Consider the following 57,671-nt stretch of genomic DNA (forward strand, 5'->3'; position numbering starts at 1 on the left):
CGCGTGCCGGACGCCCTGCGCGGCGGCGCGGGCGAGGTAGGCGTCGGCCAGTTCGGCGAAGTCCTCCTCGGTGCGCAGGACCGCCATGAGCGCGTAGTAGAGGTCGAGGAAGCTCTGCAGGTCGTCGAAGGAGTAGGCGGTGCGCAGCTCTTCGGTGTCCGCGTAGGGGAGGTCCACGCCGTTGCGCGCCGCGAGCGCGAAGGCCAGCTCGGGTTCGAGGGTCCCCTCGATGTGGAGGTGGAGCTCTGCTTTGGGGAGGTGCACGGTGATCTCGTTACTGGTGGCGGGTGGGTACGGGAACCCTGATCAGGTCCTGGGCGATGGTCAGTCCGCCTTCGAATCCGGCCGCCCTGGCCTGTTGTTCGAAGACGTCGGGGTCGCTGTAGCGCTGCGAGAAGTGGGTGAGCACGAGGTGCCGTACGCCCGACTCCTTCGCGACGCGCGCCGCCTGCCCCGCGGTGAGGTGCCCGTGGTCGGCGGCGAGCCGGCCGTCCTCGTCGAGGAAGGTCGACTCGATGACCAGCATGTCGCATTCCTCCGCCAGCGCGAACGCGCCGTCGCAGAGCCGCGTGTCCATGACGAAGGCGAAGCGCTGTCCGCGCCGCTCCTCCGAGACGTCCTCCAGCCGGATCCCGCGCAGGACTCCGTCCCGCTGGATGCGTCCCACGTCCGGTCCCGCGATGCCGTGCTCGGCCAGCTTCCCGGGGAGCATGCGCCGCCGGTCGGGTTCGGTGAGGCGGTAACCGAAGGACTCCACCGGGTGCGAGAGCCGGCGGCTGTCGAGGGTGTACGCCGCCGTGGTGGCGAGGACTCCGTCGGCGGCCACGGGGACCTCCGCCAGTTCGACGGACTCGCGGTAGGCGGTCGAATACCGCAGCCGGTCGAAGAAGTGCTGCCCGCTCGCCGGGAAGTGGGCGGTGACGGGGTGCGGGACCTGGTCGAGGTTGATGCGCTGGATCACACCGGCGAGGCCCAGCGCGTGGTCGCCGTGGAAGTGGGTGACGCAGATCCGGTCGATGTCGTGCGCGGCCACGCCCGCCCGCAGCATCTGGCGCTGCGTCCCCTCGCCCGGGTCGAAGAGGATGCCCTCACCGTCCCACCGCAGCAGATAGCCGTTGTGGTTGCGGTGGCGGGTGGGGACCTGGCTGGCGGTGCCGAGGACCACGAGTTCTCTTACGGACACGGTCGCTTCCGGGGTCGTTCGTCGGATCGGGTCGGATCGGGCGCCGGTGCGTCCACCCCGCGGGGCGCGCGGGCGCGGGCGGCGTCAGCCGGGGTCCGGGGACCCGCCGGCGGCGCCGAGATGCGGGAGCGCCCGCCCCGGCACGGTCCGTAGGGGACGGCTCTCAGCCGGGGGGCCACTGCATCCCGCGTCCGCCCAGGACGTGGGCGTGCGCGTGGAAGACGGTCTGCCCGGCGCCGGCACCGGTGTTGAGGACGATGCGGTAGCCGGGTCCGGTGAGCTTCTCGTCCGCCGCGACCAGACCGGCCTCACGCAGCACGTCCGCGGCGATCTGCGGTTCGGCGGCCGCGAGCGTGGCGGCGTCCGGGTAGTGCGCCCGGGGAATGACCAGGACGTGCGTGGGCGCCTGAGGGTTTATGTCACGGAAGGCGATGGTCGTGGCGCTCTCGCGCACGATGGTGGCCGGGATGTCCCCTGTCACGATCTTGCAGAACAGGCAGTCGGTCTGCGGCTCTCCCGCCATGGCCCGGTCCCCTCGGTCGTTCGGTCCTCTTGATCAGTACACCGGCATGCTATCCGCCCCCGGCGGAGCGGCGGGGGCGGCTCCGGCGGGACGAGCGGAGCGTCAGCCCCAGCGACCGGTGCGCCCCATCAGCAGGGCGGCGGCGGCGGTACCGGCCGTCGAGGTGCGCAGCACGCTGGGCCCGAGGCGGTAGGCCGGCGCACCCGCCTCGGCGAACGCCGCCAGCTCCTGGGGGGACACGCCACCCTCCGGCCCGACGACCAGCACGATGCCGCCCTCGCCGGGGAGCGCGGCGGTCGCGAGCGGTTCGCTGCCGGTGTCCCGGTCCTCGTGCAGAACCCCCGCGAAGCCGGCTCCGGAGAGGAGCGCGGCGACCTGCCTGGTCGTCATGAGGTCGGTCACCTCCGGAAAGCGCACCCGGCGTGACTGCTTGCCGGCCTCGCGTGCGGTGGCACGCCACTTCGTCAGGGACTTGAGGCCCCGGTCGCCCTTCCACTGGGTGATGCAGCGGGCGGCCTGCCAGGGCACGATCACGTCGACACCGGTCTCGGTCATCGTCTCCACCGCGAGCTCCCCGCGGTCGCCCTTGGGAAGCGCTTGGACGACGGTGATGCGGGGCGTGGGCTCCGGCTCCTCGTGGACGCGGGCGAGGCCGGAGACCACGAGCCGGTCCTTGCCCTCGGCGGCGCGTACGACGCCCTCGGCCCAGCGGCCGCGGCCGTCGGTGAGGACGACGTCCTCCCCGGGGTTGAGCCGCTTCACGGAGACGGCGTGCCGCCCCTCGGGGCCGTCCAGGACGAACTCCGGCCCACTGGGGAGGTGTTCGACGACGAAGACCGGTGCCGTCACGGGGCACTCCTCACGTTCACTGCCGCACGCGCGGCTTCCATTTCTGCGGCGAGCAGCCCGACGAGCTCTCCCGCGGGCATCTCGCGGGCCATCCGGTGCCCCTGCCCCGCCCACAGGGCCATGCCCTGAGCGTCGCCCGTCCTGGCGGCCGCCTTGCGCAAGGGGCTGGTCACCTGGTGGACCTGCGGGTAGGCGGCGGGGGCGTAGCGCCCGTGCTCCCGCACGAAGCGGTTGACCAGCCCGCGCGCCGGACGTCCGGAGAACGCCCGGGTCAGGGCCGTGGTCACGAACAGCGGGTCGGTCAGGGCCTGTTTGTGCAGCGGGTGCGCGCCCGACTCCGGACAGGGCAGGAAGGCGGTGCCGAGCTGTGCCGCGTCCGCGCCCGCCGCGAGGACCGCCGTGATCTGGGAGCCGCGCATCAGTCCGCCGGTCGCGACGAGGGGCAGCGCCACGGACTCGCGGACCTGGGCGATCAGGGAGAGCAGGCCGGTGCCGCCGAGTCCGCCCTGCGGATCGTCGTGGTGCGTGGACTGGTGACCGCCCGCCTCGACGCCCTGGACGCAGAGGGCGCCGGCCCCCGCCCACCCGGCGTTGCGCGCCTCCTGGGCCGAGGTGACGGTGACGACGGTGAGCGTGCCGACGGCGGCGAAGGCTTCGAGGACCTCGCGCGCCGGGCAGCCGAAGGTGAAGGAGACGACGGGCACCGGATCCTCCAGGAGGATCGCCACCTTGGCCTCGTAACCGTCGTCGCCGCAGGCGTCCGGGTCGCCGAGCGAGGTCTCGTACCAGGCGGCCTCGCCCGCGAGCTGGTGGCGGTAGACCTCCACGGCGCTCGGGTCGGCGACCGCGGGCTGCGGCATGAAGAGATTCACGCCGAAGGGCCGGACGCTCGCCCTGCGCATCTCCCGGATCTCCTCGTACATCCCGTCCGCGGTCTTGTAGCCGGCGGCGAGGAAACCGAGCCCCCCGGCCTCCGCCACGGCGGCCACCAGTCCGGGGCGTGACGCGCCGCCCGCCATGGGGGCCTGCACGATCGGGTACCGGCAGAGATCGGTCAGGGCCAAGGACATGACCGCATCGTGCCACGTCCGGAGAACCGCGCCGAATCAGCCGTTCTGCGGTGCGCGCGGGCTGACGTGGAAACACCGCACCGCCCGCCGGTGAGGAACCGGCGGGCGGTGCGGTGAAAGGGGTCAGCGGCCGTTGAAGGCGTCCTTCAGACGGGAGAAGAGCCCCTGCTGTCCTGGCTGGAACTGGCCGGTGGGCCGCTCCTCGCCACGCAGCTTGGCCAGCTCCCGCAGGAGGCGCTCCTGCTCGGGGTCCATCTTCGTCGGGGTCATGACCTCGACGTGGACGATGAGGTCACCGCGGCCGTTGCCGCGCAGGTGCGTGATGCCGCGCCCGTGCAGCGGGACCGACTGGCCGGACTGGGTGCCCGGCCTGATGTCGATCTCCTCCAGGCCGTCCAGCGTCTCCAGCGGCACCTGCGTGCCGAGCGCCGCCGCGGTCATCGGGATGGTGACCGTGCAGTGCAGGTCGTCCCCGCGCCGCTGGAACACCGGGTGCGCCAGCTCGTGGATCTCGACGTACAGGTCGCCGGCCGGGCCGCCGCCGGGGCCGACCTCTCCCTCGCCCGCGAGCTGGATCCGGGTGCCGTTGTCGACACCGGCCGGGATCTTCACCGTGAGCGTGCGGCGGGAGCGGATACGGCCGTCCCCCGCGCACTCGGGGCACGGGGTCGGCACGACCGTGCCGAAGCCCTGGCACTGCGGGCAGGGGCGCGAGGTCATGACCTGGCCGAGGAAGGACCTGGTGACCTGGGAGACCTCACCGCGGCCGCGGCACATGTCACAGGTCTGCGCGGAGGTGCCGGGGGCGGCTCCTTCGCCACTGCACGTCGTACAGACGACCGCGGTGTCGACCTGGAGGTCCTTGGTCGTGCCGAAGGCCGCCTCGGAGAGGTCGATCTCCAGCCGGATCATCGCGTCCTGGCCGCGGCGGGTGCGCGAACGGGGTCCGCGCTGCGACGCCGTGCCGAAGAACGCGTCCATGATGTCGCTGAAGTTGCCGAAGCCCCCGGCGCCGAAGCCTCCCGCGCCGCCACCGCCGCCCGAGGAGGACAGCGGATCGCCGCCGAGGTCGTAGACCTGCTTCTTCTGCGGGTCCGACAGCACCTCGTAAGCGGCGTTGATCTCCTTGAACCGCTCCTGGGTCTTCGGATCCGGGTTGACATCCGGGTGCAGCTCGCGGGCGAGCCGACGGAATGCCTTCTTGATCTCGTCCTGAGATGCGTCGCGGCGCACGCCGAGTACGGCGTAGTAGTCCGTGGCCACTTACGACTCCGCCAGGATCTGTCCGACGTAACGTGCCACTGCGCGTACCGCTCCCATCGTTCCGGGGTAGTCCATGCGGGTCGGTCCGACCACGCCGAGTTTGGCGACTGCCTCGTCGCCCGAACCGTAGCCGACCGCGACGACGGACGTGGCGTTGAGGCCCTCGTGGGCGTTCTCGTGCCCGATCCGTACGGTCATGCCCGAATCCGTCGCCTCACCGAGCAGCTTCAGCAGGACGACCTGCTCCTCCAATGCCTCCAGCACCGGCCGGATCATCACAGGGAAGTCGTGTCCGAAGCGGGTGAGGTTGGAGGTGCCGCCGATGATCAGCCGCTCCTCCGTCTCTTCGACCAGAGTCTCGAGGAGGACGGAGAGCACCGTGGACACGGTTCCCCGGTCCTCGTTCTCGAACGACTCCGGCAGGTCCTGCACCAGCTGCGGGACGTCCGCGAACCGCCGTCCCACGACCCGGCTGTTGAGCCGGGCCCGCAGATCGGCCAGCGACGTGTCACCGAACGGGGCAGGACAGTCGATCATACGCTGTTCGACCCGGCCCGTGTCCGTGATCAGCACGAGCATCAGCCGGGCGGGGGCCAGGGACAGCAGTTCCACGTGCCGGACCGTCGAACGCGTCAGTGAGGGGTACTGCACGACGGCGACCTGTCGGGTCAGCTGCGCGAGCAGCCGCACCGTGCGGCCCACGACGTCGTCGAGGTCGACCGCTCCGTCGAGGAAGTTCTGGATGGCCCTGCGCTCCGGCGACGACAGGGGCTTGACGCCCGCGAGCCGGTCGACGAAGAGGCGGTAGCCCTTGTCCGTAGGAATACGCCCGGCACTGGTGTGCGGCTGGGCGATGAAGCCCTCGTCCTCCAGCACCGCCATGTCGTTACGGACGGTGGCCGGGGAGACCCCGAGGCTGTGCCGCTCCGTGAGCGCCTTGGAACCGACCGGCTCCTCGGTGCCGACATAGTCCTGGACGATGGCGCGCAGCACTTCGAGTCTGCGTTCACTGAGCACCGCGCACACCTCCAGCTGTTGTTCTCCGGTGTCTGCCTGGCACTCTGTGCGTTCGAGTGCCAGCAATCCCCCGGTCAGTGTACGGGGGTGGGGTGGGCCCGGGGCAAGGCCGACCGGCCGGTCCGTCGCGGGACCGCGCAGGTCGATGCCGATAGCGTCGCCGTATGGACGCCTCTTGGGAAGAGTTCGGCTGGGAGCGGTTGGGCAACGGTATCGGGCGGCGGCGCCTCCCCGTCTGGGACGCGACCGTCGCCCTGGTGGCGGGGGCGGACTCCGTGCTGCTCCTCGACACCGGTGCGACGCTCCGCGAGGGGGCGCAGGTGCGGGCGCAGGCACAGGCCCTGCTGGGCCGGAGGGTGACGCATATCGCACTGAGCCATCCCCACTTCGACCATGTCCTCGGGACCGCCGCCTTCGCCGGTGCGGAGGTCTACGGCGCCGTCGGCACGGCGGAGCTGCTGGGGCGGGGCGCCGACGGGCTGCGCGCGGACGCGGTGCGGCACGGGATGAGCGAGCGGGACGCGACGGCGGCCGCGGACGCCCTGGTGGCTCCGCGGCACCAGGTCAGCGGTGAGTGGACGCTGGACCTCGGCGGCGGCCTCCAGGTGCTGCTGGCCAACGTGGGGCCCGGCCACACCGGGCACGATCTCGCGGTGCTGGTGCCGGGCTCGCCGGTCGTGGTGCTCTGCGGGGATCTGGTCGAGGAGTCCGGCGAACCCCAGGCGGGCCCGGATGCGGTGCCCTCGCACTGGCCGGCGGCGCTGGACCGGCTGCTGGAGCTGGGCGGCGAGGACGCGCTGTACGTTCCGGGACACGGGGCGGTGGTGGACGCGGCGTTCGTACGGGCACAGCGCGACCGGCTGGCCGCCCGGTTCGGCGTGTCGTGAAAGCGGCCCCGCTTATCGTCGTGCCATGCGCAGCTACCAGCCGGACCTGACCCCGCCGTGGAAGAGGTCCTCCCCCGCTCCCGAGGTCCCCGCCGAGCCCGATCTGGTCGTCGAGGAGGCCGTGACCGGTTTCTGCGGGGCGGTGATCCGGTGCGAGAAGACGGCCGAGGGGCCGACGGTCACGCTGGAGGACCGATTCGGCAAGCACCGGGTGTTCCCGATGGTGCAGCGCGGCTTCCTGCTGGAGGGCCGGGTGGTCACCCTCGTACGCCCCTCGGCGGGCGGTCCGGCGCGCCCCTCGCGCACGGCGTCGGGCTCGGTGGCGGTGCCCGGCGCGCGGGCGCGGGTGGCGCGGGCGGGGCGCATCTACGTGGAGGGGCGCCACGACGCGGAGCTCGTCGAGCGGGTCTGGGGGGACGACCTGCGCATCGAGGGCGTGGTGGTGGAGTACCTGGAGGGCATCGACGACCTGCCAGCGATCGTGCGGGAGTTCGCGCCCGGGCCCGACGCGAGGCTGGGTGTGCTGGTCGACCATCTCGTGCCGGGCTCCAAGGAGTCCCGGATCGCCGCGCAGGTCACGGACGCGAACGTGCTCGTGGTGGGACACCCGTACATCGACGTCTGGGAGGCCGTGAAGCCGTCGTCCGTGGGCATCCCCGGCTGGCCGGTGGTCCCTCGCGGCCAGGACTGGAAGACGGGGGTGTGCCGGGCACTGGGCTGGCCCGCGAACACGGGCGCGGCCTGGCAGCACATCCTGTCCCGGGTCGCCTCCTACAAGGACCTCGAACCGCAGCTGCTGGGCCGGGTCGAGGAACTGATCGACTTCGTCACGCTGCCCGGCTGAGAGGGCCGGCGCCCTTCGGGGCCCGGCCGCGCGTTCCGGTCCGGCCCCGCTCTCAGTCCACCAGGTCCCGCACCACGGCGTCGGCCAGGAGCCGGCCCCGCAGCGTCAGGACCGCGCGCCCCTCGGCGTACGGTCCCGGCTCCAGCAGCCCGTCCGCGACCGCGCGGCCGGCCGCCGCCAGACCGGCGGGGGCGAGCAGCGACAGCGGGCAGCCCTCGACGAGCCGCAGCTCCAGCAGGATGCGTTCGACCCGCCGGTCCTCGTCGCCCAGGACCTCACGGCCCGCACCGGGCGAACGGCCCTCGGCGATGGCCTGGGCGTACGCCCCGGGGTGCTTGACGTTCCACCAGCGCACCCCGCCGACGTGGCTGTGCGCCCCGGGCCCGGCGCCCCACCAGTCGGCGCCGCGCCAGTACAGCTCGTTGTGCAGGCAGCGGCCCTCCGGCGTCCGGGCCCAGTTCGACACCTCGTACCAGGAGAAGCCCGCCGCCGCCATCGCCTCGTCCGCGATCAGGTAGCGGTCGGCGTGGACGTCGTCGTCCGTCATCGGGACCTCGCCCCGGCGGATGCGGCGCGCCAGCTGGGTGCCCTCCTCCACGATCAGCGCGTACGCCGAGACGTGGTCGGGCCCGGCACCGATCGCCGCGTCGAGGGAGGCCCTCCAGTCGTCGTCGGACTCGCCGGGGGTGCCGTAGATCAGGTCGAGGTTGACGTGCTCGAAGCCCGCTTCCCGGGCCTCGGCGACACAGGCCTCGGGCCTGCCGGGCGTGTGCGTGCGGTCGAGGATCTTCAGGACGTGCTGCCGTGCGCTCTGCATGCCGAAGGACACACGGTTGAAGCCGCCCTCGCGCAGGGCCGCCAGATAGGCCGGGTCCACGGACTCCGGGTTGGCCTCCGTGGTGATCTCGGCGTCCTCGGCCAGCCCGAACTCCTCGCGGATCGCCGCGAGCATCCTGACGAGGTCAGCGGCGGGCAGCAGCGTCGGGGTGCCGCCGCCCACGAAGACCGTGCGGACGGGGCGGGGGTCGTCGCCGAGCACCTTGCGCGCCTGGCGGACCTCCTCGACGAGGTGGGCCGCGTAGTTGTCGCGGGAGGCGAGGGCGCCGCCGGAGCCCCGCAGTTCGGTCGCGGTGTAGGTGTTGAAGTCGCAGTAGCCGCAGCGGGTGGCGCAGTAGGGCACGTGCAGGTAGAAGCCGAGCGGCCGGTCGGCTGCGCCTTCCAGGGCGTGGCGGGGCAGCGCCCCGTCGTCGGGCACGGGCTCACCATCGGGCAGTACGGAAGGCATACCGTCCATTGTCACTCGCCGCCGGAGCTTCCCGGCACGCCTGGCTGTGGGCCCGGTCTCAGTCCACCTGGATCACCATCAGGGCGAGGTCGTCGTCCGGCGGGCGCTCGGCGAAGGTGTGCACGGCCCGCTTGATCCGGTCGGCTATCCCGGCGGCGGAGAGCCCCGCGCAGTCCGCCAGCACCCGTGCGAGCCCGTCGCCGTCGTCGAACATCAGCCGCCCGGAACGCCTCTCCGTGACCCCGTCCGTGACGCAGAGCAGGCTGTCGCCCGGCGCGAGGTCGAAGGTCTGGCTGCCGTACGCCACGTCCTCGACGACCCCGAGCAGCACCTGCGGCTCGGCCGCGGGGCGTACGGATCCGTCGGGGCGCAGCAGCAGCGGGAGCGGGTGACCGGCGCTGGCCACGGTGCAGCGCACGCCGCCGTCCGGGAGCGGCACCAGGTCGCCGTAGAGCAGGGACAGGAAACGGGACTGGGTGCCGTCCTGGATCTGCTGGCCGCCCGCCGCCGCGACCATGAGGGCCGCGGCCTCGGCCGCCTCCATGGCGTCGTCGAGGAGGAGCCGGTTGAGCCGGTCGAGGACCTCGCCGACGCTGAAGTCCTCGCGGGACAGCAGGCGGAGCCAGGGGCGGGCGAGACCGGTGACGACGGCGGCTTCGGGACCGCTGCCCTGGACGTCACCGAGGACGAAGCACCAGCGGCCGCCGGGGCAGGGGAAGAGGTCGTAGAAGTCCCCGCCGACGACGCCGTCGTCACCCGGTTCGTAGACCAGGGCACTGGTGACGCCCGGTATCTCGGCGACCTTGCTGGGCAGCAGACCGCGCTGGAGGATGCGGCTGATGGTGGCCTGGCGGGTGTAGGCGCGGGCCGCGCCCACGGCGAGGCCGACACGGCGCACGAAGTCCGCGAGGAGCGCGACGACCTCGTCGGGGATGTGGTCCACGCCCTCGCGTCCCACGAGGACCGCGCCGAGCGTCCGCCCGCCGGAGATGATGCGGTGCGCCAGGGCCGCTCCGGTGACGCTCTCACGCTCCGCCCCGGCGCCGCCGGGCCAGGGCATGGGCACGGGGCCGGTGCCGACGCTGCCGGGCAGCCGGAGCGGTTCCTTCTCCAGCGCGGGGCGCAGCAGCGCCGTGCGGGCCTCGTCGCTGTGCCAGACCCCGGCGAGCCGGGGCACGGCCCCCGGGCCGCCGCTCTCGCTCTCCAGCCATATGGCGCACCAGTCCGCGAGCCGGGGCACCAGGAGCGGGCCCGCCGTCGCGGCCACCAGGTTCTCGTCGAGCTGGCCCGCGAGCATGCCGGACGCCTCGGCGAGGAAGGCGGGCCCTCCGCGCCCCGCCCAGCCGGCGTCGTCGCGCTCCGGCCTGCCGCCCGTGGGAGCGGCGGCCGGACGCGGCCCCGGCCGGGAGGCGGCCTCTCCGGCGGGCGGGGCGTCGGGCAGTCCGAACCGGTCGTCGCCGGGGAGGCGGGCCCAGACGGTCTTGAGACCGGTGCGGTAGGTGATGCCCCAGGACTCGGCGAGGGTCGCGACCAGTTGCAGCCCCCGGCCGTACTCGGCCGGATCGGGCCGCTCGGCGCGGCCGTCGCGCACCGAACGTGCCGGGTGGTGGTCGGTGATCTCCAGCACGAGTGCGAGCGGCTCGGGTCCGGTGGAGTCCTCCAGCCGGATGAGCAGTTCGACCGTCGTGCCGGCGTGCACGACGGCGTTGGTGACCAGTTCGCTGGCCACGGTCAGCGCGTCGTCGGTGAGCCGCTCGCCGAACTCGCCGGCGCTCGGCAGACCGAGCCCGTTCCAGTCGGCGAGCGCGGCGCGGACGAACCTGCGCGCCGCGGACGAGGCCTGCGGGATACCCGGCAGGCTCGTGCGCGCGACCGGACGCGGGTCGTCGCCCTGACCGGCGACGACGGTTGCGGGACGGTGCACGATGTCCCGCTGCAAGGGAATGGACCCCACGGTGCGGCTCCTGACAGTCTCGCGAACGCCGTGACGTTCTACGACAGAGTGACAGACCGACCGTGCCCATAAGCACCGAGTGACGGAAGTCGTCGGGGTCGGGCGGGAACGCGGCAGGGGCCGGTGGGCGCCTCCGCGTCCACCGGCCCCTGCGGGTTCACCCGACCCGGCTCACTTCTCCCGTGAGCCCGCGTACATGTCGTCGATGAGGTCCTGGTACTCGCGCTCGACGACCGGGCGCTTCAGCTTGAGACTGGGGGTGAGCTCGCCGTGCTCGATGTCGAGATCGCGCGGCAGCAGCCGGAACTGCTTGATGGTCTGCCAGCGCTGCAGCCCCTCGTTGAGGCGCGTCACATAGCCCTGGACGAGTGCCACGGCCTGCGGCGACGCGACCACGTCGGCGTACGGCTTGCCGCCCAGGCCGTTCTCCTCGGCCCAGCCGAGGATGGTCGGCTCGTCGAGGGCGATGAGGGCGGTGCAGAAGTTACGGTCGGCGCCGTGCACCAGGATGTTGGACACGAACGGGCACACGGCCTTGAACTGTCCCTCGACCTCCGCGGGGGCGATGTACTTGCCGCCGGAGGTCTTGATCAGGTCCTTCTTGCGGTCGGTGATCCGCAGGTAGCCGTCCTGGGACAGCTCGCCGATGTCGCCGGTGTGGAACCAGCCGTCGGACTCCAGCACCTCGGCGGTCTTCTCGGGCAGCCGGTGGTAGCCCTCCATCAGGCCGGGGCCGCGCAGCAGGATCTCGCCGTCGTCCGCGATGCGGACCTCGGTGCCGGGGAGCGGCTTGCCGACGGTCCCGGTGCGGTAGGCCTCGCCGGGGTTGACGAAGGAGGCCGCGCTGGACTCGGTGAGGCCGTAGCCCTCCAGGATGTGGATCCCGGCGCCGGAGAAGAAGAGACCGATGTCGGGGGCGAGAGCGGCCGAGCCCGAGACGCAGGCCCGGAGCCGGCCGCCGAAGGCCTCGCGGAGCTTCGCGAAGACGAGAGTGTCCGCCACCTTGTGCTTGGCTCCGAGGGCGAAGGGCACGGAGGCCCTGCCGGTGCGGCGGAAGTTGTCCTGCGACACCGTCGCGTACTCGCGGGCGACGCCCGCCGCCCACTGGAAGATCTTGTACTTGGCGCCGCCGCCGGCGCGCGCCTTGGCCGCGACCCCGTTGTAGACCTTCTCGAAGATGCGCGGCACGGCCGCCATGTAGGTCGGCCGGACGACCGGCAGGTTCTCGATGATCTTGTCGACGCGGCCGTCGACCGCCGTGACGTGGCCGACCTCGATCTGGCCGGAGGTCAGCACCTTGCCGAAGACGTGCGCGAGCGGCAGCCAGAGGTACTGGACGTCGTCCGCGGTGATCAGGCCGGTGGCCACGGTCGCCTTCGCCATGTACGACCAGTTGTCGTGCGGCAGCCGCACGCCCTTGGGACGACCGGTGGTGCCCGAGGTGTAGATGAGGGTGGCCAGCTGATCGGGGGTGATGGCGGCGACCCGGTCGGTGATCGCGTCCGGGTTCTTCACCAGGTACTCCGCGCCCCTGGCCTCGAGCTCGGCCAGGGTGAGGACCCATCCCTCCGGGTCACCGTCGACGGGCTCGACGCCCGCCGGGTCGATGACCACGACATGGGCGAGAGCGGGCAGCCCGGCCCTGCTCTCTCTTGCCTTCGCGAGCTGGGTGGCGTCCTCCGCGATCAGGACGCGGCTGTCGGAGTCGGCCAGGATGAAGGCGGACTCCTCGGCGTTCGTGGACGGGTAGATCGTCGTCGTGGCCGCCCCCGCGCACATCACGCCGAGGTCCGCGAGGATCCACTCGACGCGGGTGGAGGACGCCAGCGCGACCCGCTCCTCGGGCAGGACACCGAGCCCGATCAGCCCCGCCGCGATGGCGTGGACACGCTCGGCGGCCTGCGCCCAGGTCAGCGACTTCCAGTCGTCCGGGCCCTCGCCCGAGGCGGCGGGCACCGGGTAGCGGTACGCCTCCCCCTGCGGGGTGGCCGCCACGCGGTCGATGAAGAGGGACGCCACGGAGGGCGGCCGGCTGTCGATCAGGGTCTGTGTGTCGCTCACGACGTCCTCCGGGCCTGCGGCATTGCTACGACCGGTCTCTTGGGTTTGCTTGCTCGTGTTCCTGCTTCTCGTTCCCGCTCGGCCTGCTTGTTTAACTGGCGAGTAACTAACGGGTGGTGATCAGAGTAGAGCGCGCGGGACCGCGGCGTAAGGGGCAACAGGCCGCCGCTTGATAACGAACCCGGCCCCTGTGCCGCGGACATCCGCGGCACAGGGGCCAGTTGGGCTACTTCCGGGTACTTCCAGGTCGTCACGCTCCCGGTGAGCACCGGGGCGCGCTCCCCGTCACCCCGGGGCAGGGAGTGACTGACGTTACTTCTCGGCCGTGCTTCCCGGCCGTGCTTCGCGGCCTTGCTTCCCGGCCTCGCGCTACTTCTTCGCCTTGCCCTCGCCCGCCGACTCGTCGGTCGACAGCACGGAGATGAACGCGTCCTGCGGCACCTCCACGTTGCCGACCATCTTCATCCGCTTCTTGCCTTCCTTCTGCTTCTCCAGCAGCTTCCGCTTACGGGAGATGTCGCCGCCGTAGCACTTGGCGAGGACGTCCTTGCGGATCGCCCGGACGGTCTCACGGGCGATGACCCGGGAGCCGATGGCCGCCTGGATCGGCACCTCGAAGTTCTGCCGGGGGATGAGCTTCTGCAGCTTGGCCACCAGGCGGACACCGTAGGCGTACGCCTTGTCCTTGTGCGTGACCGCGGAGAACGCGTCGACCTTGTCGCCGTGCAGCAGGATGTCCACCTTGACCAGCTGCGCGGACTGCTCGCCGGTGGGCTCGTAGTCCAGCGAGGCGTAACCGCGGGTCTTGGACTTCAGCTGGTCGAAGAAGTCGAAGACGATCTCGGCGAGCGGCAGGGTGTAGCGGATCTCGACCCGGTCCTCCGAGAGGTAGTCCATGCCGAGCAGGGTGCCGCGCCGGTTCTGGCAGAGCTCCATGATCGCGCCGATGAACTCGCTGGGCGCGAGGACCGTGGCCCTCACGACCGGCTCGTGCACCTTGTCGATCTTGCCCTCGGGGAACTCGCTCGGGTTGGTGACGACGTGCTCCGAGCCGTCCTCCATCTCCACGCGGTAGACCACGTTGGGGGCGGTGGCGATGAGCTCCAGGCCGAACTCGCGCTCCAGGCGCTCACGGACCACGTCGAGGTGGAGCAGGCCGAGGAACCCCACGCGGAAGCCGAAGCCGAGAGCGGCCGAGGTCTCCGGCTCGTACACCAGGGCGGCGTCGTTGAGCTGGAGCTTGTCCAGGGCCTCACGCAGGTCCGGGTAGTCCGAGCCGTCCAGCGGGTACAGACCGGAGAACACCATCGGCTTGGGGTCCTTGTAGCCGCCCAGCGCCTCGGTCGCCCCCTTGTTCAGAGAGGTGATGGTGTCGCCGACCTTGGACTGCCGGACGTCCTTCACACCGGTGATGATGTAGCCGACCTCACCGACGCCGAGGCCGTCGGACGGAGTCATCTCCGGGGAGGAGACACCGATCTCCAGCAGCTCGTGGGTGGCGCCGGTGGACATCATCTTGATGCGCTCACGCTTGTTGAGCTGGCCGTCGACGACCCTCACGTAGGTGACGACTCCGCGGTAGGGGTCGTAGACCGAGTCGAAGATCATCGCCCGGGCCGCCTCGTCCGCCAGGCCGACGGGGGCGGGGACGTCCCTGACCACGCGGTCGAGCAGGGCGTCCACTCCGACACCGGTCTTCGCCGAGACCTTGAGCACGTCCTCGGGCTGGCAGCCGATGAGGTTGGCCAGCTCCTCGGAGAACTTCTCCGGCTGGGCGGCCGGCAGGTCGATCTTGTTGAGCACCGGGACGATCGTGAGGTCGTTCTCCATCGCCAGGTAGAGGTTGGCGAGCGTCTGCGCCTCGATGCCCTGGGCGGCGTCGACCAGCAGGACCGTGCCCTCGCAGGCTGCCAGCGAGCGGGAGACCTCGTACGTGAAGTCGACGTGGCCGGGGGTGTCGATCATGTTGAGGACGTGAGTCGGGCCCTTGCCCTCGCCCTCGGTGGGCGCCCACGGCAGTCGGACCGCCTGGGACTTGATGGTGATGCCGCGCTCGCGCTCGATGTCCATCCGGTCGAGGTACTGAGCGCGCATCTGCCGCTGATCGACCACTCCGGTCAGCTGGAGCATCCGGTCGGCAAGCGTCGACTTGCCGTGGTCGATGTGCGCGATGATGCAGAAGTTGCGGATCAGCGCCGGGTCGGTACGGCTCGGCTCGGGCACGTTGGTAGGAGTCGCGGGCACGCAGGGTCCTGATTCTTGAGACGCCGAACGCCGTGTCTCGGGTCGTTGTCGGGTCGGGCGGATCGATACGTAGCCTCCATCGTCCCACGCCTGCGGGACCGGGACCGGTTTGGGCCGGTCCGAGGGTGACTGCTACCGTGGGCAGCTGTGCCTCGTGGCCCTCAGAAGCGGCGTGGCGCACATAGAAGATCCAACGAACCTGAAAAGGCTCTTTCGTGGCGAACATCAAGTCCCAGATCAAGCGGAACAAGACGAACGAGAAGGCGCGCCTGCGCAACAAGGCCGTCAAGTCCTCGCTCAAGACCTCGATCCGCAAGGCCCGTGAGGCTGCCGCTGCCGGTGACGTCGAGAAGGCCACTGTGGCCGTCCGTGACGCGTCGCGCCAGCTCGACAAGGCTGTCTCGAAGGGCGTCATCCACAAGAACGCCGCCGCCAACAAGAAGTCGGCGCTGGCTCACAAGGTTGCCGCCCTCCAGGGCTGAGCTCTGATGTGATCGCCGGAACGGACTCGGCGGGCCCTCTCTCCCGCCCCTGACCGGCACCCCGCGCCGCACACCGAACCTGCGTTCGCCACGCGGGTGCGGCGCACCTTGCTCTGCACGAAGGCCCCGGCCGAAGTCCTCCCCAGGACGACGGCCGGGGCCTTCGTGCGTGGGGGTTCATGCGTGGGCCTTCGTGCGTGGGCCTTCATGTGTGGGGCTTCATGCGTGGGGCTGGGTGCTGGGCATGGCTGGGCGCGCGCCGGGGTGCGGGCACTGGGGCGCGGGTACGTGGTGCGCTGGTTACGTGCTGCCGGCGGGGGGCCGGGGGCTCAGCGGCCCCCGGAGCGTGCCGCGCGGGCGATGGCGACCACGGCCTTCTCCAAGGCGTACTCGGGGTCGTCGCCGCCGCCCTTGACGCCCGCGTCGGCCGCCGCGACCGCGATCAGTGCGGCGGCGACACCGTCCGGGGTCCATCCGCGCATCTGCTGGCGTACCCGGTCGATCTTCCACGGCGGCATTCCGAGCTCGCGGGCGAGATCCGCGGGCCGCCCGCCGCGGGCGGAGGAGAGCTTGCCGATCGCCCGGACGCCCTGGGCGAGGGCGCTCGTGATGAGGACGGGGGCGACACCGGTCGACAACGACCAGCGCAGTGCCTCCAGAGCCTCCGCGGCGCGGCCCTCGACCGCCCGGTCGGCGACGGTGAAGGAGGATGCCTCGGCCCGGCCGGTGTAGTAGCGGCCGACGACGGCCTCGTCGATGGTCCCCTCGACGTCCGCGACGAGCTGCGAGGCGGCGCTCGCGAGCTCCCGCAGGTCACTGCCGATGGAATCCACCAGCGCCTGGCACGCCTCGGGGGTCGCGGAGCGCCCGAGCGCACGGAACTCCGACCGGACGAAGGACAGCCGCTCGGCCGGCTTGGTGGTCCTGGGGCACGCCACTTCGCGTGCCCCGGCCTTCCGCGCCGCGTCCAGCAGCCCCTTGCCCTTGGCGCCGCCCGCGTGCAGGAGCACAAGGGTGATCTCCTCGGCAGGGGCTCCCATGTACGCCTTGACGTCCTTGACGGTGTCGGCGGAGAGGTCCTGGGAGTCGCGCACGATCACGACCTTGCGCTCGGCGAAGAGCGAAGGACTGGTCAGCTCGGCGAGAGTGCCGGGCTGCAGCTGGTCCGAAGTGAGATCGCGGACGTCCGTGTCGGCGTCGGAGGCGCGTGCAGCCGCCACCACGTGCTGCACGGCGCGGTCCAGGAGCAGGTCCTCCTGGCCCACGGCGAGCGTGACGGGAGCGAGCGGGTCGTCGGTGGAACTGCGTCTGGTGGCCATCGCGCTCCAGCATCCCACGGCCCACCGACAACGACCCCGGACGGCCGCCCGAGGGCAGGGGTGTCGGGCGCGTGCCGGAGAATGGCCGGGTGAGCGATGTGAGACATGTAGATGTGAGACATGTACTGGTACTGCCCGACCGGGATTCGGCCGAGGCGGTCGCCGAGGAGTTGCCCGACCGGTTCCCGGTCGACGAGGAGCCCCAGCTCGTGCGGGACGCGCTGGCCGGGGAGGACGACGCCGAGGACGCCCAGTGGCTGGTGGTCGTCGAGGACCCGGCAAAACGGCTGGACTCCGCGGCACTCGACGCCTTCGCCGCGGAGTACGACGGCTGGCTGGAGACGCCGTAGCCCGAACGCCCGCCGGACGCCGGACGTCGCCAGCCAGTAGCCCGAACGGCCGCAGGACGCCCCCAGCCACGCCGTCACGCTCCCGGCGCCGCCGCACGCACTTCGGGCACCCGCTCCAGCGCCACCCCGAACAGATCGAGATAGGCACGGAGTACGTCCGCGTCGGTCGCCCGCTCCTCCGTATGCCGTGTCCCGCGCACGGTGGAGACGAGTGTCCGGCCGCTGAGTGTCACCCGTCCGTCCTCGGTCAGCCGTGAGCAGACGAGGGACCGGGTGAAGCGGGACTCGGGCGAGGTGCGGTGGTACCAGGAGCCCGCCCGGAAGTCGGAGAGCGCACGCGGCCGGAGATCGAGACGGAACTGCCGGGAACCGTCCCGCGACAGGTCGAGGTCTCCTCGCGGTGCCTCCCTGAAGCGGAACGTTCCGCTCACGTCGACCTGCTCCGCGCGGGAGTCCAGGGCCAGCGGCGCCACGGCATGGTCACCGAACCCCACATCGGCGAGCCACGGGCCCGTACCGTCCTCCGTCTCCACACGCAGCGCGACATGGTCGTACGGAATACCGAGGCGCCCTCCATCGCCGAAGACCCTGGCCTGGAGCAGGGTGACCCGGAAGCCGAGACCGCGCAGCAACGCGGCGAAAGCGCCGTTGAGTTCGTAGCAGAAGCCGCCCCGGCGCTGCGTGACGATCTTGTCGACGAGTCTTTCCTCCTCCAGGACGATGTCCTCGCCCAGATGGATGGACAGGTTCTCGAAGGGCACGGTCATGAGGTGGCGGCGCTGCAGGTCCCGCAGAGCGGGCGCGTCGGCCCGGCAAGGGCGTGCCGCTTGGATGCGCTCCAGGTAGGCGTCCACACGGGCTCGGCTGAGGGCCGGACCCGCGCCGGGCGCTCCTTCGGTCGTCCTGGGGGTTCCGGGGGTTCCGGGGGTTCCGGGGGTTTCGGCGGTTCCGGGGATCTTGGCGGTTCCGGGGGTCTTGGCGGTTCCGGGGGTCTTGGCGGTTCCGGGGGTCTTGGCTGATTCGTCCATGGCGGAAGTCTGTTCCCGTGCACAGGGCGGTGCCATGAGCCGGTGGACCTAGGTCCGTCGGCCGAGGCGAGGGCGGCTGCCGGTCGCTAGCGTGGGGGCCATGACGGATCCGGCACCGGCGCGAAGCCCGGAACAGCGCAAGCATGACGTACTCCACCGCTTGGACCACGACGAGGACGTCTGGGTGGCGACGGCGTCGCACGACGGCGAGCCGTGCCTCGTACCGCTGTCGTTCGTGTGGGACGGGGGCACGCTGCTGCTGGCGACCCGGCGTACCAATCCGACCGCTGTCAACGTGACGCCCACCGGCAGGGTCAGGCTCTCCCTCGGGCACACCCGCGACGTGGTGCTGATCGAGGGTGAGGCCGAGATCGTGGAGGGCACGGAACTCCCCACCGAGTCCGGGGACGCGTTCGCCGAGAAGCTCAAGTGGGACCTGCGCGGCCGTCCCGCCTGGGTGTACCTGCGCGTCACACCGCGCGGGGTCAAGGCGTGGCGGGAGGAGAACGAGCTCAAGGGGCGCGACCTGATGACCGACGGAACCTGGCTGGTCTGACAGCACCGGCCCGCCCCAGCCGCCACGAGCCGCCTGTTCGTCACCGGCCCGCCGCACCGGACACCGTAGCCCTCCCCGTTCACGAACCGCCTGTAGCACCGGAACCCGTACCCCTTCCCGTTCATGCCCGGCCCGCCGCCGCAAGCCGCTCACCGCTTCCCGTGACCGCGATCGCACCGTCCCTGTCGGTCCGCAGGATCTCCGCCCCCGTCGCCTCGAGCGCTTCGAGCGTGCGGGGGGCCGGATGTCCGTACGGGTTGTCCGCGCCACAACTGATGACGGCGAGCCGCGGGCGGGCGCTGCGCAGCAGAGCGGGGTCCTGATGCGCGGAGCCGTGGTGGGCCACCTTGAGCACGTCGACCTGCGGCAGTGCGGGGAAGGCGCGCAACACCCCTCGCTGGGAGGGAGGTTCGAGATCCCCGAGCAGCAGCAGGGTCAGCCCTCCCGACCGGACCAGGAGGGTGACGCTGGAGTCGTTCGGCTCCTCGGTCGCCAGAGCCGGGAGCGGCCCCCGCCCGTACGCGGCCGGCCACAGCACCTGCCAGTCGACCGGGCCCGCCCTGCGCCGCTCACCCGGCACGGCCCTGATCAGCGGGATGCGCGCCGCCGCGGCCGTCCGCTTCACGAAGGCGGCCTGCTCGGGTGGTTCGTCGAGCACCGTCGTCTGGATCGCGCCGACCTCGCGGCCCCGCAGCACGCCGGGGAGACCGCGTACGTGGTCGGCGTGGAAGTGGGTCAGAAGCAGCAGAGGAACACGGGTGACGCCCAGGTCGCGCAGGCATCCGTCGACAAGGCCCGGTTCGGGGCCGGCGTCCACGACCACCCCCGAACCCTCCCCCGTGGCGAGCACCATGGCATCGCCCTGCCCGACGTCGCACAGCGCGAAGGCCCAGCCCGGCGGCGGCCATCCCGTCATGAGCCGGGTGAGCGGCACCGGTCTCCACACGGCCAGGACCAGCAGGAGCGCGGCGGCCGAGCAGATCCACGGGTGGCGTGCCAGCCGGCGGGCGGAGAGCACCAGCACGGCGGTGAGGCCGGCCAGGAGAGCGGCACCACCCCAGCCACCGGGCCAGTCCGCCTCCGCCCCGGGAAGGGCGGCCCCGGTACGGGCCACGTACGCGACCCAGCTGACGGGCCAGCCGGCCACCGTGGCCAGTCCCTCGGCCGCCGGCATCCACACGGGGGCCACGGCGAGCGCGGCGAATCCGAGAACCGTCGCAGGCGCCACCGCGAACTCGGCCAGCAGATTGCAGGGAATCGCCACGAGGCTGACGCGTGAGGCGAGAACCACGACCACAGGCGCGCAGACCGCCTGGGCGGCTCCGGCGGCCGCCAGCATCTCGGCGAGCCGGGCCGGGACCCCGCGTCGCCGCAGCGCACCGCTCCACCGCGGGGCCAGCGTGAGCAGCGCCCCCGTGGCGAGCACGGAGAGCAGGAATCCGTAACTGCGGGACAGCCACGGGTCGTACAGCACGAGGAGCAGCACGGCCGCGGCGAGTGCGGGGATCAGCGATCTGCGCCGGCCCGTCCCGATCGCGAGCAGAGTGATCAGACCGCACGCCGCCGCGCGCAGGACGCTCGGTTCGGGGCGGCAGACGATCACGAAGGCGAGCGCGATGGCCCCGCCGGTGACGGCCGTCATGCGCAGTGAGATCCCCAGCCTGGGTGCCAGCCCGCGGCGCTCGCTGCGCAGGGCCGTACCCGGTGGTCCGATGAGGAGGAAGAGCAGAACGGACAGGTTGGCACCGGAAACAGCGAGGAGATGGGTGAGGTCGGTGGCCTTGAAAGCGTCGTGCAGGTCGGGTGGGACACGGGAGGTGTCTCCGACCACGAGCCCCGGCAGCAGGGCCCGAGCGTCGGGGCCGAGCCCGTCCGTGGCCTCCCGGAGGCCGGAGCGCAGTCGCCCCGCACCGCGCTGGAGGAAGGTCGGTCCGGCGCTCGTCCTCGGTGCCTCGTCCGCGTCGGTGCCGAGCACGGCCGCGATGCGCTCGCCCTCGTGACGCGGTGGTGCGAGACGCCCGCTGATCCGAAGGCGTGTCGAGGGCAGTAACTGCCTCCAGCTCGCCGCCTCCTCGCCCGGGGCGACCATGACGAGAACCGGGGTACGGAGTGCGGTGACCCGCCCGTCGGGAGCCGTCAGCCGGGAGACCTCGGCGTCGATGAGCAGCGACGCGGGCGTGCTGTGATCGCCCTGGACGCGGGGCCGGGTCGGTCGCGGGTCGGACGTCAGGGTCACATCGGCCTCGATCCGCGCATACGCCTGTGCCAGCTCCGGGACGGGCCCGCTGCGGGAGTCCGCTCCGTGCAGGCCTCCCGCCGCCGCGCCGGCGGCGGCACACAGGAGCATTCCGGCAGCGACGGTGGCACGTGGCGTGGAGCGCCGCACACAGCCCTCGGGGGCCATCGGCTGCCCACGCGCATCGGGGCGCGACACCCGCCGTGGGCTCGCCCGCAGGGGCGGCGATCCGCCGTCCCGGCCTGTCGTGGTGCGGGACAGGCCGAGGAGGACCAGGCCCGCGCAGGCGCAGAGAACGGCTCCCGCCCCCGCCCAACGGCCGGGCACGCCCAGAGCCACCGCCGCGGCCCCCCACGCCGCCAGAGCTGGAGGCACCAGCCGGAGATCGGCCGGAGCTTCTTGCCGCGGATCGGCGGCGCCCAGCCGAGATCCCGAATCCCGGTGCACATCGGTGCTGTTCACGGTGTGACCAGGGTCCGGAGGTCCGCGAACCGGCGGTCGCCGATTCCGTTCACCTCACGGAGCTCGTCGACGGAGCGGTAGCCGCCGTGTTCGGTCCGGTAGTCGATGATGTGCTGGGCGAGGACGGGTCCCACTCCCGGCAGGGTCTCGAGCTGCTCGGCGGTGGCCGAGCCGAGACTCAGCGGCGCCACGGGACCGGTACGCCCGGACCCCGGTCCAGTGCCTGCGCCCGGTGGGGGCTGGGCGGCAGGCAGCCCCACCGCGACCTGCTCGCCGTCCGTCAGGACGCGCGCTCGGTTGAGTCCCGTGACATCCGCACCTTCACGGACACCCCCAGCCGCCCTCAGCGCGTCCGCCACACGGGAGCCGGCCGGCAGGTACTGGATCCCAGGACGGCGCACCTTCCCGCTCACGTCGACGACGATGCGACCGCCAGGAGTCGGGCCGACCGACGACCCGGCGGCCAGAGGCGAGGGATCGCCGGCACCGGGAGGGCCAGGAGTGCCCGCCTGGACGGCCGCGGCCTCGGCCACCCGTTCGGGAGCTCGCACCGTCTCGGGCCGGGCGGACCGGAAATGGGCCGCTGCGAGGATCACGGCGCCGGCCAGGATGACCCCCACCGCCGCGAGGGCACGCGGTTCCAGACCGCATCTGAGCTGTATCCACAAGGGGAGGCGGTCGCGCAGCGCAGAACCGGCCTCCCGCCACCACCATGCCCGCGCTCCGGAAGTGCGGGGCACTCCCCGGTCCGGTGGCCGGAGCGGGCCGGCGACGGCCGGAGCGGCCTGCCGGCCGGGCTCCGGGGCCGGGTCCGCCCCACGGTCCGCCGGGCGGAGGAGCCTGGTGGACACGGCCGACTCGTCCGGGCGCACGGCCCAGGAGGGGGCCGCGCGAGCCCGCCCGGTCGCGGCACTCACGCCCGCTGCCGCTTCGGTCTGAACGGAGCACCCGCCCGCTTCCGCCTCGCTTCGAAGGGAGCGCCCGGCTGCTTCCGCCTCCGTCGGCAGGGAGCGTCCGCCCGCCATCAGCGCGTCCGCCCGGAGCCGCGAGGCCGCCGCGGCCTCGGCGTCGAATCCGCGCGCGAGGCGCCTGCGCCCGTGCCGGACTCGGTGGGCGGCGCCCGGGGAGGTGCCGGCCGCACCGCCCGGGCGGACACCGGATCTGTGCCGGGCGCGCCCCGTCGGGCCCGTCCCGCGCACCGGACGCCGGTCACCGCGATGCGTGTTCGTGTCGGCGTGCCGGGACGGATGCGCGTGCACCTGTCCGATCCGGTCGGGAGCGATGCGCGCCGCGCCGCTGGGCTGCTGCGGAACGGCCGGGAGGCCGGGCGTCGGAAGTGATCGGTAGCTCATACCGCACGACGCTAGACACTTCTGCCGGAATGCGCTGAGGCGCCCCATATCCGGTGGATAACCCACCAGTTGTGGATATCATCGCCACCCGAAGGGGTGGTGTTCAGCGCGGGGAGACGACAGCGCCCAGCAGTCCGGGTCCTGTGTGCGCCCCGATGACCGCGCCGACCTCGCTGACGTAGAGATCGGCGAGTCCGGGCACCCGGGACCGCAACCGCTCCGCGAGCCGCTCGGCTCCTTCCGGCGCGGCCAGATGGTGCACGGCGATGTCCACCGCACCCGAGCCCGCCTGCTGCGCGACGATCTCCTCGAGCCGGGCGATCGCCCTGGACGCGGTCCGTACCTTCTCCAGCAGCTCGATACGGCCGCCGTCCAGCCGGAGGAGGGGCTTGACCGCGAGGGCGGAGCCCAGCAACGCCTGAGCGGCGCCTATGCGGCCGCCCCGGCGCAGGTAGTCCAGCGTGTCGACGTAGAAGTAGGCCGACGTGTCCGACGCCCGCTTCTCGGCCGCGGCGACCGCCTCGTCAGGACCGCCCCCCGCTTCCGCGGCCTCGGCGGCCGCGAGCGCGCAGAAGCCCAGGGCCATGGCCACCATGCCGGTATCGACGACTCGCACCGGCACGGGCGCGTCCTTCGCCGCGAGCAGCGCGGCGTCGTACGTCCCGGAGAGTTCGGCCGACAGGTGGAGGGAGATGACGTCGGTGGCACCGGCCTGCGCCACGGTGCGGTACGTCGCGGCGAAGACTTCCGGACTGGGCCGCGACGTGGTCACGGAGTGGCGTTTCTGCAGAGCCAGGGCCAGCGACCGGGCCGAGATCTCCGTGCCCTCCTCCAGTGCTTGATCACCCAGGACCACGGTCAGCGGCACCGCGGTGATGCCGTGCCGTTCCATCGTCCGGCGTGGCAAGTAGGCCGTTGAATCGGTGACGATAGCGACATGGCGGGACATGAGCCGGAGATTACCTTCCAGGGCGGGGGCACGGCAGCCCGGGACCGATCTACTGATCGTTTCCGCTCACCCTGCAAACATTCCTGCGTGTAACTCGGACACCCGTTGACGAGTCCGCACACACGTCGCCACTCTCGCCGCCCGTGGGGCCACCGGCTCCGGACGCCCTCCGAACGCCCCCTCAGCAGGGCGTCACCCCACGACCGGTCACCCGGCTGTCCGCCGGTTCAGTTCGTCGTCTCCGGCTTGGCCGACTTCTGCCACGGGTAGCCCGCGCCCGAGCGAGGATCCGGAGAGCCGATCGCCTGCGGTGACGGCTCGTCCGCCGGGGCAGTCCAGTGGTGCCCGGCCGCGTCACCGCTCTGCGCCTGCGGTTCCTCGGTCGTCCAGTGCCGCAGGGCTCCGGCCTCCACGTCGATCTGAGCGTTCAGCGCGGCCAGGTCGTCGTCGGCGAACTGCCTGGCCCGGTCACGCGCCGCCCAGCGCAGCGACTCCGCCGAGTGCGTGATGCGCTCGGTGCGCTCCTTCAGGCCCGGGAGCAGGGAGGCCACGGTCGCCCGGTCCGGCTCGCGCTCCAGCCGCTTGAGGTCGTGTTCGAGCTCCCGCCCATGGGCGCTCAGCCGGTGGAACAGGTTCAGCGACTCCGAGAGGGACGCGTCATCCGCAGCCCCGGCGTTCAGCGCCTCCTGGGTGGCCCTCATCGACGTCCTCAGGGCGAGTCTCAGCTGTGCGAGCTCTCCCGGTACACCCGGCTGTCCGTAGCTCTTCGCCCGCAGCGCGGTGTCCTCCACGGAACGGCGCGCCTGCGTGATCGTCCGGTCAACGCCCCGCTTGGCGGCCCGCACCGCCTTCACGCCGGCGTACACACCGAGCGCCATGAACGCGACGAACAGCAACGTCAGGATCAGGATCACGGCTTCCATGGACGCCCCTCGGTTGTCGGTTCGGCTGCCGGTGTGCGGCCCGCCCCTCCACCGTAAACGGAACGGGCAGGCCGAGGGTTCCGGAGGAACCCCCAACCTGCCCGTAGGGGAAAGCCCTGGCCGTGGGGAGAATCCCGGCCAGGAAACCCTGCGCCCCTATGCGGGGACGATGTTGACCAGCTTCGGCGCCCGGACGATCACCTTGCGGATACCGGCCCCGCCCAAGGCGGCGACGACGTTCTCGTCGGCCAGGGCCAGCGCCTCCAGCTCCTCGTCCGTGATCGACGGGGAGACCTCCAGACGCGCCCTGACCTTGCCCTTGATCTGCACCACACAGGTGACGGTCTCGTCGGCGACGTACGCGGGGTCGGCGACCGGGAAGTCCTGGTGCACGACGGACTCGGTGTGGCCCAGCCGGCGCCACAGCTCCTCCGCCACGTGCGGCGCCAGCGGTGCCACCAGCAGCACCAGTCGCTCGGCGACCGACCGCGAGAGCGGCCCGCCCGCCTTCGTCAGGTGGTTGTTCAGCTCCGTGACCTTGGCGATCGCGGTGTTGAAGCGCATCCCCGCCATGTCGTGACCGACACCGTCGATGGCCTTGTGCAGTGCCCGCAGCGTGTCCTCGCCGGGCTCCGCGTCGACGACGGTGACCTCGCCCGTCTCCTCGTCGACGATGTTGCGCCACAGGCGCTGCAGCAGCCTGTACTGGCCGACGACGGCCCGGGTGTCCCACGGACGTGAGACGTCCAGGGGCCCCATGGCCATCTCGTACAGGCGCAGGGTGTCCGCGCCGTACTCTCCGCAGATCTCGTCGGGCGTCACCGCGTTCTTCAGCGACTTGCCCATCTTGCCCAGGACGCGGCTGACCTTCTCGTCGCCGTGGAAGTAGGCCCCGTCCCGCTCCTCGACCTCGGCGGCCGGGACGGCGATGCCACGGCTGTCACGGTAGACGAAGGCCTGGATCATGCCCTGGTTGTACAGCTTGTGGAACGGCTCGGCGGACGAGATGTGCCCCAGGTCGTGCAGGACCTTGGACCAGAACCGGGCGTACAGCAGGTGCAGCACGGCGTGCTCGGCGCCGCCGACGTACAGGTCCACGCCGCCGGTCGGCAGGCCGTCGCGCGGTCCCATCCAGTACTGCTCGATCGCCGGATCGACCAGCCGCTGGTCGTTGTTCGGGTCCAGGTAGCGCAGCTCGTACCAGCAGGAACCGGCCCAGTTGGGCATGGTGTTGGTCTCGCGGCGGTAGCGCCGCGGACCGGCGCCGTCGCCCAGGTCCAGCGTGACGTTGACCCAGTCGGCGTTGCGGGACAGCGGGGTCTCGGGCTGGGTGTCGGCGTCCTCCGGGTCGAAGGTGCGCGGCGAGTAGTCCTCGACCTCGGGCAGTTCCAGCGGCAGCATCGACTCGGGCAGCGGGTGGGCGATGCCCTCCTCGTCGTAGACGATCGGGAAGGGCTCGCCCCAGTAGCGCTGACGGCTGAACAGCCAGTCGCGCAGCCTGAAGTTGACCGTGCCCTCGCCGACCCCGTGCGCCTGCAGCCACTCGGTGATCTTCGCCTTGGCCTCGACGACGCCCAGGCCGTCGAGCGAGATCTCACCGTTGGAGGAGTTGACCAGCTTCGCCTCGTACGAGGAGAACGCGTCCTCCCACGTGGAGGGGTCCAGTCCGCGGTCGTCCGACGGCTCGACGACGCAGCGCATCGGCAGCTCGAAGGCGCGCGCGAAGGCGAAGTCGCGCGCGTCGTGCGCCGGTACCGCCATGATCGCGCCGGTGCCGTAGCCCATCAGGACGTAGTCGGCGATGAAGACCGGCACCTTGTCGCCGCTGACGGGGTTGGTCGCGTAGGTCCCGGTGAAGACACCGGTCTTGTCCTTGGCCTCCGCCTGGCGCTCCACGTCGGACTTGGCCGCGGCCTGCTTGCGGTAGGCGGTGACCGCCTCGGCCGGGTTGGCGTGGCCGCCGGTCCATACCGGATGCGTGCCCTCGGGCCACGCGGCGGGGATGATCCGCTCGACCAGCTCGTGCTCCGGCGCCAGCACCATGTAGGTGGCACCGAACAGGGTGTCCTGCCGGGTGGTGAAGACGGTGATGTCGCCGGCACCGTCGACGGGGAAGTCGACGCGCGCACCCTCGGACCGGCCGATCCAGTTGCGCTGCTGCAGCTTGATGGCCTCGGGCCAGTCCAGCCCGTCCAGGTCGTTCAGCAGCCGGTCCGCGTACGCGGTGATCCGCATGTTCCACTGGCGCAGCTTCGCCTTGAAGACCGGGAAGTTGCCCCGCTCGGAGCGGCCGTCCGCCGTGACCTCCTCGTTGGCCAGCACGGTGCCCAGGCCCGGCGACCAGTTGACGGGTGCGTCCGAGGCGTACGCCAGGCGGTACTGCCCCAGGACGTCGGCACGCTCGGCGGCGCTCAGCGCACCCCATGCGCGGCCGTCCGGCAGCGGGCGCTCACCGCTCTCGAACTGGGCGACCAGGTCGGCGATCGGGCGGGCCCGGTCGGCCTCGGTGTCGTACCAGGAGTTGAAGATCTGCAGGAAGATCCACTGGGTCCACTTGTAGTACTCCGCGTCGATGGTCGCGAAGGAGCGGCGCTTGTCGTGGCCCAGGCCCAGCCGTCGCAGCTGGACCTTCATGTTCTCCATGTTGGCCTCGGTGGAGGCGCGCGGGTGGGTGCCCGTCTGTACGGCGTACTGCTCGGCCGGCAGACCGAAGGCGTCGAAGCCCAGGGTGTGCAGGACGTTGTGCCCGGTCATCCGCTGGTGGCGGGCGTAGACGTCGGTGGCGATGTAGCCCAGCGGGTGGCCGACGTGCAGGCCGGCGCCCGAGGGGTACGGGAACATGTCCATGATGAAGCGCTTCGGCTTCGCCGCCAGCCCGGAACCGTCCGCCAGGTCACCGCTCGGGTTGGGCGCCTCGTACGTCCCCTCGGCGTCCCAGAAGTCCTGCCAGCGTGCCTCGATGTCGGCGGCCATCGCTGCCGTGTAGCGGTGCGGCGCGGCCACCTCGGCCGCGGAATTCGTCTCGCTCATGATCCTCAAAGCTCCATCGATCGTCATCTGCCGGCGCCCACCGTCTACGGACACACGTCTACGGAAACGAAAAATCCCCTCGCACAGGAGGGGACGCCGCGCCGAGTCCGACCAGGCATGGTCACCGGTCGGTAGTGATCAGCGCGGCTCGCTAAGCAGAAGGCGTACGGCACGCATGGCGTCAGGGTACCGCACGGGCCCGGAGCACGGCCCGGCGGCCGTCCGGCGCACACCGCACCCCGGACCCGCTCCGACCGCGATCATGGGCACGGGACAATCACGAACCCTCCGCAGGACCTGCACAGTCCGGGGGTTACTCCGCGTACTGCCCCCTATCGGGGCAACACTTCAAACCTCGTACCGGCCAGTATGCGGCGACTTAGCATGCGGCAACGGGACCGCTTTGCCGAACCATTCGGAGTCGCCCCCATGAAGCCTCATCGCAGGATCCGCTCGTCCCCCTCCATGAGTCCGAGTCCAGGTATGAGCCGCCAGACACAGGGCGGACTGACCGTCGCGGCGCTGGTCCTCATTCCGTTGCTCGCCGTCGCCGGGAGCGACGGCATGCGCACCGCGTTCGACTTCACCACCGGCGTCCTGACGCTGGTGTCGCTCACCGCGGCCGTCGCGTGGGGCCTGCTGGCCACCGACCGGCTGTTCCTCTCGACCCGCCAGCGGCTCGTCTGCCAGGGCATCCACCGGGCCGCCGCCGTCACCTCGCTCGGCTTCCTCCTCCTGCACGGCACGGTGAAGGTCGCCCTCGGTCACGTCGGCCTGCTGGGCGCCCTCATACCCTTCGGCACGGGTGTCGGCGGCACCGCCGGTCTGATCGGCTTCGGCTCACTGGCCGGACTGCTGATGATCGTCGCCGCCGCCACCGGCGCCATGCGGAGCGCGTTCGCGACCCCCGGCAAGATCGCCGGCCGCTGGCGCGCGCTGCACGCACTGGCCTACCCGGCGTGGTGCTCCGCACTGGTACACGGTCTCTACGCGGGCCGGCAGCCGGCGACCTGGGTCGTCGTGATGTACATGCTCTGCCTCCTCGCGGTGGCGGCCGCCCTCTGTCTGCGGCTCCTCCCCGGCCCGGCGAAGAGGCTGGTCATCGAGCTGGTCACCGACCTGACCGGCTCGGCGGGCCCACCCTCGCCGTCCGACCCGGTCGTCCGCACCTCCCCGCTCCCCGGAGCGGAACACGCGCCGCCGCAGCCCCGCCGGGGCCTGCCGCCGGACGCCCCCGGCTGGGGTGACGACGACCGCGGGGTACGCGGCACCCCGGTCCGTCCCCGGACGCTGACGGCGCCGTCGTCCCCTCCGCCCGGCACACCCGGGTACGGCTCCGGGGTGTACGGCCGGGCGCCGTACGCACAGGCTCCCTCCGCGCAGCCCCTGTACGAGCAGCCGCGCTACGAGGCCCCGTCATCCTTCGAGGCGTCGTCCTTCGAGGCGCCGTCGTCCTTCGAGGCCCCGTACGAGGCACCCCCTCGTGTCGCCGACCGGCTCGGGCCCGCACCGGAGACATCGACCGGAACGCGGCCGGGCATCTCGGCCGCCTACCGGGCGGTGTCCCGGGCGTCCGCCGCCGCACGGGAGGGGACGGACACCCGCTGGCCCGCCCCCTCTCCCGCTCTCCCGTCCCAGGCACCCCCGCCCGCGCAGACCTCTTATCCGACCACCGCATCCGACCAGGAGACCGAGCAGCTGCCGGGGCCGCTCTACCCGCCCCCGGCCGGGGCCCCCTGGCACGCACCCGCAGGAGAACGACCTTGAACGTCCCCCTCCCCGATGTGCCCGAGGTCCGCGTCGTCGGCCTCCCCCAGCTGACCACCGGATTCGACCTGGTGGAACGCCTCGATCTCGCCATGCACCTGAAAGTGCACGGCCCGCTCGAACCGATGACGGGTGAGCGGCTCGCCGAGCTGGCCGAGGCCATCTCCCTGCGCGGCCGGGGCGGCGCGGGATTCCCGTTCGGGAAGAAGCTCCGCGCGGTGGCGAAGGCCTCCATACGTCGCGGGGTGAGGCCCGTCGTCGTGATCAACGGCAGCGAGGGCGAACCCGCCTGCCGCAAGGACACCGTGCTGCTCAACCGTGCTCCGCACCTCATCCTGGACGGCGCGCTGCTCGCCGCCGAAGCGCTCGGAGCCCGCACGCTGGTCGTGGCCGTCACCCGGAACTCCACGGAGATGTCCGTACGGGCCGCCCTGGCCGAACGCGGCCTGTCCGACAAGCGCGGACAGCACCTGCGGGCCCGTGTCGTGCGCACCCCCGAGCGCATGGTCTCCGGAGAGGCGTCCGCCGTCATCCGGGCGGTGAACGGCGGGCCCGCCCTGCCTCCGGGGCGCCGTGAGCGCGCGGCCGAGTCGGGCGTCGCCGGAGCCCCGACACTGCTGTCGAACGCGGAGACGTACGCCCAGCTCGCGGTCGCCGCCCGCATCGGTTCCCGTCGCTACGGGCACACGGGCCTGCACGACGAACCGGGCACGGTCCTGCTCACCGTCTCCGGGGCCGTGGCGACCCCGATGGTGGTCGAGGTGCCCACCGGAGTGCCCCTGCGGTACGTCCTGCAGCTCGCGGGAGCCCCGCCGCTGCCGCAGGGGGTCCTCACCGGCGGCTACCACGGCAACTGGATCGACGCGATCGCCTCGCACGACGCGGTGGTCTCCAGGGCCTCACTGGCGGCGGCGGGCGGTGCACTGGGCGCCGGGGCCATCCTGCCGATCGGCCCCGACACCTGTCCGATCGGCGAGTCCCTGCGGATCGCGAACTGGCTGGCCGCCGAGACGGCCGGCCAGTGCGGTCCCTGCAAGCTGGGCCTGCCGGCGGCGGCGGGCGGGCTCTCGGACGTGCTGAACGGCGGCGGGCCGGCGGCCCTGGAGGCGCTGCGGGAGGTGACCCAGGCCGTGAAGGGCCGCGGGGCCTGCAAACACCCGGACGGTTCGGCCCGCTTCCTGTCGTCCACCCTCTCCGCCTTCACGGACGACCTCGCCGCACACGTTCTGGACGGCGGCTGCGGACGCGAGACGCTCGGCGTGCTTCCGCTGCCCGCCGCCGGATACGAGGACCTGGAGGAGTCCATTCCGAGCGGGGAGAAGCTCGCCGTCGACTGGACGCTGTGCCAGGGACACGGGCTCTGTGCGGACATCGTTCCCGAACTGATCAGACTGGGCCCCGACGGCTATCCCGCGCTCGCGGACGCCGCCGTACCGATGCACCTGCGGGGCCGGGCCCAGCGAGCGGTACGGCGCTGCCCTGCGCTGGCCCTGCGCATCGAACAGGCTCCCGCCGAACGCCCCGCGCTGCCCAGCGCCCAGCGCAGGGCACTGGGCAGCGGCCGGGGCTGACCGTCCGCACGGGAGGGCCCTGGACAACGAGAAGCGGGTCATCCGATCCGGATGACCCGCTTCTTCACTGTGGAGCTAAGGAGAATTGAACTCCTGACCTCCTGCATGCCATGCAGGCGCTCTACCAACTGAGCTATAGCCCCGTGCTGTTTGCCACCCGGTTTCCCTGGCGACATCGAGAACATTACACGGTCCCCCCGGCCCATCAAAAATCGTTTCCACCGGGGCTCGATCCGGCCGGGGGCCGGCGCCCCGGCGTACGGTTCGTCCGGCTCCCGTCGCCCCCGTCAGGCGGTCGCGAAGGAGTAGAACCGCTTGAGCGTGCAGTGCTCCTCCAGGAGCCGGCCGTAGATGGGCTCCCCTTCGAGTTCGCGGTACGTCTCGATGGCGTCGCCTTTTATGATCAGCGCCCGCGCGCACTCCTCGCACCAGTACTGGAACTCCGCGTTGACGGGATCCATGTCCCTGACGATGGGCGTGCCGCTGCCGCACCAGTCGCACTTCCGCCTGTGTGCACCCATCCGGTCAGCTCCGACTGTGGCCGCAGGCCGTGCACGCGAAGGGGTTCTCCCGCGAAACGGCAGGTCCGCCGTCCGCGGTGGGGCCATGGGTCGCGGTGAGGGCAAGCAGCGGGTCGGGGACCCGTACGCGGCTCGCAGGCATCGCGCTCCCTCCCGATCGGTCCGTCGCCCCCTCCGGCGCTCCGATTCTGCCATGGCCCCGCAAGGGGGTCAGCCCGACGACGGGCCCGTCACCCGCCTTTGGCCTGAAGGAACGGCACCGCGCGAGCCGGCACAGTGCAGGGAGCGGGCCCCGGGCGCCCTGTCGCCCCTTGTGCCCAGCGGGGCAAGCCAGTTGGGGAGGTGTTCGCGCGCGTCGCCGCTGCCGCCCTGGCGCAGGACGAAAAAAAGATCCCGCCCCCTGCCGGGGACGGGATCTTGACTGTGGAGCTAAGGAGAATTGAACTCCTGACCTCCTGCATGCCATGCAGGCGCTCTACCAACTGAGCTATAGCCCCGCTGTTCGCTGTGTTTCCCTGCGTTTCCGCGCTGCGAACAAGAAGAACTTTAGCCTGCGACCAGCCGGAAAGTGAAATCCGGCCCCGACCGGCGATGGAAGGCCGCGCGGCGACCGTCAGTCGTCGTCCCCGAGCACCGGCTCGGGAAGCGTCCCGGCGTTGTGCTCGAGCAGACGCCAGCCGCGCGCGCCCTCGCCCAGGACGGACCAGCAGCAGTTCGACAGCCCGCCGAGCCCCTCCCAGTGATGGGACTCGAGTCCGAGCAGACGGCCGATGGTCGTCCGGATCGTGCCGCCGTGACTCACGACAACGAGGGTCCCCGCGTCCGGCAGCTTGCCGACGTGCTCCAGGACGACCGGCGCGGCTCGGTCGGCCACCTCGGTCTCCAGCTCGCCACCGCCCCGGCGCACCGGCTCACCGCGCTTCCACGCGGAGTACTGCTCGCCGTACTGCTCGACGATCTCCTCGTGCGTGAGCCCTTGCCAGGCACCCGCGTACGTCTCGCGCAGGGCGGAGTCGTGGGCGACGGCCAGGCCGGTGACCGCGGCGAGCTCGGCGGCCGTGGCCGCCGCCCGGCTCAGGTCGGACGCCACGATCGCGTCCGGCCCGAGCGAGGCGAGCAGCCGGGCGGCCCGGCGGGCCTGCCCGACGCCGGCCTCGGTCAGCTCGATGTCCGTGGACCCCTGGAAGCGCCGCTCCAGGTTCCACGCCGTCTGGCCGTGGCGCCAGAGGACGATCCTGCGGCCTCGGCCGCTCCTGCTGCCGTTCAGCTCTGCTCACCTTCCGTGCCGCCGTTGAGCTGGGCGTGCTCCTCGGCCTTGCCCCGGGTCTTGACCGCGTCCTCGGGAAGGGCGATCTCGGGGCAGTCCTTCCACAGTCGCTCGAGCGCGTAGAACACGCGCTCCTCGCTGTGCTGGACGTGGATCACGATGTCGACGTAGTCGAGCAGGATCCAGCGGGCGTCGCGGTCGCCCTCGCGGCGCACCGGCTTGGCGCCGAGCTCCTTCTGCAGCCGCTCCTCGATCTCGTCGACGATCGACTTGACCTGGCGGTCGTTGGGAGCCGAGGCCACGAGGAAGGCGTCGGTGATCGACAGGACGTCGCTGACGTCGTAGGCGATGATGTCGTGCGCGAGCCGGTCGGCCGCCGCCTGGGCGGCGGCGGTGATGAGCTCGATGGAGCGGTCCGTGGCGGTCACATGCAGGCTTTCGTCGGCGGTCAGATCAACCTCTAGGGTCTCACGGACCGCCGACAGCCCTTACGACGTCTGCTTCGGGATCTCGTAGTCCTGCCCGAGCAGCACGGACACGTCCGCGTTGGCGGCGGGCTTGCCCTTCTCCGCAGCGCTCTCCGGCAGGCCGAGGGTCTTCGCGACCTCGACCGCCTTCGCCTTGTCCTCCGCGGTCCCGTAGACCACCGCGGACGAGGCCGCCGTGTCCGCCGTGCCGCCGTCGACGAAGGCGTAGCCTCCGTTGACCAGCTGGACCCGGGCGCTCTCCGTGCCGCGGGTGCTGCCCGTGGCGTTCTTGATCCCCACGCGCACCGCCGCGTCCTGGTCCGGAGCCTTCACCTTGCCGCCCAGGACGTCCTTGACGACGCTCTCGGTGGCACTCTCGGTGAGGGTGCCGTCGTCCTGCACCGGCAGGAGTTCCGTCTTGTAGTCACCGACCTTGGCGTGCCCGGCGAGCTTCGCCAGCGAGGCACCGAGGTCCTGCTCCGGCAGGGACGGGTCGAGGATCTGCGCGAGCGTCTCGATGGTGACGGTCGCGGCCTTGGGGTCCTCCGAGAGCTTGCGGAGCACGCTGCGCATGACCTGCCCGAAGCGCATGAGCTGGTTGGCCTCGGGCTCGCCCGGCCCCTGGTAGGTGGCGTAGGCGACGGCCGCCTGACCGCTCAGCGTCTGGGCCTCACCCTTGCGCACCAGCGGTGAGGCGCCCTTCTCGGGGGCGGGTACGGCGGTGTCCGTGTCCACCTCGATGTTGCCGACGAGCTCGACGAGGTTCTCGAGGTACGGCGTGTCGAGCCGCCAGGTTCCGCTGATGCTGGTGCCGAGCAGGGTGTCGATCGCCTCGCGGGTCCCGCTGGAGCCGTCGTCGTCGACGGACTTGCCCAGGGTGGTGGTGGAACCGTCGTCCCCGGCCACCGCGAGGGAGTTGGGCAGAAGGACGGTGGTGCCCTTCTTGGTGGTGACGTTGTCGACGAGCAGCGCCGTGGAGGTGCCGCCCTTCTTGGTGTTGTGCAGGTGGACGACTATGACGTCCCTCTTCTGGGGGCCGGCGGTCGCGGCACTCTGCTTGTCCTTGCCCCCGACACCCGGGATCTTCCCGGCGAACCAGAGGTAGCCGGCTCCGCCGACGACCACGAGTGCCACGACGACTATCAGCGCGACCATCCGGTTGTGCCCGCGCCGCCGAGCCTCCTCGCGCCGCTCGCTCCTGCTCTCGGTGAATTTGAGCCAGTCGATGACGTCTTCGGAGTTCTCGTCGGGCTCCTCGATGAAGGAGAACTGCTCCGTGCGGTAGTCGCCGTCGGCGCGGCGCTGCCCGGGCACGCCGGGGCCCGCCTGCGGCTCCGGCTCACGCCGCTCGTCCGCCGGCGGAGCGGCCACGGGTGCGGGCGCCGGGGCGGCGGGGCCGGGCGCGGGCGGCGCGGGGGTGGTGGCCCACTGCTGGGTGGCGCCGTCCACGACGGGCTGCGTGCCGGTGTCGTAGCCGTATCCGGCGTAGCTCTGGTCGTACCCGTACCCCTGCTGGCCCTGCTGGGCCTGCTGTCCCTGCGGGGCCTGCGGGGCTTGCTGTCCCTGCTGCTGCGTGTGCTGGGCCGCGTACGGGTCGTACTGCTGCTGCGTACCGGCGTACGGGTCGTAGCCGTAGCCCTGCTGGGACTGTCCGTCCTGCTGGGTCTGCTGTTGCGTGTACGGGTCGTACTGCTGCTGCCCCTGCTGCTGGTAGACCGGCTGCCCGTACTCGTCGTAGCCGATGATCTGCGGCTGCTGCTGGTAGTACGGGTCGTACGGGTTCTGGCGGTCGGTCACAGGTGCCCCTCTCCGTGGCTCATTCGCCGCGGTACAGCTGGCGCTTGTCGATGTAGCGGACGACACCGTCCGGGACCAGGTACCAGACCGGCTCCCCTTGCGCGACCCTCGCCCGGCAGTCCGTGGACGAGATCGCCAGTGCGGGCACCTCCACCAGCGAGACACCGCCCTCGGGCAGTCCGTCGTCCGTCAGCACGTGCCCCGGCCTGGTCACACCGATGAAGTGGGAGAGCGAGAACAGCTCCTCGGCGTCCCGCCAGGTGAGGATCTGGGACAGGGCGTCGGCGCCGGTGATGAAGAACAGGTCCGCGTCGCCGTGGACCCTGCACAGGTCCCGCAGCGTATCGATCGTGTACGTCGGACCGCCACGGTCGATGTCGCTGCGGCTCACCGAGAACTGCGGGTTGGACGCGGTGGCGATGACCGTCATGAGATAGCGGTCCTCGGCCGGGGACACCTGCTTGTGGCTCTTCTGCCACGGCTGCCCCGTCGGCACGAAGACGACCTCGTCCAGGTCGAAATGGGCGGCCACTTCACTGGCCGCCACGAGGTGGCCGTGATGGATCGGGTCGAATGTCCCGCCCATCACGCCGAGTCGGCGCTTGCCGCGTCCGGTAGGCACTTCCTGCTCTCCCATGCGTGCAGACCCTACTGGCACAGCTGTTCGCCCTCTGCCTCAGCGGTCCCGGTTGAAGCGCGTGGTGACCCAGAGCAGGAGCAGCAGCACGACGAGCGCGCCGCCACCGGTGAGGTACGGGCTGAGGCTTTCGTGGTTCCCACCGTGCTCACCTTCGGAGGCGAGGTTGACCAGCTGGTGCGCGGTGCTCGTGAGGCTCATCTTCTGCAGGACCTATCCATCGGGGATCTGGAGGGAGACGTCGCGCACATCGTATGCGTGCGCCGCGGGCACGCTCACGCCGACTCAGTCGTTGTTGTCGTCGTTGCGGTATCCGCGCAGCAGGAACCAGCCGAGCAGAGCGGCTCCCACGAGCGAGACGAGGAGCACGACGCGGAGCGTGTCGCCCGGCCCCTGGTCCTCGGACACGGCGGCGAGCAGTACTGCGATGTGCGGCATTCCGGGCGCTCCTCAAAGTTATCCACAGCCCCCCGCACACCGTAGCGCCAGCACATACGCTGGCTCTTGTCAGGGGGACGAGCGACGTCTCGTACGAACAGGGGGCATCCATGACCGACACCGGCCACGAGGGCGTGCCGAGCAGGCAGCGCAAGCGATTCCCGGGCATCTCGTCCCGGGCGTACGAACACCCGGCGGACCGCTCGGCCCTGGTGGCCCTGCGGAAGCTGACCGGCTTCGACACCGTCTTCAAGGCGCTGAGCGGCCTGCTCCCCGAGCGGAGCCTGCGACTCCTCTTCCTGTCGGACTCCGTCCGGGTGAGTGACGCACAGTTCGCGCATCTCAACGACATGCTGCGGGACGCCTGTTACATCCTGGACCTGAAGAAGGTCCCGCCGATGTACGTCACGCAGGACCCGAAGCCCAATGCCATGTGCATCGGTCTCGACGAGCCGATCATCGTGGTGACGACGGGGCTGGTGGAGCTGCTCGACGAGGAGGAGATGCGCGCCGTCGTGGGCCACGAGACGGGCCACGCCCTCTCGGGTCACTCGGTGTACCGGACGATATTGCTCTTCCTCACCGGTCTCGCGGTCAAGGTGGCGTGGATCCCCCTGGGCAACGTGGCGATCATGGCGATCGTGACGGCGCTGCGCGAGTGGTTCCGGAAGTCGGAGCTGTCCGCCGACCGGGCCGGGCTGCTTGTGGGCCAGGACCTGCGCGCGTCGATGCGCGGTCTGATGAAGATCGCGGGTGGCAACCACCTCCACGAGATGAACGTGGACGCGTTCCTCGCCCAGGCCGACGAGTACGAGAAGGGCGGGGATCTCCGCGACTCCGTGCTCAAGATCCTCAACGTGCTGCCCCGGACACACCCGTTCACCACGGTGCGCGCGGCCGAGCTGAAGAAGTGGTCGGAGTCCCGGGACTACCAACGCCTCATGGACGGCCACTACCCGCGGCGCGACGAGGACAAGGACACTTCGGTGACGGACTCCTTCCGGGAGTCGGCGGCCCACTACGCGGACACGGTGCGCACGAGCAAGGACCCGCTGATGAAGCTCGTCGGTGACATCGCGGGCGGCGCCGGCGACCTCGGCGGCAAGCTGCGGGACAGGTTCACCGGGGCGGGCGGCGGCGCGGCGTCAGGGGGCGGCGCCACGGGCAAGGGCGGCGCGACCGCCACGGACAGCAGGACCGGGACGGACGCTACGGACGGTTCGGAGGAGACTTGGCGGCGTCCGGGCCCCGAGGAGGGGCCGGAGGCTGGGAGCTGACCGTCAGGGTGCCGCAGAGGGCCGCTGTGGGCACGCCCGTGGCGTAGGGATCGGTGCCGGCCGGGCCCCGGGTGTCCGCCCGCTCGCCCGCGAGCAGCGGGCGGAGGACGGCCGCCATGTCGGCGGAGCAGGACTGCGGGCCTGCCTGGACGTAGGCGCTGCGGACCTCCAGCCGGTGGAGCCGGATGTCCTCGCGGTCGAGAAGGAAGCGCAGCACACGGCGCACGGTGAACAGCGAGGCCGCGTCGGCCCGGTGGGGTCCGGACACGGCGGGCCGCAGTGTGTACGTGAAGGTGTGGTCGGACACGACCTCCAGCGTGTCAGCCCCCGCCTCCGCGTAGGTGAAGGTGCCCTGGACCCTGATCTCGGGGTCGGCCAGTTCGACCTGGGCCGGGTCGAAACGCACCAGCCAGCCGGTCGCCAGGTGCTCGCCGTCGGCGGACGGCGAGCCCACGCTCCGGTCGAACTGTGCCGTCTGGTCCGGGTCGAGGAGACGCCCGACCGGCCGGACGACTCCTCCGGTGAGCACGTCGGGGTCCAGCGCCGATGCCACCAGGTAGTCCTTGACCGTGGTGAGGCCCATGGTCACCTGGCTGTCCGAGAAGTTCTTGGTCCTCCGTACGGCCGGAAGGTTGATGCCCGAGGCGCCGGTGCGGAATCCGGCGGCCGGGCCGTCGTCCAGGAGGGACTCCGGTGTTCCCGCGGGCACCGGTCCCCGGGGGGCGAGCGGGACGACGGTCGTGCGCAGCGATTCGGCACGCCGGCCGGCGGGAGCGGGGTAGGGGTTGCGGAAGCCCATGTAGACGGCGGTGGCGAACGCCAGGGCGATCAGCACGACGAGGGCTATGCCGGCCTTGGAGCGGTGCCGGCGGGCGCCCCTGCCGGGGAGGGAACGCACGGCGCGGGCAGGTTCGCCCATGCGTTCCCTGGCGGAGAACTCCTGCAGCCGGGCGGCGCGCACAAACGATTCGTCGAAGACGAGGGAGCGGTACTCGTCCTCCCCTCCCGAAGGGTTCTCTGGCGTCCCTTCCGGCGGTTCTCCGCGGCCTGCCATGACTCCTCCCGATCTCCGCGCGCCGCCGGTGAGGGCGGGCGCTGGGATCCGCCTCAGCCAGGCGGCTGCCGGCGGACCTGTCCGTCACGGGTTCGGCATCAGGCCCTCACCCCGGAGACGGGGACGGGAGGAGGGGTCACAGGGTCGTACCTTCAGACTGGGTCGATCGTCATCACGGTAAACGCCGTGCAGGTGGGAGCGCAGTCGGAAGCCCGGCCGGTTCGCCGGCGGACCGGGCCCGCGCGGCCTTCCCGACCAGGCCTCATCGCGCGGCCGTGCCTCTGCGTCCGTACGGGTGTCGCTCGCGGGCGCAGGAGGCTCCCGGCCGCGGGGCCCCACCCGCCCGTTACTCCATCCGGGTCCCCCACCCGTCCCGGGCGTCTCGGCCACCCGCCCCGCATCCGGCCCGGCCCGCGACTCCGTGCCCCCTGCCGCCACGTGCGGCGCCGACGGAGCTCAGGGCGTGCGCGGGACCGCGGAGACGGCCGGGCGGGAGTGGTCGGCGGAGAGCGAGGGAACCGGGCCCGGTTTGTCCACGCCGCTCGTGGCCGGACGCGGCGTCTGTTCCTGCCGGTTGTTCGCCGCGCCGCGGTAGACGGCGCTGAGGGCCAGCGCCACCATCCCGATGGCTATGAGCACGGCGAGCAGCCAGGCGATCGGCCGGTGCCAGTGTGCCGTGCCGCGGTAGGGGCGCAGAGCGCCGCCGTCGGGCCCGTAGGGGTCGGAGGCGCCTGCGTGTGCGCCGTCGGGGTCGTCAGGGTCCCAGAAGCCACCGCGAGCCCTCTGGCGGCCGTAGGCGCCGTCGGGGCCGTATCCGTCGGGGCCGTAGGAGTCGTCGTCGTCCCGGGAACCGCGACGGAAGCGTGCCCTGCTCGCCTCCGCCTCGGCACGGGCCTCCGCGGCGGCGAGGAGACGCTCCACCGCGCTGGGTTCGTGGATCTCGGCGGACCGCACGAAGTCCTCGTCGAACACCACGGAGGCGAAGTCCTCGTCCGCGCCCCCGCGGTCGTCGTCGGGCTCCCGGCCGTCCTGGAACGGCCCGCCCCCCACGTCGTCCGGCACGGATTCAGCGTAGCCCCCGACAGGGCGATCCGGGCAGGGAGCGCACGGAATCGCCCGCCCCGCGGTGGTTGCCCGGCTAACGGATGTGGCCGTCCCCGGTGACGATGTACTTCGTCGACGTCAGCTCCGGAAGCCCCATCGGGCCCCGGGCGTGGAGCTTCTGGGTGGAGATGCCGATCTCGGCCCCGAAGCCGAACTGGCCGCCGTCGGTGAACCGCGTGGAGGCGTTCACGGCGACCGTCGTGGAGTCGACCAGCTGGGTGAACCGGCGGGCCGCGGCCTGCGACGTGGTCACGATCGCCTCCGTGTGGCCGGAGGACCAGAGCCTGATGTGCGCCACGGCCCCTTCCAGCGACTCGACGACGGCGGCCGCGATGTCGTACGAGAGGTACTCGGTCTCCCAGTCCTCGGGCGTCGCCGCCACCACCGTCGCCTTCGACCCCTCGGCGTACGACAGGACCCGCTCGTCGCCGTGCACCGTCACACCGGCGTCGGCCAGGGCGTCGAGGGCCAGGGGCAGGAACTCGGCGGCGATGTCCTTGTGGACCAGGAGGGTCTCGGCGGAGTTGCAGACGCTCGGGCGCTGCGCCTTGGAGTTGACCAGGATGTCGACGGCCATGCCGAGATCGGTCTGCGCGTCCACGTAGACGTGGCAGTTGCCCGTACCGGTCTCGATGACGGGGACGGTCGACTCCTCCACGACCGTCCGGATGAGGGACGCCCCGCCGCGCGGGATCAGCACGTCGACCAGACCGCGGGCCCGCATCAGTTCGCGCACCGAGTCACGGTTCTCCCCGGGCACCAGCTGCACCGCGTCCGCCGGGAGACCGGAGCCGCCCACCGCGTCACGGAGGACCCGCACGAGAGCGGTGTTCGAGGCGTACGCCGACGAAGAGCCGCGCAGCAGCACCGCGTTGCCCGACTTGAGGCAGAGAGCGGCGGCGTCGACCGTCACGTTGGGGCGGGCCTCGTAGATGATGCCGACCACCCCGAGCGGTACCCGGACCTGGCGGAGGTCGATGCCGTTCGGAAGGGTGGAGCCGCGGACCACTTCACCGATCGGGTCGGGCAGGGCGGCCACGTCCCGGGCGTCGGCGGCGATGGCACGGATCCGCTCCGGGGTGAGCGTCAGCCGGTCGACGACGGACTCGCTCGTCCCGGCTTCACGGGCCCGCGCGACGTCCTCGGCGTTGGCCTCGATGATCTCGCCGGTGCGCACCTCGAGGGCGTCCGCGATCGCCAGAAGGGCGTCGTCCTTCGCCGCGCGCGGGAGTGGCGCGATGTCGTCGGCGGCGGCGCGTGCCCGGTAGGCGGCCTGGGCGACCGGGGACATGTTGTCGTACGGCGAAAGCGTGGTCATGCCCGCAGGGTAGTGCGCCCGCTGCGGGCATCCGTCACATATCCCGTGATGCGAGACGGGCCTGGCGGCGCCTGTGCACCCGGTCCGGTACGCCCGGTCAGTACGGGTGCACCCCGACCGGGGCCGCCGGTGGCGGACCGTAGCCCTCGGCGATGCGCAGGTGGTACGTCTGCCGGTCGATGACTTCGAGGCCGACGATCTCCCAGGGGGGCAGCCGGGCGCTCGACCGGTGCTCCCCCCACAGCCGCAGGGCCACCGCCGCCGCGTCGTGCAGGTCCCGGGCCTCTTCCCAGTAGCGGATCTCGGCGTGGTCGTTGGCGTACCGGCTGGTCAGCAGAAAGGGGTGGTCGTGCGCCAGCTGTTCGAGCCCGCGTCTGACCTCGCTCAGCGGCGTCTCGCCGCCGGAGACGCTGAGGGTGATGTGCCAGAGCCTGGAGCGGGTCAGTTCCTCGTCCGTCGCCCCCGGTTCCCGCTCGGTTGCCTGGTCGTCGGAGGCGTCGACGAAGTCGGCCCCCGCTCCGACGCTGGTCAGGGCGCGGCTGCCCGTTCCGCGGGGCGGCGCCCCGGGGCGCGCTCGTCTCACCGGCGGCCTCCTGTGCTTGCGTAGCTGTGCTGACCCCTCTGTGTCCCCGAGACAAAGTTGACCAGCCCGGAGCGGGGCGTGGGGCGGTTTTCGTGAAGGTCTCCGCCCGATGACCGGAGTTTCAGCCGTTTCGGGGGGCCGGGTGGGGCGTGAGGACGACGAGATCGTCCCTGTGTACGACCTCGCGTTCGTAGGCGGGTCCCAGGTCGCGCGCGAGGTCGCGGGTGGACCTGCCGAGGAGCTGGGGGATCTCCTTGGCGTCGAAGTTGACGAGTCCGCGGGCGACCGCGTGGCCGGCGGGGTCCCGCAGTTCGACCGGGTCACCGGCGGAGAACTCCCCCTCCACCGCGCTGATCCCGGCGGGCAGCAGGGACGTGCGGCGCTCGACGACGGCACGCACCGCCCCTTCGTCGAGGGTCAGGGCGCCCCGGGGCGTCGAGGCGTGGGCCAGCCAGAGGAGCCGGTCGGCCGAACGGCGTCCCGTGCGGTGGAAGTGTGTGCCGGTGTCCCGTCCCGAGAGGGCGTCCGCCACCCGGCTGGCGGATGTGAGGACCACCGGAATTCCGGCGGCGGTCGCGATCCGGGCGGCTTCGACCTTGGTGACCATGCCCCCGGTGCCGACGCCGGCCTTGCCTGCGCTGCCGATGACGACGCCCTCCAGGTCGGCGGGTCCGCCGACCTCGGTGATGCGCGTCGTTCCGGGCGTGCTCGGGTCACCGTCGTAGAGACCGTCCACGTCGGACAGGAGGACGAGGAGATCGGCGTGCACGAGATGGGCGACGAGGGCCGCGAGCCGGTCGTTGTCGCCGAACCGGATCTCGTCCGTGGCCACCGTGTCGTTCTCGTTGACGACGGGGAGGGCGCCCATCTCGAGGAGTTGGTCGAGCGTGCTGTAGGCGTTGCGGTAGTGCGCCCGCCGGCTGGTGTCGTCGGAGGTGAGCAGCACCTGGCCCACCCGGATGCCGTAACGGGCGAAGGAAGCGGTGTAGCGCGCCACGAGCAGCCCCTGGCCGACGCTGGCGGCGGCCTGCTGGCGCGCCAGGTCCTTGGGTCTGCGGACGAGTCCGAGGGGCGCGAGGCCCGCCGCGATGGCGCCGCTGGAGACGAGGACGATCTCCCGTTCCCCGCCGCTCCTGACCTTGGAGAGGGCGTCGACCAGTGCGTCGACCCGGTCGGCGTCGAGGCCTCCCGCGGCGGTGGTCAGCGAGGAGGACCCCACCTTGACGACGATCCGGCGGGCACCGGTCACGTCCGGCCTGAGCCCGGCCTCGTCCTCCGGGGGTGTGCCGAGTGCGCCTTCGGAATCCCTTGCCCCTGACACGTACGCCTGTCCCCATCACGTCGTCCTGCGCGGTTCCCCTCAATCTACGCGAGGGGCCCGCACCGCACCGAGCCGTCTCAACTGCTGACGCGATACGGGGGCCGCTCCGCGGACGAGTCGCCCCGGCGTTCGTTCCGACATGCCCACGAATGGAGTCATTTACGTAATCTCCACAGGCCGTTCATCGGGCTACCCTCATTAAGTGACTGATGAACCCACCCGCCAACGACGCATTCTTCTCCGATCAGGCAAAAGCCCCTTCGATGTGGACACGCTCGAACAATCGCTCCACAGAGATGTTTTCGCCACGAACGCGGGCAACCTGATCTTCAGCGACGCGTCGCACAAGATCCTCACGACTCCACGGGCTGAGGTCTTCTCCAACGGCATCCGCACGGATCCGTCGGCGGCCGGCCGCATAAACGAGGAGTTCGACGTATTCGTCGTGCCATTGGCGAACGCGTTCCGTCCGACCTTCGAGCGGCCCCTGAAGCGAATGACGCAGCTGATCAAGAAGCTGCGCATTCCCGTCGTCGTCCTCGGTGTGGGCGCGCAGGCCGACCTCAAGTACGACGCGGCCAGGCTGAAGCCGATGGAGCCGACGGTCAGGGAATTCGTCACCGAGGTGCTCAACCGCAGCGCGTCCATCGGCGTGCGGGGTGAGTTCACCGAGCAGTACCTGAAGAACATGGGCTTCCGGGACGTCGAGGTCATCGGCTGTCCCTCCATGTTCATGAACGGCGAGACCTTCACGCTGGAGAAGAAGTCCGAGACGCTCACCGCGGAATCCCGCATCTCGGTGAACGGCTCGCACAGCGCCGTACGGTCCCACGGCCTCGACGCGATCATCCGTCAGGCCCACCAGCGCTATCCGAATCTGCGGTTCGTCGGGCAGAACCTCCTGGAGGCCCAGCTGCTCCACTGGCGGGAGACGTCGAACCCGATCGGCGCCCAGACCTCGATGCCGACCCACCCGTCCCACCCGATGTACCGCGAGGGGAAGGTCCGGCTCTACATCGACCCGGCCACGTGGATCGAGGAGCTGCGCGCGTTCGACTTCTCGTTCGGCTCCCGCATCCACGGCAACATCGCCGCGCTGCTGGCCGGCGTCCCGAGCACCGTGCTCTGCAGCGACTCGCGGACCCTGGAGCTGTGCCGTTACTTCGGCATCCCGCACCGCAAGATCTCCGAGACGCCGAAGAACGTCGACCCCGCCGAGCTGTACGAGGCGGCCGACTTCGGCGAGCTGGTGAACGGCCACAAGGAGCGGTTCCTCCGGTTCACCGGCTTCATGGAGAAGAACGGCCTGGAGAACACCTTCCACCACGGCGACGGCGGCAAGGCGTTCGACGCACTGCTCGCCAAGCGCGTCCTGCCGCCCGCCGTCCGCCCGTGGACCGACACCGACACGGAGGCGATGAGCAGCCGCTTCAGTTTCATGCAGAGCCGTATGGCCGAACTCTCCGAGCAGAACGCCCTGCTGCTCAGCCAGCTCGAGGGGAAGACCGGCCGTCCGGTCAACATCAAGCTCCAGGCCGGCGACGGAGCGACGGCGTGGCCGTCCGCCTACCGGCGTGCCCGCCGCGTGGTGGGGCGCCCGGTCCGGAGGCTTCTGCGCCCGGAGCAGTGACGGGCGGGACCGCCCGGCCGTCGTCCCGGCCCGCCGTCGGTGTCCCGACGGTGTGCGGCGCGGCGGGCCGGCCGGACGGGGCACATCCCTACCGGGCCGCGCCCGCCCGCTCTCCGCTCGCCGGGACCGCGTCGGCGGCTCCGGGAGCGAGGCCGTCCGGAGCGGCCCCGGGGCCGTGTGTTCCGGGCGCCGCCGCGCGGTCCGCACCGCCGGCCTCCGCCGCCGGGCGGGTCGCGCGGGGCGACCCCAGGTCCTTGAGGCGCATCGCGGGACGCTCCACCAGGTGCCATGAGAGGACCGCGGCGGCCAGGGCGCCTGCGAGGGACATCGCCAGATACGGCCAGAAGCCCCAGCGGGTGAATCCGACCGCGACCAGGGACTGCTGGACGACGAAGCCGTAGATGTACATGCCGTACGAGTAGTCGTGCCGGGCGCCGATCCGCCGGAATGGTGCGGGCAGGCGGATGGCGAGCCACAGCAGCAGGTAGGCGAAGGCCGGGAGCCCGACGACGAAGAAGTACCCGAAGCGGAGACTTCCGAGGAACACCAGCCCGGACACCACGCCCAGATGATCACTGACCGGAATGCGTTCGCGGTAGAGCTCGATCGCGGCTCCCAGAGCGAAGGCGAAACCGAGGTAGAGGACGACGTCCGGGTCGAAGCGTCCGGTGACCTGGAAGAACTCGATGCTCGCGTGGTAGTTCGAGTCGTCGAAACCCGACCAGAACGGCACGTCCAGCGCGTCCCGCACGATCAGCAGCCCCATGACTCCGACGATCAGCAGCACGAGCCGGCGGGCCCTCGCGAGCGCGCCCGTCAGGGCGAGCAGGGCCACTCCGAAGTAGCAGAGCACCTCGTAGCGCAGCGACCACAGGGCCGCATCGATGCTGGGACTGTGCGCGAGGCCCGACTCGCCCGCGGTGGCCACCACGTCGGACACGTCGTTCTGCCGGGGTGCGACGGCCCAGTTGGACGTCATGTAGCTCCACGGCCCCTCGGAGTGGCCCCAGAAGCCTCCCAGGCCGCCCTGCTGCCGCCAGTACAGGAAGGGAGCGACCACGAAGGCGGTCACCGCGAGGCAGACCCACAGTCCCGGCAGCAGCCTCAGTGCGCGGTGCCACAGGAAGCGCCCGAGGGGCAGCCGCTTACCGCTGCGGGTGACGAGGATCCCCGACAGGACGAAGAAGCCGTAGACCGACATCTTGCCGAGGTCGGTCTGGCCGTGGCTGAAGTGGTGCCCGAACTCCTTGTCACCGAATCCGAGGATCCGCGCGTGGGAGACCACGACCGCGGAGGCCAGGGACAGCCGGAGGAAACCCAGGCTGTTGTTGCGGCCGGAGAAGAGTTCGGCGACCGAGCCGCGCGACCAGCGCACCTCACCCGCCCCGCTCGCATTGCGCCAAGAGATGGCGGCCTCCCGAATTCGGATCGATAGCACGCGCCGCAGCCCGATCGTCATGCGTATCGGAAGGGCGAGGGGCGGGCGGCCCGGACGGGCCGGGCGTGACGGGCCGCCTGCCTCGGGCCGGCGACCCTGGAACCTTACCCTCTGTCCAGGGACCCGAACTGTTCGATCCGTGCAAGCGCTAGAGTGCAGGGCGGGCGGCGGCCCCCCGTGCTTCGAAGTCGACTGCCGGTCCGAACCCCCACCTTGTCGTCCATGGTTCTCAGAGATGGGGCACAGTCGTGTCAGTCAAAGTGAGTGTCGTCATCCCGGTCTACAACCCGGGCAAGTACATCGATCCCTGCATCGACTCCCTGCTGCGTCAGACGCTTCCCGCGGAGGAATTCGAGGTCCTCTTCGTCAACGACGGGTCGACGGACGACACGCGCGAACGGCTGGAGAAGCTGGCCACCCAGCACTCGCATTTCCGCGTGATCACCATTCCGAATTCGGGCTGGCCGGGGAAGCCGCGCAACATCGGGGTCGCGGAGGCCGCCGGCGAGTACGTCCAGTTCGTGGACCAGGACGACTACCTCGCCCCCGAGGCGCTGCAGCGCCTGTACGCGATGGGTGAGCGGAACGGCTCGGACATCGTCATCGGCAAGGTGGCCAGCAATTTCCGCGGCGTCCCGCACGGTGTCTTCAAGAAGTCGCGCGAGAAGTGCACCCTGCGCGACGCACCGCTGTACGACAGCCTGACCCCGCACAAGATGTTCCGCACGGAGTTCCTCCGCGAGAACGGGATCGCCTACCCGGAGGGGAAGCGGCGTCTCGAGGACCAGCTCTACATGATGCAGGCCTACTTCCCCGCGAAGGTCGTCTCCATCCTCGGGACCTACACCTGCTATTACTACTCCAAGCGCGACGACGGAAAGAACGCCGGTTCGGCGAAGATCGTCCCGACCGGTTACTACGGAAACCTCCGCGAAGTACTCGACGTGGTCGTCGAGAACACCGAGCCCGGAGAATTCCGCGACCTCCTTCTCCGCCGCTTCTACCGCGTGGAGATGCTGAGCCGTCTCAGCGAACCCGCCGTCCTCAAGTACACGCCCGAGTTCCTCGACGAGATGTGCGACGCCGTCCGGGACGTGGCCGAGGACTTCATGGACGACGGTGTCCACGACGGGCTCGGCCCCGTCCAGCGGCTCCGGTCGACGCTGCTGCGCAACGACGACCGGCAGGGCCTGCTTCGGCTCGCCCGGTTCGCCGCGTCGGTCAAGGCGGCCGCACGGCTGGAGGAGTTCGCCTGGCAGCCCGACGGCACCATCTCCCTGGCCGTCACCGGCCGTCTCGTGCACGGCGAGGACCAGGCGCCCCTCCGGCTGCTGAAGCGCGACGGCCGTTACTACCTCCACCCCGACCACACGGACGGGCTGATGCCCGAGGGCGAGCTCCTCGACGTCACCGACGACATCGACGGGTACGCGGCGGAGATCTCGCTGCGCAGTCGCGACACGGCCGTCGAGTGGCCCTTCCCCGCGACGTTCACGACCGGTTTCAACGACCTCGGCGACGGCGTCTGCGAGGTCGTCCTGAGCGGCTCCGGCACCATCTCCTCGGAGCGCGTGAAGGGGCGCGGCCGGGTGTCGCGCGGATTCTGGGACGTGTGGGTCCCGCTGCGGGGCCTCGGGCTGGTGCGCAAGGCCAGGCTCGGTTCCGACCGTGCCGAGCAGGTGGACGCGGCCTGCATGCCCGCCTCGCTGGGCTCTCCGGCCCGGGCCGTCATCCCCTACTTCACCGAACCGCACGGCAACCTCACGCTCGACGTCGCCCGTCGCAGCAAGAGGCTGGCTCCGTACCTCGACGGCCGGCCCTCCCTGCTGGTGCCGTCCACCCGGCCCGAGCTCAGGCTGGACCTCTTCACCTCCACGGGCACCGCTCCCTCGACGGTGCAGCTGGTGCTGAGTTCGGGCTCCGCGTCGCACACCCTGCCCGCCGTGCTGCGGCCGGTGGAGGGGCGTGCCCACCTGCCGCTGCCCACCGAGGCGCCGAAGGTACCGGCCGGCTCCTGGAGCCTGTCCGTACGCCTGGACGGCGGGTCGTACGCCCCGCTGGCCCTCTTCGACGTCACCGTCGACGCGCGCGGGCGGATCGTGCTTCCCGCCGGGCTGCCCGAGGCCGATCCGGAGCTCACCCGCAGGGTGTCCGCGCAGCAGCGCAAGACGACCATTCGCCGGGCGCTGAGCAGGGTCGGCGGTCCGCTGGCCCGCAGGCTTCCCGGCGGGGCCCGCAAGCGCGCACGCCGGCTCGCCGCGCGGATCGTCGGCTGACCGCGCGCACGAGGCACGAGTACCAGCACCTTCACCAGCACAAGGACGTGATCGACATGCGGCAGCTCTCCATCTCCGGGGCCCTGGTCCACGAACCGAAGATCTTCCCGGACAGCCGCGGCAGTTTCCACGAGTGGTTCCAGGCGCCTTCCTTCGCCGAGGGCGTGGGCCACCGGCTGAGGCTCGAGCAGGCGAACTGCTCGGTCTCCAGCCGTGGCACGCTGCGCGGAATCCACTTCGCCGACGTACCCCCGAGCCAGGCCAAGTACGTCAAGTGCGTCCGCGGCGCCGTGCTCGACGTCATCGTGGACATCCGCGTCGGTTCACCGACGTACAAGCAGTGGGAAGCGGTGCGGCTCGACGACGTCGACCACCGGTCCGTGTATCTCGCGGAGGGCCTCGGCCACGCCTTCATGGCGCTGACCGACGACGCGACCGTCGTCTATCTGTGTTCGGAGGGGTACTCCCCCGGCCGCGAGCACGGCATCAACCCGCTCGACCCCGAGCTGGGCATCGAGTGGCCCGCCGACATCGCCCCGCTGCTCTCCGACAAGGACGCGGCGGCTCCGACGCTGGCCGAGGCCGAGGCGCAGGGCCTCCTGCCCTCCTACGAGGCCTGCGTGGCCCACTACGCCGACCTGGACGCCCGCGGCTGATCCCGCGGAAGGGCCGTGCAGTGCACGAAGCCCCCGGCCGTCCTCGACGGCCGGGGGCTTCGTGGTCCGCGGGGGCGGTTCAGGCCGTGATCCTCTCCACGCTCCTGCGCAGCGGGGAGAAGGCGGAACGGGGGCGCCGGAGGTTGCGCGCCCGCGCGAGGGCCGGCCAGAGGTCCAGACCGAGGAGTTCCTCCGGCTTGACCGCGTTCTTCCGCACGAGCACCTCGTCGGGCACGTTCTGCGGATCGGGTACGACGTACTCCTCGATGATCTCGTCATAGGCGTTCTTCAGCACCTGGCTCGCGGGATCGGCGCCGAGGACCACCAGGACCCCGGTCGGCTCGGTGTCCACCTCGATGACCAGCAGGTCGGGACGGAAGCGGCGCAGCACCTGGGCCACCTTGTAGACGTCGCCGGTCCAGAACTGGGTGTGGCGGTCCCTGGCGGCCTCGTCGACGTCGCGCGGGAGCATGTCGTCCAGGACGATCACGCTCGACCAGCGGGAGTGCCGCTCGACGTTCATGAAGTCGCGCAGGGCGTACTCGAAGAGGTGCATGCCGTCGATGAAGGAGAGTTCCAGCTTCGGGTCGGCACCGAGGAGGTTCAGCGGGTCCCGGCGGGCGAGGGCGCGGAACGGGTTCCGGCCGTTGCGCAGGTGCAGCAGCGGATCCTTGCGTGCGAAGAAGGCGTCGCTCGTGGCCCGCACGAGATGGACGTCGCAGCTGATGTCCGTCACCACGCGGAAGGCCGGGTCGACGGCGACGGAGGGCACCCGGGAAAGGGCCAGGCTCCGGCCGTCGTTGACGCCGATCTCCAGGTAGTTCCGGGGACGGTAGACACGGTGCAGAGACCGGAGGAACTCATGGCGGTTCACGTGGAGCAGCCCTTCGACAGGGACCAACTGGCCAGGTTTTGCAGCAAGCTATCCCATGAACGAGTCGTACGGGAGGCTTTGCGTACGACATCTCCGCGGCCTGCGGACGGTGGTCTCCGGATACGGCGACGGCCGGGTTCCTCCCCCTGGGAGGAACCCGGCCGTCGCACCTGTCGTACCGTCGGGCGTCAGGGCCGTTCCGCGGCGAGCAGCCCCGGGAACGCCTCCCCGAGGGCGGACCGCCAGTCGCGGACCGGGTCGATCCCGGCCGCCTTCCAGCGGTCGTGCCCCAGCACGCTGAACGAGGGCCGGGGCGCGGGCCGCACGAAGGCCTCGCTGGTCGTGGGGCGGACCCTTTCCGGATCCGCTCCCAGCAGCCGGAAGATCTCCCTGGTGAGTCCGAACCAGGTCGTGTCACCGGCACTGGTGCCGTGGTAGACACCGGCCGGCGCGGTGCCGGCGAGAGCGCCGAGCCCCAGCAGGACGAGCCGGTCGGCGAGGTCCACGGTCCAGGTCGGCTGTCCGCGCTGGTCGTCCACCACGTCGAGGGTGTCCTTGACACCCTCCAGCCTGATCATCGTCCGGACGAAGTTGCCGCCGCCCGCACCGTAGAGCCAGGCGGTCCTGACGACGTATCCGCTGTCGGGCAGGGTGTCCAGCACCGCACGCTCCCCGGCCAGCTTGGTGCGGCCGTACGCGCTCCGCGGTCCGGTGGGGGCGTCCTCCGGGTAGGGGTGGGCGGCGTCCCCGGCGAAGACGTAGTCCGTGGAGACCTGCAGGAGTGCGGCGCCGTACTCCCGGCAGGCGCCGGCGAGGACGGCGGGACCCTCGCCGTTGACGCGCAGCGCGGCGTCCTCGTCCGTCTCCGCGTCGTCGACGGCAGTCCAGGCGGCGCAGTTGACGACCACCGCGGGGCGGTGCTCCTCGAAGGCCGCACGTACCGAGGCGCGGTCCGCGATGTCCACGGCGTCCCGTCCCGCGGCCACCGCGGGGATGCCCGCGGCGGCGAGCCGGGCCAGGACGTCCTGGCCCAGCATCCCGGCTGCTCCGGTGACGAGCCAGACGGCACTCACAGCGCCGCCCGGTCCTTCAGCGGCTCCCACCATGCGCGGTTGTCGCGGTACCACTGCACGGTCTCGGCGAGGCCGGTCGCGAAGTCCTTGCGGGGCTCGTAACCGAGCTCCTCGCGGATCTTCGTGCAGTCGACCGAGTAGCGCCGGTCGTGGCCCTTGCGGTCCTCGACGTAGGTGACGCTGGTCTCCCAGTCGGCGCCGCAGGCTTCCAGGAGCAGACCGGTCAGCTCCTTGTTGGAGAGCTCGGTGCCGCCGCCGATGTTGTAGACCTCGCCGGCACGGCCCTTCGTGCGGACGAGCTCGATGCCCTGCACGTGGTCGTCGATGTGCAGCCAGTCGCGCACGTTGGCGCCGTCGCCGTACAGCGGCACCGTTCCGCCGTCCAGGAGGTTGGTGACGAAGAGCGGGATGACCTTCTCGGGGAAGTGGTGGTGCCCGTAGTTGTTGGAGCAGCGGGTCACCCGCACGTCGAGACCGTGGGTGCGGTGGTACGAGAGGGCGATCAGGTCGCTGGACGCCTTGGCCGAGGAGTACGGCGAGTTGGGCTCGAGCGGGTGGGTCTCGGGCCAGGAGCCCTCGTCGATCGACCCGTAGACCTCGTCCGTGGAGATGTGGACGAAGGTCTTGATGCCGGCCAGGTGCGCGGCGTGGATCAGCGTGTGCGTCCCGACGACGTTCGTGCGGACGAACTCGGCACCGCCGTCGATGGAACGGTCCACGTGGGACTCGGCCGCGAAGTGCACCACCTGGTCGTGCTGGGACATCAGCTTGCCGACCAGCTCGGCGTCGCAGATGTCGCCCTGCACGAAGGTGAAGCCCGGGTGGTCACGGACCTCGTCGAGGTTGGCCGGGTTGCCCGCGTACGTGAGCGCGTCGAGGACGGTGACGGCGACGTCGCCCGGCCCCTGGGGGCCCAGCACGGTACGGACGTAGTGGGAACCGATGAATCCGGCCCCGCCGGTCACCAGGATGTTCGTCGTCATGAGGAGATCTGCACCTTGCTGTGGTCGCCGAGCACGAGTCGGTGGGCTGACGGGTTGCGGGGCGCGGGAGTCACCTCGACGTCCCGGCCGATGAGCGAGGCCTCGACGCGGCGCACACCGGAGATGGACGCGCCGCGCAGGACGATGGAGTACTCGATCTCGCTGTCCTCGATGCGGCACCCCTCCGAGACCGAGGTGAAGGGGCCGACGTAGGAGTCGCTGATGACCGCGTCGGCCCCGATGATCACCGGGCCGACGATACGGCTGCTCGTGACGCGTGCCCCCGCCTCGATCCGCACCCGTCCGATGATCTCGCTGCTGTCGTCGACCGTCCCCTCCGTGGAGGGCTTCAGGGTCTCCAGGACGGAGCGGTTGACCTCCAGCATGTCGGTGACGTTGCCGGTGTCCTTCCAGTACCCGGAGATGGTCGTCGAGCGGACGTCGCGCTGCTGGTCGATCAGCCACTGGATGGCGTGGGTGATCTCCAGCTCGCCGCGCCAGGACGGCTCGATCGAACGCACGGCTTCGTGGACGGCCGGCGTGAAGAGGTAGACGCCGACGAGAGCCAGGTCGCTCTTCGGCTCCTTCGGCTTCTCCTCGAGGGAGGCCACCCGCCCGTCGGTGTCGAGTTCCGCGACGCCGAAGGCGGTCGGGTTGGGCACCTTCGTCAGCAGGATCTGCGCCTCGGGACGGTCCACGCGGAACTCTTCGACCAGTCCGGTGATGCCGCCGACGATGAAGTTGTCACCGAGGTACATGACGAAGTCGTCGTCCCCCAGGAAGTCGCGCGCGATGAGCACCGCGTGCGCGAGGCCCCGGGGCTCGTCCTGCGGGATGTACGTGACGTCGATCCCGAGAGCCGACCCGTCGCCGACGGCCTCGCGGATCTCCGCCGCGGTGTCGCCCACGATGATGCCGACGTCGGTGATCCCCGCCTCGGCGATGGCTTCGAGGCCGTAGAAGAGGACGGGCTTGTTCGCCACCGGGACCAACTGCTTGGCCGACGTGTGCGTGATGGGGCGAAGACGGGTGCCCGCCCCACCGGAGAGTACGAGAGCCTTCACGATGTCCCTGTCCCGATGATGATGATACGTAGATCCCTTGAGGGACCTTGAATATTGTGCGAGTTTATCTCCGAGTTCGCCGCCGCTCGGCCACCCCGCGCACCGCCGGACCTGAACGGCCACCCCGCGCGCCGCCGGACCTGAACGGCCGCCCGGCTGGGGCGGGCGGGCCACGACCGCGCCGGCCGTCAGCCGGTGCGCAGGCGGGCGCGCCAGCCGCGGAGCTCCCGGCGCAGCCGACGGACGACGCGCCGCAGCAGGGACGGCTGCTCCGGCGCCGGCCTGAGGATGCGCTTCGGCTTCGTCACCCGTTCGCCGCCGTGCCAGTCGGGGACGGTGACCTGGTAGTCGGCGTCCCGGAGTCCGGCCTCCGCGTCCCGGAAGTGGGGGTAGGCGAGGAAGAGCTTGTCGCCCTTGTCCGAGCGGACCAGCTCGGGGACCTCTCCGGCCCGGATGAAGGTCAGCACGTCGGTCAGCAGGTCGAGGCGCCCCTGGGCGACACAGGCGAGCCTCAGCCGCTCGGCGACCTTGATGCGCCGGGCCACACCGTTCGTCCAGTAATCGCGCATCAGCGGCGCCGCGAGCTCCAGCTTGTGGCGCTGCTCGTCCTCGGGCTGCTTCAGGAACCCCGGACCGAACTGCTGGAGCATTCCGACGGTGAACGGCCTGACCATGAGGTGGTCGCGTTTCGGACCGGCCGGCTCCAGCCTGTGGATGAGCGCCATCATGGCCGTCATCGAGTCGAAACGGAGGGTGTAACTGCCCCGCTTGGTGGCGTGCTTGCCGTCGTCACGGCCGACCAGGTGGTAACAGGTGTAGTCGGCGATGACGGAGACGCCCGCACCCCGCAGGTACGCCTCCATCGTGAAGAGGGCGTCCTCACCCGTTTCGAGTCCCTCGTCGAACCGCAGGCCGATGCGTTCGAGCAGTTCACGCCGGAAGAGCTTCTGCGCGCTGAGCGTGTAGATGACCTTGGACCGGTGCACGTCGACGCGCTCCTCGGTCCGCGCCCACATCGACTTGGGCGCCCCCCTGTTCACGCCGACGACCTTGCCCAGCACCACGTCGGTGCCGGCCCGGTCCCCCATCGCGACCATCCGCTCCAGGGCCTCTTCGCCGAAGTAGTCGTCCGCGTCCAGGAAGAAGACGTATCGCCCCCGCGCGAGCCCGAGACCGACGTTGCGGGGCCCGCTGGGGCCCCCTGAGTTCTCCTGGCGCACGACACGCATGTCGATCGCGGTCCGGGCCGCGAACTCCTCCAGGTACTCCCCCGTGCCGTCGGTCGACCCGTCGTCGACGGCCACGATCTCCATGCGCCCGGCCGGCAACGTCTGCGCTTCGACGGACTCGAGGCAGCGGACCAGGTACGGCATCGCTTCATAGGCACCGATGATCACGGTTACATCGGGTGCGGTGGTAGTGGTGCTGCCCATCTCTCCTCGGTTCACACATAAGCGTACCAATCAGGAGAAACGATGGAACGGTGATGTACGCCCCGTTCCAGGCACGGACACGCCGAACGGCCCGTACGTTCCCCTCCCCGAGGAGGAGACGGACGGGCCGTTCCATGGGTTGCGTCGCGAATCGGACGGATTTCGAACATCCGGAGGACGGCCGGAGCACACCTGGCCGTCATCTCCGGTCCGGCCGCCCGGTCACGTCCCCCGCCGGACCGGGCTGCCGGCGTCCCGGCGGACGCGCGGACCGCGCTCGGCGGACCGCACTCGGCGGACCTCGCTCAGCGGACCGCCGAGGGCCCCGCGCCGATGCCCGCATCGGCATCCGGTTCGGCGGGCACGTCCGGGTCGACCGCGGCATCGGCCTCGGCGACGGCCTCGGCCGTGCCGTCGCCCGCCCCGCTGGACTCCGCCTCGGCGTCGGGCAGGGGAGCCGGAGGCTGCTGCCCGCCCAGGCGCTGTGCGACCCCCGCGTTGCGGGCCTCGGCCTTGGCCGCGAGTGCCTGGACCGCGGCGTCGAACTGCTCCATGGAGGTCGGCTCGTCCGGGCCGAGCAGATAGGTCTTCAGCTCGTGGCGGGCCTCGGCCAGCGGGTCGGCCGCCGGGTCGGTGACGGCGGACAGCAGCTCGTCGATCTCCTTTGCGCTGTTGGAGAGGATCACGGCCGCCCGCACGGCGGTGTTCTGACGCTTGAACTCCTCCGCGCCGAGCTCCGCCGAGTCAGTGACCGCGTACGGCTTGCCGCTCGCGATGAAGTCGGACACCACGCTGGAGATGTCGGAGACCATGGCGTCGGACTCGTTGAAGCAGTCGTACAGCTTCGGCTGAGCACCGGTCACCGTCATGTGCTCCCACCAGCCGAGGGAACGCCAGTAGGCGTCGTTCCACTCGGTCCGCAGCGTGGAGATCTCGGCCTGCCGGGCCGGATCGGCGAGCGAGAGCCGGGACTCCTCCGACTCGTCGCCCCCCGCACGGCCCGGCTTCGAAAGCTCCGCCAGACGGGCCTCGATACGGACCAGTTCCGCCTTGGCGGCGCTGTGCCCGGCGGCGGCGGAGGAGGCCTCCTTCGCCCACCTGGGGTCGGCGGCGCGCTTCTGTGCGGCGGCCTCGATCAGGTTCCTGATCTTCGCGTCGACGGCCTTGGCCTTGGCGCTGCGGATGCCGGTGAAGGGGTGCGGCTTGTAGATGACCCGGACCGGGTTGTCCGCCTTCAGCAGCCGGCGGACGATCTTCTCACCGGCCAGCAGCAGTGAGGTGTTGCCGGGGTTGTCGTCCCAGCCCTCCCACGTGGGGGCGTACAGCACGGTCGGAACGGGGTTCTTCGCGGTGCCGGTCCAGCTCTTGATCGGCGCGAGCTGGGGGCGTCCCACCTCGACGATGTCCTCGTCGCGGACCCCGACGTCGGCCAGGGCGTAGCGGTCGCGGCCCGCGCGGCCGGCCGTCCACACCTCGTCGTACACCTTGGAGTACGGGTTGACGCTGGCCAGCTTGTCGCTGTCGCCGTGGCCGATGAAGACGTGCTTCATGGTCGGGACGCGCAGCATGTGGATGTTCTTGCCGACGTTCGCCGGATACAGGCAGACCCGGACGGAGGAGAGGTCCATGTTCATCAGGTGGGTGCCGCCGGGCACGCACACCACGGGCACGGACGTGTCCGCGAGCTGCGGGACGAGATTGCGCTCGCGCATGACGATCAGCGGGCGTCCCTCGACGGCGGCCATGGTGTCGAGCCACATGTTGCCCTGGTAGGCGGACTCGACGGAACCGGAGAAGTAGAGGACGACCGTCGGCTGGTACTCGCGGAGCCAGCCGTCGAGGGCCTTCAGCACCGCGGGGGCCGAGGGCGCCTGCCGCTTCTTCCGCAGATAGGGGACGAGCAGCGCGGTGTAGAGACCGGCGAGCAGCAGCGTGGCACCGGCACCGATGTACCCGATGAGGTCCTCGCCCGTGCCCGCCGCGATGAGGACACCGGTCACCGCGGGAAGGTCGAGGTGCAGCATCTTCTCGCTGGACCGGTGCAGCAGGGCGCGCGGCGGGGCGTCGGGGATGCGCACGGCGTGCAGATCCACGTTGCGGGTGACGATGGGCAGGCTGCGCCGCAGCCGGATGAGCGTCGTCAGGGCTCCGTGCGGGGCCTGGAGACCGTAGAAGAGCAGGAAGCAGGCGACCGCCGCGTAGAAGAGCGGCTCCTCGGCGAGGTCCAGCCGGGCCAGCAGGAGGATGATCATCAACTGGCGGAGGAGGAAGCGGATCGACAGGCCGGCCCGCACCTTCCCGAGCCTGTTGACCAGATAGCTGCCGCGCTGGTGCAGGTACCAGTCGGCGAGATAAGTGACAGCCGTGGCCGCCGCGAAGAACCAGATATCGGGGACAAGAGCGGCGATCATGACGCAGGGATAACCCAGCATCATCAGTATCGCTGCCGCCAGTTCTGACCGACTGCCCACACGGGCCAGGCGGATGGCTGTCGAAATCACGAAGAACCTGCTCCAGGGGGTGCCGGTTGTTTCACGTATTGAGGGAAATGTGAAGATGCGGCTTCACGCACACGGGCCCCTGGAATCACTTTTCAGCGATTACAGGGGCCCGTTAAAAAAGCAATTGTCAAGAATTATTACACATCTTCTTGACGGTCCAGCACCGAGGCCAGGGCCTGCTCGAATCCCGAAGCCTCGGTGACGTCACGCGTCGGGTCCTGCTGACGTACGTCGATGACGTGACCCGTCATCGCGGACAGCAGGACGTCGAGAGAGGTGCGCGCGACGGCCTCGGAGGAGAGCAGCGAACCCTCCGGCTCCTGGCCGAACGCCTTGGTCCGCATGGGGGTCGCGGTGCGCTCCGGGTTCACGCAGTTGACCCTGACACCCTCGCCGGCCCACTCGTCGGCCAGTGCCTGAGTGAGGTTCACCATCGCGGCCTTGGTGGAGGAGTAGAGGCTGTACTCGGCGCGGCCACGGGTGTAGCTGCTGGAGGTGTACAGGAGCAACTGGCCCTGCGTCTCCGCCAGGTACTTGTACGCGGCGCGCGCGATCTGCACCGGCGCCAGGTAGTTGACGTTCAGCGCTTCCTGGATCGTCGCGGTGTCCGTCTCGGCCAGCTTGCCGATGCGCAGCACGCCGGCGGTGTTGATGACGTAGTCGATACGGCCGGTCTCCGCGTAGGCCTTCGACAGCGCGTCGTCGATGTGCTCCGGGTTCTCGACGTGCGTGCCCGTGGTGGAGCGGCCCAGCG

Annotated in this window: 49 protein-coding genes and 2 tRNA genes (2 of these 51 only partly in view); 11 read left to right on the top strand and 40 right to left on the bottom strand. The window is 71.2% G+C overall.

Annotated elements, in window-relative coordinates:
* From ACFYY2_RS28355 to hrcA, 7 genes are all read right to left on the bottom strand, one after another.
* Nucleotides 1–264: the 5' portion of an adenosine deaminase gene (locus ACFYY2_RS28355; protein ID WP_388748166.1), read on the bottom strand. Its footprint begins 729 nt before the window's first position; 264 of the gene's 993 nt are visible here — the first part of the coding sequence; the start codon lies at nt 262–264; the stop codon falls past the left edge of the window.
* Between the two features lie 10 nt (nt 265–274).
* A complete protein-coding gene (locus ACFYY2_RS28360; protein WP_388748168.1) occupies nt 275–1,183 on the bottom strand; it encodes a ribonuclease Z in 909 nt (302 codons plus the stop codon).
* 163 nt (nt 1,184–1,346) lie between these two features.
* Nucleotides 1,347–1,706 (bottom strand): histidine triad nucleotide-binding protein, encoded by a 360-nt coding sequence (locus ACFYY2_RS28365; RefSeq protein ID WP_388748170.1) that lies wholly within the window; start codon nt 1,704–1,706, stop codon nt 1,347–1,349.
* A 102-nt stretch (nt 1,707–1,808) separates the two neighbouring features.
* Complete coding sequence (locus tag ACFYY2_RS28370; protein WP_388748172.1) at nt 1,809–2,555, bottom strand: 16S rRNA (uracil(1498)-N(3))-methyltransferase; 747 nt, start codon at nt 2,553–2,555, stop codon at nt 1,809–1,811.
* Nucleotides 2,552–3,625, bottom strand: a complete 1,074-nt coding sequence (locus tag ACFYY2_RS28375; RefSeq protein WP_388748174.1) for a nitronate monooxygenase — start codon at nt 3,623–3,625, stop codon at nt 2,552–2,554. Before ACFYY2_RS28375 ends, ACFYY2_RS28370 begins: the two co-directional genes overlap by 4 nt.
* 123 nt (nt 3,626–3,748) lie before the next feature.
* Nucleotides 3,749–4,888 (bottom strand): molecular chaperone DnaJ, encoded by a 1,140-nt coding sequence (gene dnaJ / locus ACFYY2_RS28380; protein ID WP_388748176.1) that lies wholly within the window; start codon nt 4,886–4,888, stop codon nt 3,749–3,751.
* The gene (gene hrcA / locus ACFYY2_RS28385; protein ID WP_388748346.1) at nt 4,889–5,905 is read right to left on the bottom strand and encodes a heat-inducible transcriptional repressor HrcA; all 1,017 of its coding nucleotides are present in this window, start codon (nt 5,903–5,905) and stop codon (nt 4,889–4,891) included.
* A 164-nt stretch (nt 5,906–6,069) separates the two neighbouring features.
* Between hrcA and ACFYY2_RS28390 the strand changes: the two genes are divergently transcribed.
* Nucleotides 6,070–6,792, top strand: coding sequence for an MBL fold metallo-hydrolase (locus tag ACFYY2_RS28390; protein ID WP_388748178.1), 723 nt, complete (start codon nt 6,070–6,072; stop codon nt 6,790–6,792).
* 25 nt (nt 6,793–6,817) lie between these two features.
* A complete protein-coding gene (locus ACFYY2_RS28395) occupies nt 6,818–7,636 on the top strand; it encodes a DUF3097 domain-containing protein (RefSeq protein WP_388748180.1) in 819 nt (272 codons plus the stop codon).
* Between the two features lie 52 nt (nt 7,637–7,688).
* On the opposite strand, the gene hemW is transcribed toward ACFYY2_RS28395, so the two are convergent.
* The 4 genes from hemW to lepA form a co-directional block, all read right to left on the bottom strand.
* Complete coding sequence (gene hemW / locus ACFYY2_RS28400) at nt 7,689–8,921, bottom strand: radical SAM family heme chaperone HemW (RefSeq protein ID WP_388748182.1); 1,233 nt, start codon at nt 8,919–8,921, stop codon at nt 7,689–7,691.
* Nucleotides 8,922–8,979: 58 nt separating this feature from the next.
* Nucleotides 8,980–10,875: a SpoIIE family protein phosphatase gene (locus ACFYY2_RS28405; protein ID WP_388748184.1), complete on the bottom strand. Its 1,896-nt coding sequence runs from the start codon at nt 10,873–10,875 to the stop codon at nt 8,980–8,982.
* A 171-nt stretch (nt 10,876–11,046) separates the two neighbouring features.
* The gene (locus tag ACFYY2_RS28410) at nt 11,047–12,936 is read right to left on the bottom strand and encodes an AMP-dependent synthetase/ligase (protein ID WP_388748186.1); all 1,890 of its coding nucleotides are present in this window, start codon (nt 12,934–12,936) and stop codon (nt 11,047–11,049) included.
* Between the two features lie 369 nt (nt 12,937–13,305).
* Nucleotides 13,306–15,180, bottom strand: coding sequence for a translation elongation factor 4 (gene lepA, locus ACFYY2_RS28415; protein WP_388748188.1), 1,875 nt, complete (start codon nt 15,178–15,180; stop codon nt 13,306–13,308).
* Nucleotides 15,181–15,395: 215 nt separating this feature from the next.
* Here lepA and rpsT point away from each other — a divergent pair, with 215 nt between their 5' ends.
* Nucleotides 15,396–15,662, top strand: coding sequence for a 30S ribosomal protein S20 (gene rpsT / locus ACFYY2_RS28420; protein WP_388748190.1), 267 nt, complete (start codon nt 15,396–15,398; stop codon nt 15,660–15,662).
* A gap of 329 nt (nt 15,663–15,991) precedes the next feature.
* On the opposite strand, the gene holA is transcribed toward rpsT, so the two are convergent.
* On the bottom strand, nt 15,992–16,981 hold the full coding sequence (gene holA / locus ACFYY2_RS28425) for a DNA polymerase III subunit delta (protein ID WP_388748192.1): 990 nt from the start codon (nt 16,979–16,981) through the stop codon (nt 15,992–15,994).
* 71 nt (nt 16,982–17,052) lie between these two features.
* Between holA and ACFYY2_RS28430 the strand changes: the two genes are divergently transcribed.
* Entirely contained in the window at nt 17,053–17,331 is a 279-nt protein-coding gene (locus ACFYY2_RS28430) for a hypothetical protein (protein WP_388748194.1), read from the top strand.
* 74 nt (nt 17,332–17,405) lie between these two features.
* Here ACFYY2_RS28430 and ACFYY2_RS28435 read toward each other — a convergent pair whose 3' ends face one another.
* Entirely contained in the window at nt 17,406–18,359 is a 954-nt protein-coding gene (locus ACFYY2_RS28435) for an arylamine N-acetyltransferase (RefSeq protein WP_388748196.1), read from the bottom strand.
* Nucleotides 18,360–18,459: 100 nt separating this feature from the next.
* Here ACFYY2_RS28435 and ACFYY2_RS28440 point away from each other — a divergent pair, with 100 nt between their 5' ends.
* Complete coding sequence (locus ACFYY2_RS28440; RefSeq protein WP_388748198.1) at nt 18,460–18,915, top strand: pyridoxamine 5'-phosphate oxidase family protein; 456 nt, start codon at nt 18,460–18,462, stop codon at nt 18,913–18,915.
* Between the two features lie 121 nt (nt 18,916–19,036).
* Here the strand turns inward: ACFYY2_RS28440 and ACFYY2_RS28445 are convergent, their stop codons facing one another.
* The 5 genes from ACFYY2_RS28445 to leuS all read right to left on the bottom strand — a co-directional run bounded on the left by ACFYY2_RS28445 (nt 19,037) and on the right by leuS (nt 27,867).
* Complete coding sequence (locus ACFYY2_RS28445; protein ID WP_388748348.1) at nt 19,037–21,319, bottom strand: ComEC/Rec2 family competence protein; 2,283 nt, start codon at nt 21,317–21,319, stop codon at nt 19,037–19,039.
* Between the two features lie 290 nt (nt 21,320–21,609).
* The gene (locus ACFYY2_RS28450; protein ID WP_388748200.1) at nt 21,610–22,965 is read right to left on the bottom strand and encodes a helix-hairpin-helix domain-containing protein; all 1,356 of its coding nucleotides are present in this window, start codon (nt 22,963–22,965) and stop codon (nt 21,610–21,612) included.
* A gap of 103 nt (nt 22,966–23,068) precedes the next feature.
* On the bottom strand, nt 23,069–23,914 hold the full coding sequence (locus ACFYY2_RS28455) for a DegV family protein (protein WP_388748202.1): 846 nt from the start codon (nt 23,912–23,914) through the stop codon (nt 23,069–23,071).
* A gap of 227 nt (nt 23,915–24,141) precedes the next feature.
* Complete coding sequence (locus ACFYY2_RS28460) at nt 24,142–24,837, bottom strand: hypothetical protein (RefSeq protein WP_388748204.1); 696 nt, start codon at nt 24,835–24,837, stop codon at nt 24,142–24,144.
* A 156-nt stretch (nt 24,838–24,993) separates the two neighbouring features.
* Nucleotides 24,994–27,867 (bottom strand): leucine--tRNA ligase, encoded by a 2,874-nt coding sequence (gene leuS / locus ACFYY2_RS28465; protein ID WP_388748206.1) that lies wholly within the window; start codon nt 27,865–27,867, stop codon nt 24,994–24,996.
* 483 nt (nt 27,868–28,350) lie between these two features.
* On the opposite strand from leuS, the gene ACFYY2_RS28470 reads away from it, so the two are divergent.
* Both ACFYY2_RS28470 and ACFYY2_RS28475 read left to right on the top strand, forming a co-directional pair.
* Nucleotides 28,351–29,634: a hypothetical protein gene (locus tag ACFYY2_RS28470; RefSeq protein WP_388748208.1), complete on the top strand. Its 1,284-nt coding sequence runs from the start codon at nt 28,351–28,353 to the stop codon at nt 29,632–29,634.
* Complete coding sequence (locus ACFYY2_RS28475; RefSeq protein WP_388748210.1) at nt 29,631–31,205, top strand: NADH-ubiquinone oxidoreductase-F iron-sulfur binding region domain-containing protein; 1,575 nt, start codon at nt 29,631–29,633, stop codon at nt 31,203–31,205. Before ACFYY2_RS28470 ends, ACFYY2_RS28475 begins: the two co-directional genes overlap by 4 nt.
* 70 nt (nt 31,206–31,275) lie before the next feature.
* Here ACFYY2_RS28475 and ACFYY2_RS28480 read toward each other — a convergent pair.
* The 9 genes from ACFYY2_RS28480 to ACFYY2_RS28520 form a co-directional block, all read right to left on the bottom strand.
* Nucleotides 31,276–31,348: transfer RNA gene (locus ACFYY2_RS28480), tRNA-Ala, on the bottom strand.
* A 144-nt stretch (nt 31,349–31,492) separates the two neighbouring features.
* A complete protein-coding gene (locus ACFYY2_RS28485) occupies nt 31,493–31,726 on the bottom strand; it encodes a hypothetical protein (protein ID WP_327118736.1) in 234 nt (77 codons plus the stop codon).
* A gap of 424 nt (nt 31,727–32,150) precedes the next feature.
* Nucleotides 32,151–32,223: transfer RNA gene (locus tag ACFYY2_RS28490), tRNA-Ala, on the bottom strand.
* A gap of 116 nt (nt 32,224–32,339) precedes the next feature.
* Nucleotides 32,340–32,993, bottom strand: a complete 654-nt coding sequence (locus ACFYY2_RS28495; protein WP_388748350.1) for a histidine phosphatase family protein — start codon at nt 32,991–32,993, stop codon at nt 32,340–32,342.
* The gene (gene rsfS / locus ACFYY2_RS28500; protein WP_327118734.1) at nt 32,990–33,421 is read right to left on the bottom strand and encodes a ribosome silencing factor; all 432 of its coding nucleotides are present in this window, start codon (nt 33,419–33,421) and stop codon (nt 32,990–32,992) included. Before rsfS ends, ACFYY2_RS28495 begins: the two co-directional genes overlap by 4 nt.
* Before the next feature lie 60 nt (nt 33,422–33,481).
* Complete coding sequence (locus tag ACFYY2_RS28505; protein ID WP_388748213.1) at nt 33,482–35,257, bottom strand: LCP family protein; 1,776 nt, start codon at nt 35,255–35,257, stop codon at nt 33,482–33,484.
* Nucleotides 35,258–35,276: 19 nt separating this feature from the next.
* A complete protein-coding gene (gene nadD, locus ACFYY2_RS28510) occupies nt 35,277–35,894 on the bottom strand; it encodes a nicotinate-nucleotide adenylyltransferase (RefSeq protein ID WP_388748215.1) in 618 nt (205 codons plus the stop codon).
* A 39-nt stretch (nt 35,895–35,933) separates the two neighbouring features.
* The gene (locus ACFYY2_RS28515; protein WP_388748217.1) at nt 35,934–36,095 is read right to left on the bottom strand and encodes a hypothetical protein; all 162 of its coding nucleotides are present in this window, start codon (nt 36,093–36,095) and stop codon (nt 35,934–35,936) included.
* Nucleotides 36,096–36,179: 84 nt separating this feature from the next.
* Nucleotides 36,180–36,332, bottom strand: coding sequence for a hypothetical protein (locus ACFYY2_RS28520; RefSeq protein ID WP_327118725.1), 153 nt, complete (start codon nt 36,330–36,332; stop codon nt 36,180–36,182).
* Nucleotides 36,333–36,442: 110 nt separating this feature from the next.
* Between ACFYY2_RS28520 and ACFYY2_RS28525 the strand changes: the two genes are divergently transcribed.
* Nucleotides 36,443–37,609, top strand: coding sequence for a M48 family metallopeptidase (locus ACFYY2_RS28525; RefSeq protein WP_388748219.1), 1,167 nt, complete (start codon nt 36,443–36,445; stop codon nt 37,607–37,609).
* On the opposite strand, the gene ACFYY2_RS28530 is transcribed toward ACFYY2_RS28525, so the two are convergent.
* From ACFYY2_RS28530 to proB, 5 genes are all read right to left on the bottom strand, one after another.
* Nucleotides 37,542–38,663, bottom strand: a complete 1,122-nt coding sequence (locus ACFYY2_RS28530) for a hypothetical protein (protein ID WP_388748221.1) — start codon at nt 38,661–38,663, stop codon at nt 37,542–37,544. The genes ACFYY2_RS28525 and ACFYY2_RS28530 overlap by 68 nt on opposite strands.
* A 456-nt stretch (nt 38,664–39,119) precedes the next feature.
* Nucleotides 39,120–39,725: a hypothetical protein gene (locus ACFYY2_RS28535; RefSeq protein WP_388748223.1), complete on the bottom strand. Its 606-nt coding sequence runs from the start codon at nt 39,723–39,725 to the stop codon at nt 39,120–39,122.
* Between the two features lie 76 nt (nt 39,726–39,801).
* Nucleotides 39,802–41,085, bottom strand: a complete 1,284-nt coding sequence (locus ACFYY2_RS28540) for a glutamate-5-semialdehyde dehydrogenase (protein WP_388748225.1) — start codon at nt 41,083–41,085, stop codon at nt 39,802–39,804.
* 97 nt (nt 41,086–41,182) lie between these two features.
* Nucleotides 41,183–41,668, bottom strand: coding sequence for a hypothetical protein (locus ACFYY2_RS28545; protein WP_388748227.1), 486 nt, complete (start codon nt 41,666–41,668; stop codon nt 41,183–41,185).
* Nucleotides 41,669–41,789: 121 nt separating this feature from the next.
* Nucleotides 41,790–42,917, bottom strand: coding sequence for a glutamate 5-kinase (gene proB / locus ACFYY2_RS28550; RefSeq protein WP_388748352.1), 1,128 nt, complete (start codon nt 42,915–42,917; stop codon nt 41,790–41,792).
* A gap of 274 nt (nt 42,918–43,191) precedes the next feature.
* On the opposite strand from proB, the gene ACFYY2_RS28555 reads away from it, so the two are divergent.
* Nucleotides 43,192–44,619 (top strand): polysaccharide pyruvyl transferase family protein, encoded by a 1,428-nt coding sequence (locus ACFYY2_RS28555; protein ID WP_388748228.1) that lies wholly within the window; start codon nt 43,192–43,194, stop codon nt 44,617–44,619.
* A gap of 88 nt (nt 44,620–44,707) precedes the next feature.
* Here ACFYY2_RS28555 and ACFYY2_RS28560 read toward each other — a convergent pair whose 3' ends face one another.
* Nucleotides 44,708–46,078, bottom strand: a complete 1,371-nt coding sequence (locus ACFYY2_RS28560) for an acyltransferase family protein (RefSeq protein ID WP_388748230.1) — start codon at nt 46,076–46,078, stop codon at nt 44,708–44,710.
* Nucleotides 46,079–46,305: 227 nt separating this feature from the next.
* On the opposite strand from ACFYY2_RS28560, the gene ACFYY2_RS28565 reads away from it, so the two are divergent.
* A complete protein-coding gene (locus tag ACFYY2_RS28565) occupies nt 46,306–48,333 on the top strand; it encodes a glycosyltransferase family 2 protein (RefSeq protein WP_388748232.1) in 2,028 nt (675 codons plus the stop codon).
* A gap of 56 nt (nt 48,334–48,389) precedes the next feature.
* Nucleotides 48,390–48,989: a dTDP-4-dehydrorhamnose 3,5-epimerase gene (gene rfbC / locus ACFYY2_RS28570; RefSeq protein WP_388748234.1), complete on the top strand. Its 600-nt coding sequence runs from the start codon at nt 48,390–48,392 to the stop codon at nt 48,987–48,989.
* Between the two features lie 79 nt (nt 48,990–49,068).
* On the opposite strand, the gene ACFYY2_RS28575 is transcribed toward rfbC, so the two are convergent.
* From ACFYY2_RS28575 to ACFYY2_RS28605, 7 genes are all read right to left on the bottom strand, one after another.
* Nucleotides 49,069–49,863 (bottom strand): class I SAM-dependent methyltransferase, encoded by a 795-nt coding sequence (locus ACFYY2_RS28575; RefSeq protein ID WP_388748236.1) that lies wholly within the window; start codon nt 49,861–49,863, stop codon nt 49,069–49,071.
* Between the two features lie 188 nt (nt 49,864–50,051).
* Nucleotides 50,052–50,969 (bottom strand): dTDP-4-dehydrorhamnose reductase, encoded by a 918-nt coding sequence (gene rfbD / locus ACFYY2_RS28580; RefSeq protein WP_388748238.1) that lies wholly within the window; start codon nt 50,967–50,969, stop codon nt 50,052–50,054.
* A complete protein-coding gene (gene rfbB / locus ACFYY2_RS28585) occupies nt 50,933–51,919 on the bottom strand; it encodes a dTDP-glucose 4,6-dehydratase (protein WP_388748240.1) in 987 nt (328 codons plus the stop codon). The genes rfbD and rfbB overlap by 37 nt, the downstream gene beginning before the upstream one ends.
* Nucleotides 51,916–52,983, bottom strand: coding sequence for a glucose-1-phosphate thymidylyltransferase (locus ACFYY2_RS28590; protein ID WP_388748242.1), 1,068 nt, complete (start codon nt 52,981–52,983; stop codon nt 51,916–51,918). The genes rfbB and ACFYY2_RS28590 overlap by 4 nt, the downstream gene beginning before the upstream one ends.
* Before the next feature lie 188 nt (nt 52,984–53,171).
* Nucleotides 53,172–54,416, bottom strand: a complete 1,245-nt coding sequence (locus tag ACFYY2_RS28595; protein WP_388748244.1) for a glycosyltransferase family 2 protein — start codon at nt 54,414–54,416, stop codon at nt 53,172–53,174.
* Between the two features lie 305 nt (nt 54,417–54,721).
* The gene (locus ACFYY2_RS28600) at nt 54,722–56,917 is read right to left on the bottom strand and encodes a hypothetical protein (RefSeq protein ID WP_388748246.1); all 2,196 of its coding nucleotides are present in this window, start codon (nt 56,915–56,917) and stop codon (nt 54,722–54,724) included.
* 137 nt (nt 56,918–57,054) lie between these two features.
* On the bottom strand, nt 57,055–57,671 hold the final stretch of the coding sequence (locus ACFYY2_RS28605) for an SDR family NAD(P)-dependent oxidoreductase (protein WP_388748248.1). The gene runs 883 nt beyond the window's last position; 617 of the gene's 1,500 nt are visible here — the last part of the coding sequence; its start codon lies off the right edge, out of view — the gene reads right to left on this strand; the stop codon is at nt 57,055–57,057.

This window comes from Streptomyces sp. NPDC001822 (assembly GCF_042892135.1).
Classification (GTDB): domain Bacteria; phylum Actinomycetota; class Actinomycetes; order Streptomycetales; family Streptomycetaceae; genus Streptomyces.

Coding starts and splice junctions, on each gene's coding strand:
- ACFYY2_RS28485 (WP_327118736.1), bottom strand. CDS start 31,726: ATGGGTGCACACAGGCGGAAGTGCGACTGGTGCGGCAGCGGCACGCCC.
- rfbD (WP_388748238.1), bottom strand. CDS start 50,969: ATGGTGGGAGCCGCTGAAGGACCGGGCGGCGCTGTGAGTGCCGTCTGG.
- ACFYY2_RS28390 (WP_388748178.1), top strand. CDS start 6,070: ATGGACGCCTCTTGGGAAGAGTTCGGCTGGGAGCGGTTGGGCAACGGT.
- nadD (WP_388748215.1), bottom strand. CDS start 35,894: ATGGGAGAGCAGGAAGTGCCTACCGGACGCGGCAAGCGCCGACTCGGC.
- ACFYY2_RS28445 (WP_388748348.1), bottom strand. CDS start 21,319: ATGGCCCCCGAGGGCTGTGTGCGGCGCTCCACGCCACGTGCCACCGTC.
- ACFYY2_RS28455 (WP_388748202.1), bottom strand. CDS start 23,914: ATGTCCCGCCATGTCGCTATCGTCACCGATTCAACGGCCTACTTGCCA.
- ACFYY2_RS28440 (WP_388748198.1), top strand. CDS start 18,460: ATGACGGATCCGGCACCGGCGCGAAGCCCGGAACAGCGCAAGCATGAC.
- ACFYY2_RS28525 (WP_388748219.1), top strand. CDS start 36,443: ATGACCGACACCGGCCACGAGGGCGTGCCGAGCAGGCAGCGCAAGCGA.
- ACFYY2_RS28450 (WP_388748200.1), bottom strand. CDS start 22,965: ATGAGCTACCGATCACTTCCGACGCCCGGCCTCCCGGCCGTTCCGCAG.
- ACFYY2_RS28530 (WP_388748221.1), bottom strand. CDS start 38,663: ATGGCAGGCCGCGGAGAACCGCCGGAAGGGACGCCAGAGAACCCTTCG.
- ACFYY2_RS28560 (WP_388748230.1), bottom strand. CDS start 46,078: ATGACGATCGGGCTGCGGCGCGTGCTATCGATCCGAATTCGGGAGGCC.
- ACFYY2_RS28595 (WP_388748244.1), bottom strand. CDS start 54,416: ATGGGCAGCACCACTACCACCGCACCCGATGTAACCGTGATCATCGGT.
- ACFYY2_RS28460 (WP_388748204.1), bottom strand. CDS start 24,837: ATGGAAGCCGTGATCCTGATCCTGACGTTGCTGTTCGTCGCGTTCATG.
- hemW (WP_388748182.1), bottom strand. CDS start 8,921: ATGCCTTCCGTACTGCCCGATGGTGAGCCCGTGCCCGACGACGGGGCG.
- ACFYY2_RS28375 (WP_388748174.1), bottom strand. CDS start 3,625: ATGTCCTTGGCCCTGACCGATCTCTGCCGGTACCCGATCGTGCAGGCC.
- ACFYY2_RS28435 (WP_388748196.1), bottom strand. CDS start 18,359: ATGGACGAATCAGCCAAGACCCCCGGAACCGCCAAGACCCCCGGAACC.
- ACFYY2_RS28365 (WP_388748170.1), bottom strand. CDS start 1,706: ATGGCGGGAGAGCCGCAGACCGACTGCCTGTTCTGCAAGATCGTGACA.
- ACFYY2_RS28520 (WP_327118725.1), bottom strand. CDS start 36,332: ATGCCGCACATCGCAGTACTGCTCGCCGCCGTGTCCGAGGACCAGGGG.
- ACFYY2_RS28540 (WP_388748225.1), bottom strand. CDS start 41,085: ATGACCACGCTTTCGCCGTACGACAACATGTCCCCGGTCGCCCAGGCC.
- ACFYY2_RS28515 (WP_388748217.1), bottom strand. CDS start 36,095: ATGAGCCTCACGAGCACCGCGCACCAGCTGGTCAACCTCGCCTCCGAA.
- ACFYY2_RS28470 (WP_388748208.1), top strand. CDS start 28,351: ATGAGCCGCCAGACACAGGGCGGACTGACCGTCGCGGCGCTGGTCCTC.
- leuS (WP_388748206.1), bottom strand. CDS start 27,867: ATGAGCGAGACGAATTCCGCGGCCGAGGTGGCCGCGCCGCACCGCTAC.
- ACFYY2_RS28395 (WP_388748180.1), top strand. CDS start 6,818: ATGCGCAGCTACCAGCCGGACCTGACCCCGCCGTGGAAGAGGTCCTCC.
- holA (WP_388748192.1), bottom strand. CDS start 16,981: ATGGCCACCAGACGCAGTTCCACCGACGACCCGCTCGCTCCCGTCACG.
- rfbC (WP_388748234.1), top strand. CDS start 48,390: ATGCGGCAGCTCTCCATCTCCGGGGCCCTGGTCCACGAACCGAAGATC.
- rfbB (WP_388748240.1), bottom strand. CDS start 51,919: ATGACGACGAACATCCTGGTGACCGGCGGGGCCGGATTCATCGGTTCC.